The following is a 57,671-nucleotide window of genomic DNA, read 5'->3' on the forward strand; positions in this document are numbered from 1 at the left end:
AGAGTAAGAATCAGCAGAAAATCATTCAACGACATATCTGGCAGGATTACCTGGATGTAGCGGAAGAATTGAGACATCACCATGAGATCAAAGAGATATACGGGAAGCGCAAAGAGACGATTGAACGTGTCTTTGCAGACGCCAAAGAAAAGCATGGCATGCGATGGACAACCCTCCGGGGTCTCAAAAAATTGTCCATGCAGGCGATGCTGACTTTTGCTGCCTTAAATCTTAAGAAGTTGGCCAGCTGGACATGGAAAGCACCAGCCGTGGCGTAATTAAAAGGAAAATAGAACAGTGCTAGGACGCATTCTCGCAAAAAAACACTAAAAAAACACGAAAAGGGTTGGAAATCAATTTGATTTCCAACCCTTTTGTCTACAGTCTGGGACTCTGTCAAGATACGACAGAGTCCTTTTTATGTTCATTGAGACGGCGCAGCCGATAAATAATCAAAATGAGCGCCGCCACAATCAATCCTTCTACTATAGGCAGGAAAATGGCGAAAAACGTTAAAACGATGCACCCTAAAAATAGGAAGCTATAGACAACGATATTTTGCCAAAACTTTATTTTCCTTGCGAATCCTAACTTATATACGATGGCGGAAAGGATGAAAACAACTGCGAACAACACAATCCCGGTCATGGATGACGATGTCAGTTCATAAATCATCCGCACAACTGGAGACATGGCTTCAATAGTTTCTGCATCCCCGATAGGACCATTCATATAGCACATTCCCTTCTAAACAAAGCGATTGTACGCATTCTTTTTACTAGCTTTGTCTATTATACCTCATTCACCGAGTTTTTTCTTTTTTTGTGCACGTTCCCGCTCGTTTTTATCAAGAATTTTCTTACGTAAACGAATTGATTGCGGAGTCACTTCACAATATTCATCATCACCGACATATTGCAAAGCTTCTTCCAACGAAAGAATCCGTGGTTTTTTCGTTGTGACCGTCTGATCTTTCGTAGCGGAACGAACGTTGGTTGCGTGCTTCACTTTCGTCAAGTTGATCGTCAAGTCATTGTCACGGTTGTTTTCTCCGACAATCATCCCAGCGTAAATATCCGTTCCGGCTTCCACGAACATGACACCGCGGTCTTCCAGCTGCATGATTCCGTAACCTGTGACTGTCCCGTTCTCCATAGACACCAGAACCCCATGGCGGCGTCCGCCGACTCTTCCAGTAGCAAGTGGCTTATACGAATCAAATGTATGGTTAATGATTCCGTACCCTCTTGTCAGCGTCAAGAACTCGGTAGAATAACCGATCAATCCTCTCGCGGGAACGAGGAAGATTAGACGAACTTGACCGTTTCCGTTATTAATCATATCAAGCATTTCGCCTTTTCGTTCACCGATTGATTCGATGATGGAGCCTGTATATTCTTCAGGAATGTCGATTTGCACACGCTCAACCGGTTCGCAGCGGACCCCATCAATCGTTTTCACGATAACTTCCGGTTTCGATACTTGCAGTTCATACCCTTCACGTCGCATATTTTCAATTAAGATGGAAAGATGCAACTCACCACGTCCAGATACGATCCATGCATCAGGAGAGTCAGTCGGGTCGACTCGCAACGATACATCCGTCTGTAATTGCTGTTCCAACCGCTCTTCGATCTTACGGGCAGTTACCCATTTTCCTTCCTTACCGGCAAACGGACTGTTATTCACTAGGAATGTCATCTGCAAAGTAGGCTCGTCCACATGAAGTTCAGGCAATGCCTCCAAATGATCCACCGGGCAAACCGTTTCACCGACATCAATATCTTCCATGCCTGATACGGCAATGAGGTCTCCTGCAAACGCTTCTTGAATTTCAATCCGTTTCAAACCAAGGAAGCCGTACATTTTAGTAACACGGAAATTCTTCGTCGATCCATCCCGTTTCAGGACTGATACTTGCTGGCCTACTTTCATCGTACCGCGGAAAACTCGTCCAATCCCGATTCTTCCTACATAATCATTGTAGTCAAGAAGAGATACTTGGAACTGTAATGGTTCTTCACGATTATCAACAGGCGCAGGGATGTGTGCCAAGATGGCATCAAACAGGACGCGCAACGTCTCTTCTTGATCTGCCGGATTTGGCGAAAGGCTAGCTGTTCCATTAAAACCGGATGCATAGACGACAGGGAACTCAAGCTGCTCATCGTTCGCATCAAGTTCAATGAATAATTCAAGGACTTCATCGACCACTTCTTCCGGACGGGCGAATTCGCGGTCGATTTTATTCACGACGACGATTGGCTTCAAATTAGTCTCTAACGCTTTTTTCAATACAAAACGGGTTTGAGGCATGCATCCTTCGAAGGAGTCAACAACAAGAATTACTCCATCTACCATGCGGAGGATCCGTTCTACTTCGCCTCCGAAATCGGCATGTCCTGGTGTGTCCAGGATATTGATTTTTGTATTGTTATATTCAATTCCCGTATTCTTTGCAAGAATCGTAATTCCACGTTCCCGCTCCAAATCATTAGAATCCATTGCGCGTTCATCCACATGTTCATTCGAACGAAAAATTCCGGATTGTCTTAGCAATTGGTCAACTAGTGTCGTTTTTCCGTGGTCAACGTGGGCAATAATTGCTATATTACGTAAATCATTACGAGATGTAGTCATAATTTCACTCCAATATTCTTTTTTCAGGTGATTAACTGTGTTATTATAGCACATGAGTACAAGATTAAAAAACATTTACTTTATGTGGAGGGTTTTTTTTGAAAAATATAAAGTGGGTTTTCGTGCTTTATTCACTCGGCGCAATCGCCGCCATGTGCGGAATTGGCGTTGCAGTCGGCATGCGTAGCATCCCCGTTGCCATTGTTGCTATACTTGCATTAATTTTCGTCATGGGAAATGGATTCAAGACGAAAAAGAAAATGCGTGAAAAAGGCTTATTATAAATCAAGGTGTTCAGTGCCCCTTCAAGTAAAGGACTGGCAAAGGATTCGTCCCTGCCAGTCTTTTTTCCGTCTATGTATGGAAGCGTGCCTGTTCTTTATTTTAAACGGATGTGGTTTCGAAGCATGTTGTCATGCAATCCTGGACGCGCCACGATAAATGTATCGGTTCCAAGCAGATGAGGCGTTTCCCCTTTCAAGTTTGTCGCCACCGCTCCGACTTCCTGCGCAATAACCATGCCTCCCGCGATATCCCACGGCGCAAGCCGCATGGACACATAGGCGTCAATTCTGCCAGAAGCCACATAAGCAAGCTCAATGGCAGCAGAACCATAAGAACGGGTGCCTCTGCATTTTGCAACAAGCTCAATGAGCGGTTCATGCTCTACCCTGCGATTCGGCACGACCCAGCTGGCATTGATGCCAATTACCGCTTCTTCCAGCGGCGTCACTTCCAGAGGAGGAAGTCTCTCATCGTTGTAGTATGCCCCTTCTCCCTTCACGGCATGGTAAAAATCATCCGCCATGACATCATAAATATATCCGAGCATCCCGACACCGTCTTTGTAAATTCCGAGTGAGATGGCAAAATTCCTTTTTTGATGAATAAAGTTCATTGTTCCATCGATCGGATCAAGCAGCCAAATGACACCATCAAGTGACTCAATCCGGTCACCAAATCCTTCTTCACCAAAAATTTTATGGTCAGGAAAAGCTTCTCTTATCCGTTTAATAAAAAATTGTTCCACTTCTTTATCAATATTCGTGACCAGATCATTGGCCTCCGCTTTCGACTCTACATCGATCTGGCTATAAAACGAGATGCGTATTTTATGTCCCGCTTCTCGAATAAGCGACTTTGCAAATCGATCAATATATCCCCAATTCATGTCAGCACACCTCGTTATCATTCAACATTTTGTCCAGTATACCACACATCCCCATCATAACTGAAAGCCGGGCTCACACTGCGGCGAGTGCTTGGTTGATCGTCAATTTCAAATATAGATCTATCCGCTACCGGCTTCTAAATTCATTTCCGTTGACAGAGCTCTGTTTTCTATTTAGATTGGATACGATCGGACGCAAAAAAAGGCAACCGTTCACAACATCTTCCTTTCAGAAGAGCGTGGACAGAAGCCTTTTTTCGGGTAGCAGTATTCGGTTACGCAAAAGCATTGAATGTCTCCAGCTCGCCGTGAATTTCAGTTAATCTTTTCTTGCTTTTGCCGATTTGCTTCGTATCATTTTCCTGTACAGCATCGTAAAGAGTAGCCAATTCATAATCAAGTTCCAACTGAAGCAAATTGACATATTCCCTTTCAATTTCAGCTTTTCGTATAATATGGACCACTTGTTTCATGTTCAACACTCCTTTATGAAGTATAGTTTTCCGTGCTTATCACTTACTATAAAGTATGCCGCCGTTTTTACTTTTGTTAGTTATAAGCCTTCTTGTATAAGATTGTTCCCCAATTTTTGATACGATAAACGTGGAATAAACGAATGGAGGAATAAAATTGGCAACAACTACAAGCTATTGGACACCGGATGATTTTAATGTGTTCACCGTTGAAGGGCTGGAGCATCGCATGAGTGCACTCCAAACAAAAATCCAACCAAAATTTAACGAACTCGGAGAGGAATTCGCTTCCCAATTGTCATCTCATGGAAAAGGCGAGTTTTTTCCACATGTTGCTAAGCATGCGAGGAGAACGGTGAATCCGCCGAAAGACAGCTGGGTTGCATTCGCCCCTGCTAAACGCGGCTACAAGGCGCTTCCACATTTTCAAATTGGTTTATGGAATACTCATCTGTTCATTATCTTAGCTGTCATTTATGAAAACCCGGATAAAAAAGGAATTGCAGAAAGGCTGCAAGCTAATAGGAATGTTCTGACAGACTTGCCGGATACATATATCATCTCGGGAGATCATATGAAACCGGAAGCACAAACACTGAAAGAAGCAGGAGAGGCTGGAATTGAAGCGTTACTGGAAAGGCTTCAAACGGTGAAAAAAGCGGAATTTCTAGTCGGGAGGCATATCCCACGTGAAGAGGCTGTCACCTACTCAAAAGAAGCATTTATGGAATTGACCCGACAAACCATAAACGAATTGCTCCCTGTATATGATGTAATTGTTGGAGGATAATAAAAAGAGTGCAGCTCGCGCAGCACTCTTTTTATATTACGATCCTGATATCGCGTCACCATCATTCGCTTCTTTGGCAAGTTTGACGATCCGGTAACTGCTAAGGCCGCTCGCTTCTTCGAATTCCTTAAACAACGTCTTCTCTTCTGCCATTGACGGGACAATCCCCTTAAATTTTCGGTAGGCTTGCATGAATTCTTCTCTTTTCACTTTTGTTTCGTATGCTTTTTCAATCATTTCGAAAAAAGAAACGACCTCAATAATCTCTTGCGTCGACCAATCATGCCGTATCGGATAACTGTATTCCATCTTAGCACTCTCCTTCATAACCCCATCGTTTCCTTATTTCTGTTGCCTCACACACCATCCAATCAAATAACTCCTGTACGGTAGGTATATCGTTAATTAACCCAGCGACTTGCCCGGCCCAGCCGAAGCCTTGCTCCGGATTGCCTTCATGGATAAATCTTCGGTTCGCTTCACCGCTAATATATGGTTTGAGACCCTCATATCCGGCGGATTCTGACTCGAGCCGCAAAATTTTCTCCGTCCATGGCCCCTTTAGCGCACGAGCAGGTGCTCCCAGTGACCGTTTGATAATGGCAGTACCTGTTTCGGCACTTTGAACCACTGCCTCCTGATACGCTTTTGAAGCATGGACGCACTCCTTTGTGGCAATGAACCGCGTTCCCATCTCAATGCCTTCAGCGCCGAGGGCATGTGCGGCCATCCAGCCTCTTCCGTCCCCAATTCCTCCAGAAGCGATGACAGGGATTTTGACACTATCGACAACTTGCGGGACTAGCACCATAGTGCCAATATCATCTCTGCCTAGATGCCCGCCGCCTTCCTGTCCAACGACCATCACAGCATCGGCACCCAGCTCTTCGGCTTTCACAGCCTGCCTCTTAGCTGCGACAAGCACCAGCTTCTTCACGGAAGTCCCTCGAAGCATGTCAAAGAAAGGAGCGGGATTGCCTCCTGTCACTGACATGATGTCAACACCTTCATCCAAGGCGGCTTCCACCATATGCTCAAACGGCCTTCCGTGTTGCCCGATAGCAAAGTTCACACCAAATGGCTTGTCTGTCAGTTGCTTCACTTTCTTGATTTGCTGCCGAAGAAGCTCAGGGGATTCCAAGCTCATCGCCGTAATCTGTCCAAGCCCCCCAGCGTTGGAAACAGCAGAAGCCAGCTCGGCGTATGCCAAATATGCCAATCCCCCTTGAATGATCGGCAGCTCGATACCTAACATGTCGGTCACTCGAGTTTTCCATTTCATCACTCTTCCCCCACTCCCTGTATAGTCTTCGGATCGACAAAGTCATACCCTTTGTTGCGCAATCCTGTAATAATCTCCTCTAACGCATCAGCCGTCCATTCACGATCATGCATCAACAGATTCGCACCATCGCGCAGATACTCAGTGTTCACCATAATATCAGCAATCTTCTCTTTAGACATATACTCTTTTTCAAAGTCATATCCATACGACCAGTTCATCAGAAGCATCCCCTCCTGTTTCGCTAATGCGCGGCTGAAATCAGTATTGGCACCAAAAGGAGCTCTGAAAAATACTGGCCGTTCCCCTGTAATCGCTTCGACATCATCATTGACTGAAACAATTTCCTCACGCTGCTCCTCTTCAGAGAGCTCTTTTAGATTCGCATGTGTTTTTGTATGATTGCCTATCGAGAACCCCATATTATATAGTTCTTTTACTACCTTCTTCTTTTCCTCCGTTTGCAGGAAATGTCCATTGACAAAGAATATTGCCGGCGCATCCATCTTTTGCAACGTCTTTGCAATGTCAAGCGCCCGTTTGTCAGGTGCATCGTCGAAAGTAAGCAGAACCACTTTCGGATTCGCCTTGTCGATCGGCACAACCGAGTATACCTCATTCAATTTATACAAAGGCGCTGTAGGTTGTGTTTCTTCGATTTCTGTTCCTGACGTTTCAACCACTTCTTCATCCGGTTCTTCCGTTTCCTTCTTTTCTGCTTCATTCTGACCTTGTGAGGATGATAGATTGTCATCTTCGTTCTTCTCCACTTTTTCATCCGAAGAATGCGAACAACCGGCTAATACAAGAATTATAATGATGAATATGTATACCAAAAATTTATTCATAGTCTCCTCCTTTTTCTTCATCCTATCATGTGAAAAACGACAACTCCACTCATAGGTGTTCCAGTTTTTCTGTATCTATATCCTATGGAGATGCAGCAATTTTTCGCTATGTAAATAAAGACAAAAATCCCGGAAAGGATCTCCTTTCCGGGATGGAGTATTACTTCGTAATCATGTGAATCGGTTTGCCAAGCGCAACTTCTGCTGCTTCCATGGAGATTTCTCCAAGAGTAGGATGCGCATGGATCGTCATTGCAATATCTTCAAGCGTCATGCCAGCTTCTATCGCAAGACCTAGTTCAGCGATCATATCAGATGCATTCGATCCTACGATTTGAGCACCGATCAATAGACCGTCTTCTTTACGCGCTACAAGTTTCACAAAACCATCTGTTTCATTTAAAGAGAGTGCACGGCCATTCGCTGCAAATGGGAATTTGCCTGCGACTACGTCGAACCCTTCGTCTTTCGCCTGTTGCTCGTTATAGCCGACTGTTGCAAGTTCAGGATCTGTGAAGCAAACAGCTGGAATAGCTAAGTAATCAACTTCGGATTTTTCACCTGAAATCGCTTCTGCTGCAATTTTCGCTTCATAGGATGCTTTATGCGCAAGTTGCGGGCCGGACACGATATCACCGATAGCGTAGATGTTCGGCACACTAGTGCGGCATTGCTTATCAACGTCAATCAAGCCGCGATCAAGGAATTTAATGCCCATTTCCTCAAGGCCGATTTCGTCAGTATTTGGACGTCTTCCGACAGTTACGAGTACATAATCCGCTTCGACCTTTACTTCTTCGCCTTTTGCTTCATACGTAACAACTACGCCGTTATCCGTCTCTTCAACGCCTTTCGCGGAAGCTTTAACAACTACTTCCACGCCTTTTTTCTTCAAGCCTTTTTTCACGATTTGAGTCATTTGCTTTTCAAATCCAGCCAGGATGTCATCCCCGCCTTCAATGATTGTCACTTGTGCCCCAAGATTCGCATATGCTGAACCGAGTTCAGTACCAATATAACCGCCGCCGATGACGACTAATTTTCCTGGTACTTCTTCCAAGCTCAAAGCGCCTGTTGAATTGATCACGCGTTTAGAATACTTGAACGTCGGGATTTCAACCGGACGGGCACCAGTTGCGATGATCGCATTTTTAAACTTATATGTTTGTGCGGAATTCTCATCCATGACACGCACTGTGTTAGCATCTACAAAATATGCTTCACCTTTAACGATATCAACTTTATTACCTTTGAGAAGTCCTTCAACACCGCCTGTCAATTTTTTGACAACGCTGTTTTTAAATTCTTGTGCTTTGGAGAAGTCCAATTTGACTTCCGTTGCTGTAATTCCCATATCATCGGAACCTTTTGCATGTTCAAAACGATGACCTACAGAAATCAATGCTTTCGATGGAATACAACCTACGTTCAAACAAACTCCACCGAGGGTGTCTTTCTCGACAATCGTCACTTTTTGACCTAATTGAGCTGCACGGATCGCAGCAACATATCCTCCGGGACCTGATCCTACGACGAGTGTATCCACTTCGATTGGAAAATCTCCTACTACCATTTGCTTACGCCTCCATTAATAAAAGTTCTGGATTACCGAGCAATTTTTTGATATGGTTCAAGGCTTGCTGACCTGTCACACCATCAATGACCCGATGATCGAATACCAATGATAATGCTAACATAGGTGCAGCTACAATTTCACCATTTTTTACAACAGGTTTTTCAGAAATGCGGCCAATTCCAAGGATTGCCACTTCCGGATGGTTAATAATCGGCGTGAACCATTGCCCGCCAGCAGAACCGATATTGGTAATGGAGCAAGAAGCCCCTTTCATCTCGCTTGGTGACAACTTGCCGTCTCTCGCCTTTTCAGCCAAGTGATTGATCTCTTCTGAGATAGCGAACACTGACTTGCGGTCCGCGTGCTTGATGACAGGAACAAGCAGTCCGCGATCTGTATCAGCCGCGATTCCGATATTGAAATAATGCTTTTGAATAATCTCTTCAGTTGCATCGTCCAAGGAAGCATTCAATTGCGGGAATTCGCGCAATGTTGATACAAGTGCCTTCACAACATACGGAAGGTACGTCAGCTTAATGCCTTTTTCGGATGCGATTTCTTTGAACTTCTTGCGGTGCGCAACAAGCTCAGTGACATCCACTTCATCCAGCAAAGTGACATGTGGAGCCGTATGCTTCGAGTTGACCATCGCTTTGGCGATCGCTTTTCTCATGCCGGACATTTTTTCTCTTGTTTCAGGGAATTCACCTTCAAGTGCAACAGGTGCAGGAGCTGCTTTCGGCGTTTCGGAAACAGTCGTTTCCTCTGCTGGCGCTTGTTGAGCCTCTTCCGGTTGCGCTGCGGCTTGTCCGCCATTGAGGAATGCCTCAACGTCTTCTTTCAAAATGCGGCCATTTTTACCTGTACCGTTTACTTGGTGGATATCCACGTCATGTTCGCGGGCAAATTTACGTACGGAAGGCATGGCAATGACACGCTGGTTCGGATCCTTTTCACGTTGGCCTCCACCAGAAATCGCAACACCGCTTTTCTTGTCAGCAGGTTGTTCTGTCTTTTCCTTGTCCAGCTCTTGGCCTGCTTCAGCAGTTGATTGGACCTGTGCTTCCGTTGTTTCCTCTGAACTTTGTTCGCTTTCATATCCAGGTGCATCAAATCGGATCAATACATCACCGACGACAGCGACCTTGCCTTCTTCCACTAGAATTTCTTCGACTGTTCCAGTTACCGGTGAAGGAATTTCAACTACAGCCTTATCGTTTTGGATTTCAAGAAGCGTATCGTCTTCATTGACCTGATCGCCTTTAGCGACAAACCACTTTACGACTTCGCCTTCATGAATCCCTTCTCCGATATCTGGCAAACGGAATTCAAATGCCACAAGATTCACCCTTTCTCGATTTCATGGATTAACCAATTAGAATGTTAGAACTTTTTTAGCAGTTTCAATGATATCCTTCGAGTTAGGAAGCCAAGTGTTCTCCCCTTGTGCGAATGGATAAATTGTATCAGGAGCCGCTACCCGCAATACAGGAGCTTCCAGGCTCAAGATAGCCCGCTCTGTGATTTCCGCCACGACGTTTGCTGCAATACCAGCTTGCTTTTGTGCTTCTTGGACAACAATTGCGCGATTTGTCTTTTCGACAGATGACACGATTGTCTCAATATCAAGCGGCTGCACTGTACGAAGGTCGACTACTTCTACCGAATATCCTTCTTTCTCAAGTTCTTCGGCAGCTTTCAAACTTTCATGCACCATTGCACCGTAAGTGAAGATCGACAAGTCCTTACCTTCACGTTTCACGTCCGCTTTGCCAAGTGGAATCGTATATTCCCCTTCAGGCACTTCCTGTCTGAATGAACGGTACAGCTTCATATGCTCCAGGAAAATGACCGGGTTCTCATCGCGGATCGCCGAGATAAGAAGACCTTTTGCATCATATGGAGTGGAAGGAATGACTACTGTTAATCCAGGCTGAGAGGCAACCAGGCCTTCCAAGCTGTCAGCATGCATTTCAGGTGTTGCTACACCGCCGCCAAATGGGGAACGGATTGTAACAGGCGCATTGAATTTACCGCCTGTACGGAATGATTGGCGAGCGAGCTGGCCGCTGACAGAGTCGATCACTTCAAAAAGGAAACCGAAGAATTGGATTTCCATCACTGGACGGAAGCCAGTAAGTGTCAACCCGACAGCAAGACCTCCAATTCCTGATTCAGCTAAAGGCGTATCAAAAACGCGTTCTTCGCCAAACTCTTTTTGAAGCCCTTCTGTTGCACGGAAAACGCCACCGTTTACCCCGACGTCTTCACCGAAGACGAGGACGTTTTCATCATTTTTAAGCTCCGTGCGCATCGCATCGGTAATCGCTTGAATCATCGTCATTTGTGCCATCGGTTACTTCGACTCCTTCTCTGTATAAATATCAAGTTGCTCTTGTACGTTGTAAGGCAGGTCGCCTTTGTACATGATTTTTATGAAATCGCTTACCTTCTGTTTCGGTGCGCTGTCTGCTTTCTTGATAGCTTCTTTGATTTCTTCTTTCGCGCGTTCGATCACTTCGTTCTCTTTCTCTTCGTTCCAGATTCCTTTGGCTTCCAGGTATTTACGGAAACGGATCAACGGATCGCGCTTTTCCCATTCACTGTCAGTTTCAGAAGTCCGGTAACGTGTCGGATCATCGCCAGCCATCGTATGTGGACCATAACGGTAGCACATTGTCTCAATCAAAGTCGGTCCTTGCCCATTGATTGCACGTTCTCTGGCATCACGAGTCACTTTATATACAGCCAAAGCATCCATTCCATCTACGAGAATGCTCGGTACACCTGCAGCTACACCTTTTTGAGCCAGTGTCTTGGCAGCTGTTTGGAGTTCACGTGGAGTAGAAATGGCATATTGGTTGTTTTGCACAACAAAAATCGCCGGAACTTTGTAAGCTCCCGCAAAGTTGATTCCTTCGTAGAAATCCCCTTGAGAAGTACCGCCGTCGCCTGTATAAGTCATCGCAACCGCTTTCTTGCCACGTTTTTGATAACCTAACGCAACACCTGCAGCTTGGATGTACTGTGCTCCGATGATAATTTGCGGCATGAAAATATTCAAACCGTCTGGGATGATGCTTCCTTCAAAATGTCCGCGTGACCAAAGGAATGCCATATGTAATGGAAGACCATGGAATACGATTTGTGGCACGTCACGGTATCCAGGAAGGATAAAATCGTCTTTTTCCAATGCGTAGTGGGAAGCCAATTGAGATGCTTCCTGTCCAGCTGTCGGAGCATAGAAGCCCAGACGCCCTTGACGGTTCAAGGAAATCGAACGCTGATCCAAAATTCTTGTATACACCATACGCGACATCAACTCGACAAGTTCTTCATCCGATAAATTCGGATTCGCTTCCTCGTTGACGATTTCGCCTTCTTCGTTCAGTATTTGAAACATTTCAAACTTCTCTTCAATAGAATGAAGCGTTTCCACCGGATCGAACTGCTTGTCTTTTTTTGCAGCCATATCGGCAACTCTCCTTTGCATCTGTATTATGATGAATGTTCCAATCGATTGATACAATTATCATTCCTTCTCAGTATACTGAAGTGCAACACTTTGGTCAATCATTGAAACGGCAACGCTCGTGAGACATTTCACATTATAACTATTACATTAAAATTATAAACTGTAATAACACAACTCACCATCTGTATTATAATAGAATGGAAAAAGATGAGGAATATAGCTTCCCCATCTTATCTTTTCCTTTATTCCTTTGAGTTCAAACTTGAAAAGAGTTTATCTTTTAATGTGTTCACTTCTTTTGTTGTCTGATTAAAATCTTCAATGACCGATTTCACTTTGCCGTTCAATGAATTGATTTCTTCCACTTTCTCTTTCAGCTGATCGATATCAGCATTTTCACGATCCAGCATTTCGTAAAATTCTTTTTGCTTCGCCGCCAGACTTTTATAATCCTCGGAGAACGATGAATGCAAATCATAACGTTTGTCGAGCAGTTCCTGGAGAGTTTTAATATCTTCTTTTTCTTTTCCATCTGCTTTCTCAATAACATCTTTTAATTTGACGGCAGTATCTTTGGAAGAACGGATGGAATCCAACTCCTTATCTAACACTTTCAATCTATTATCGACAGAAGCGATCAGTTCCTCGACATTTCCTTTGACCTGATCATCATCTTCCTTCGTCAATTCCATCGTCGATTTAAACAGCTCCTGCTCACGCTCTTCTAGTTTTGTCAATTCAGCCTGCGCATCCCGGTATGCTTTCTCTGAATCGCTCATGCTTGTCATCGTATCTGATAGTTTTTTCTCCACGCTTCCTCCAAAACTGCATCCGGTTAGAACGATGCAGGAAACGACCAGAGCGATAAATCCCTTTTTCACGTCGGCAACCCTCCAAGTGATTGTTTAATATTTCTAAAAGAATTAGGTAAACTATATCTTTTCAGAACGCCAATTTCAAGTTAACGCCTAAATTCTTTTACCATGTGGACCATTCGATTATACTAGTAAGAAAGAAGGCAGTGAAAGGAAGAAGAATCATGATTTTAATGAAAGATATCATACGTGAAGGCCATCCAACATTGCGAAAAGTTGCTGAAGAGGTCACTTTCCCGATAAGCGAGGACATCAAAAAGCTTGGCCTTGATCTGCATGAATATGTAGTGAATAGCCAAAACCCTGAGATGGTCGAAAAGCACGGTTTGCGTCCAGGCATCGGCCTTGCAGCTCCGCAGGTGAATGAGTCGAAAAGAGTTTTTGCTCTTCATATAGAAGATGAAGGAAAAATCGAAGCGAGCTTCATAGCGATCAACCCTAAAATCGTCAGCCATTCTGTTGAAATGACTTATATTACGTCCGGCGAAGGCTGTCTATCTGTAGATCGGGATGTGGAAGGTTTTGTTCCGCGCTATGCAAGAATTACTGTGAAAGCCTATGACGTGGATGGAAAAGAATTCAAGAAACGGCTAAAAGGTTTGCCTGCGATTGCATTCCAGCATGAGCTGGATCATTTGAATGGCATTATGTTCTATGATCATATCGATCAAAAAGCACCATTCAAAGAGATTCCGAATGCCGTCCCATTTGTAAGGGAATAACACTTGACAGAAAGTTCCGATTGCGATATACTATTTTCAAGGAGTGATATGCCCATGTACAAACGCCTGAAACGGAAATTGTTGAAACGGCTCAATGGCATACTCGGGAAAAAGACAATCGCATAATAATAGCCCGCCATTCGCTTGGTGGGCTTTTCTTTATTTTACGCAAATGACGTGATAATATGAAGAGAATAAATTGAAACGAACGTAAAAGGAGAGTTCACGCATGATTTACAAAGTTTACTACCAAGAGGACAAAGAGCAAGTACCTGTAAGGGAAAACACGAAGAGCTTGTATGTAGAAGCTGCAACCGAAAGAGAAGTCCGCGCAAAATTGAAAGAACGCAACTACCATATTGAATTTATCCAGGCTCTCGAAGGAGAACATCTGGAATACGAAAAAGCTTCCGCCCACTTTGAGATCGAGCAGGTTTGATGGCGATGAAGTTAATTAAAAACAATGAAACTGCCGTTTTCGCTCTAGGCGGACTAGGAGAAATCGGCAAAAACACCTATTGCGTCCAATTCCAGGACGAAATCATCTTGATTGACGCAGGCATCAAATTCCCGGAAGACGATCTTCTTGGGATTGATTATGTCATTCCGGATTATACCTTTCTAGAACGCAATGCAGATAAAGTAAAAGGCCTCTTTATCACACATGGTCATGAAGATCACATCGGCGGGATTCCATACTTGCTTCGCAAATTGAACATTCCCGTTTATGGTGGCAAATTGGCCCTCGGCTTATTGAGAAACAAACTCGACGAACACGGCTTGCTTCGATCTACTAAAATGATAGAGATCGACGAAGATGACGTCATTAAATTCAGAAAGACTTCTGTCTCCTTCTTTAGGACAACCCATAGTATTCCGGATGCATTCGGAGTCGTAGTCAAGACTCCTTGCGGAAATATCGTCCACACAGGAGACTTCAAATTCGATTTCACTCCTGTCGGAGAGCCGGCCAATCTGGCGAAGATGGCTAAAATCGGCAGCGAGGGCGTACTTTGTCTATTATCAGACAGTACAAATGCTGAAGTGCCTAATTTCACAATGTCCGAACGTAAAGTGGGAGACAGCCTGAACGAGATTTTCCGTAAAGTGGACGGACGAATCATTTTCGCCACATTCGCTTCGAATATCCACCGTTTGCAGCAAGTGATTGAGGCTGCACAAACGTACGGACGAAAGATTGCTGTATTCGGCCGAAGCATGGATAATGCGATTACGATCGGACGAGAATTAGGCTATATTGACGCACCAAAGGAATTATTTGTCGATACCCAGTCGCTCAATCGCCTTCCAGCAAACGAAGTGATGATTCTTTGTACAGGAAGCCAGGGAGAACCGATGGCGGCACTTTCCAGGATTGCGAACGGGACGCACCGACAAGTCCAGATTCAACCAGGAGATACAGTCATCTTCTCCTCCTCCCCTATTCCAGGAAATACGTTGAGCGTCAATAAGACGATCAACGCCTTGTTCCGGGCAGGAGCTGAAGTAATTTACGGGGCATTGAACAATATCCATACATCAGGCCACGGCTCGCAAGAGGAACAAAAACTGATGCTCCGGCTGATTAAACCGAAATTCTTCATGCCAATCCACGGGGAGTACCGGATGCTGAAAATGCATACGGAGTTGGCAGTCGATTGCGATGTGGAACGGGATAACACCTTCATCATGAGCAATGGAGATGTACTGGCCCTTACGGATAGCAGTGCACGGATTGCCGGCAGAATCCCTTCCGGAGACGTCTATATCGACGGCAGCGGAATCGGTGATATTGGAAATGTCGTACTCCGGGACCGCAAAATCCTGTCTGAGGACGGATTGGTCATTGTTGTTGCGACAGTCGACAAAAAGAAGAACCGGGTAGTTTCCGGTCCGGACATTATTTCCAGAGGTTTCGTTTATATGAGGGAGTCTGGATCAATGATTAGTGAAGCCCAATATTTGTTATCAAAAGAACTGCAAAAGAGAATTGCAAATTCTGGCGGCGAATCGAATTCATTGAAGAGCGACATTATTGAAATTCTATCCCCATACTTATATGACAAGACCAAACGCCGTCCGATGGTATTGCCTGTCGTGATGGAAGTATAAAACTGAAGTGATAAGTTATTAATCGAGTAGGAGGGAGTGATTAACTCCCGACCTCTCACACCACCGTACGTACCGTTCGGTATACGGCGGTTCAATTAAGATGGATAACGCAAAGCTTCGTAACGAGATATCAGACTTTTGAGCCCTTGGGAACTCCAATAGGAGTTTCCGAGGGCTCTGTGTAATATTGGGCTGTTGGATATTCTCCAATAACCTTTCCGTGAGTTGCCCCATTCGTAAGCCTTCCTTCTTTTAACGCCTAATCCGATGAGTTTTCTCACTTTGGTTCTTGGAAGTTTCCAATCCTTCCACATACACATTCGGAGCCGTCTTCTAATCCACGAGTCAAAGTGAATAAATACGCTCGGTGTATCTGCCAATGCAAAGTAGCCGCACCAACCCATGAGATATTGATTGATTTTCTTTATTCGATACTCCATAGGATAAGGTTTCTTCCTTGAGGTGATTTCTCGGATTTTATTCTTCATTCGTTTCACACTTTCGTTCGCAATCCGAACCTTAGGTTCTTTATGAAAGGTAAAACTGAATCCAAGAAATTTTCTCTTCCAAGGACGGTCTACTGCGGACTTATCCAGATTGACCTTCAACTTAAGCTTCCCTTCAATAAACGAAGTGACGGAATTCATGACCCGATTTCCTGCTTTCCTTGATTTCACATAGATGTTGCAGTCATCCGCGTATCGCACAAATTTATGACCTCTCTTCTCCAATTCCTTATCTAGTTCATCCAGCACAATGTTGGAAAGGAGAGGACTCAAAGGGCCTCCTTGCGGAGTCCCTTCTTCACTCATTGTCACGATACCATTTATCATGATGCCCGATTTCAAGTATTTACGAATTAACTTAAGAAGACGCTTATCTTCGATTTGTTTCGCAAGTACGCCCATAAGCCTGTCATGGTTCACTTTGTCGAAGAATTTTTCCAAGTCGATATCGACGACCCAGCGATTCCCTTCCTGTATATATCCTTTTGCTTCCTTTACCCCATCGTGTGCGCTTCGATTAGGTCGAAACCCATAACTATGGTCTGAAAAGGTCGGATCATATATGGAGGTTAACACTTGGGCAATCGCCTGTTGGATGAGACGGTCTATCACGGTTGGAATGCCTAATAGACGCACACCCCCGGCAGGTTTCGGGATTTCGACCCTGCGGACAGGCTGCGGTTCATAAGTTCCTTGAAGGAGTTCCACTTTCATGGATTCCCAGTGTTCTAAGATGTGCTTCCGTAGGTTTTGTACGGGCATTTCATCTACACCATGGCTCCCTTTATTGCGTTCCACCCTTTTCAGAGCAGAAAGCAGGTTTTCCCGTGACAGTATTCGCTCCATCAACATGTGATACGCCTCTTTCCGTGAACAACGGTTCTTCTTATGCCAGTTCTGCTCCACCATCTTGAAGTCCCCCGTGGGATTCACCACTTCCTCCTTCAGGCATGCCATATCGGTTATCTGTGTTTCACGCAGGTTACTGAATGCCAAGAGGTTGTTCTCTCTTAATTGTTCAGCCCTTCCCATTCTTCTCGAGTTCGAATGGTACTATGGCTTCTGCTGACTTCTGATTGTTCAGCTATCCATCACTGAATAGGTTACCAAGGGTACTTGGCGTATCAATCAGACCTCCCCAGGTAAGAACGTAGTCTTTCCCTCCACCTATCTGCTTCATTTACTCTGTACGACCTTCGGCAGAAAGGGCTTTGTTTTGCTTTGCAAACTCACCCAATCGTACTTAGCCTTATATGAAGTTCGTGTTCCTCAGACCGGAGGTTTGCCGCTCGCTTCCTTCAGATTCCACCTCACGGTGGACACCCTTGCGTTAAGCTAACTGCTACTTCTGCCTTCGCAGCTCGGGACTTGCACCCTATAGACTACGCCCATGCTGGGCATACAAAGAGGCGGCATCTCGAATGATACGAGATGCCGCCTTTTATTTATTTCTATTTGCTGAATTAATGAAGCGCCTTCTTTTCAAACCGGTGGATGTCCAGGTCCGATCCAATGACGATTAGAATATCGTTCAGCTCAATCTCCTCGATCGCTGCTGGGGAGACAAGAATTTGGGAAGCCCGTTTAATGGCAACGATGTTGACGCCGTACTTGGCACGGATGTCCAAATCAATTAACGTGGAGCCCGCTAATTTTTCGTTCGCTTGGATCTCCACAATGGAGTACTCATCTGACAGCTCCAGATAGTCTAGGATGTTGTTGGACACCATATTATTGGCTATTCTCTTCCCCATATCCCGTTCGGGGTGTACAACCTGGTCCGCCCCGATTTTCCGCAGCACCTTTTCATGATAATCATTTTGCGCTTTTACGGTAATGCGCTTAACTCCAATTTCTTTTAAGATAAGCGTCGTCAATATGCTGGCTTGGATGTTCTCTCCGATTGCCACGACCACATGTTCAAAATTTCGGATTCCAAGTGAGCGCAAAGCAGATTCGTCCGTCGTATCTGCCGCCACCGCTTGTGTTGCAATCTGTGCGAACTCATCGACCTTCTCTTGTGAAATATCTATTGCCATTACGTCTGCGTCCAATTCAACAAGTTCATTTACGATACTGCCGCCAAACCGGCCAAGTCCAATGACTACAAATTCTTTTTTCATCGTATTTACTCCCTTATGTATTTGAAGGATGCCCTCAGTGTACCATATCATGGGGCCTCCCCTCAAATTGCTCTGGGGAATTATTCATGATCTTTAAACGACTTCTCCGTAATATTGGCGTTAAAAATCACAGAATGCAGTTTTTCATTCTGTATACAGGAACGAAGTGAAGCAATGGCCACCCCCTTCCCTCTCCTCATGCTCAATTTGTGGGCATAAAAAAATCAGGTGAAGAAACACACTTGGCTTCTCCTCCTGATTTATAAGTGGGCTTAGTTAAACAGCGCTTATCGCTTCATTTCATCTAATACACGGTTTACCCGTTTTTCAAGCATTTTCATGCCGCTACCGCCGGCTTGGAAATGGCGCAGCTGGCCGTCTTTATCGAATACATAGTATGCAGGTACATATTGATTATCGTACGCATCTGTAAGCTTCAGATCGCTATCGACAAAAATGGGCTGCGTAATGTCATGTTCTGCAGCAACTTCTTTAATCTTGTCGAGATCTACATCGTCTTCTGAACGTGGCATATGCACTGCAATCACATTCAAATCGTCTTTGTATTGATCGCGGAAGTTGTTTACATCAGGCATTGCTTCTTTACATAAATGACAGCTGATTGACCAAAAATGAATCAATGTCGGCTTTTCACCGACTAGTTCATCTTTCGTCACTTCACCGTTCAACCAAGTTGTCGCGCCTTCCAGTTCAGGCATTTGATCCCGTAGCTTCATGTTTGTCTCTCCTCCGGTTTGAAAAGATCCCCACTGCCTATAGTATGCATGGGGATCCAAATTGGTAATTTTAAATCAAAATTAAAGTGTTTTTTGACCTGGTCTCCAGTTTGCCGGGCATAGGCCGCCAGTTTGAAGAGCTTGAAGAACGCGCAATGTTTCATCTACATCGCGTCCGATGTTATTATGGAAAACAGTTTGGTATTGCATTTCGCCTTCTGGGTTGATGATGAATAGACCGCGCAATGCGATACCTTCTTCTTCAATCAATACGCCATATTCGCGGGAAACAGCGTGATTTGTATCAGCAGCAAGCGGATATTTCAAGTCGCCAAGACCGTTTTCTTTGCGGTCTGTGTTGATCCATGCAAGATGTGTGTGGATTGTATCAGTCGAAACGCCGATCACTTCTGCATCAAGATCTTCAAACTCGTCGTAACGATCGGACATAGCCGTGATTTCAGTTGGACATACGAAAGTGAAGTCCATTGGATAGAAGAAAAGCACTGTCCATTTGTCATTTTTCATATTTTCTTCAAGACTTACTTTACCGAAAGATTTGTCTGCAAGTACAGCTTCCATCGAAAATTGTGGTGCTTGTTTACCAACCATGCGTTCAGCCATTTGTTGATCCCTCCAATAGTTCTTTGCCAAGGGCAAGTCCCTCGGACAATTCTCATTTAGAATACCAAATGTTGTTCACCTTTTCAATTAGAATGGCTCGAATCTAATAATTATTATTATAAATATGTCGGATTTCTTCATCTTTTGTCGTTCGAATTGATAGTCCCTATCAATTCGCCATCATGTTTAGTGAGCAGCTGTTTGAGGAACTATAGGAGTAGACGCTAGAAGAAGGACGGATATTATGCAAACAACCATCATCCCATCAAAACTGGATGTGATTCAATCACATATGTCATTTTTTCTTCCATTCGGATTTGATGCTCGAAAGAAGGATCGGATTATTGAAGCGCTGGAAGAACACGGCTACCCATACTTTCAGTTAAAGAAAGCGGATGAATGGGGAGATATATACGGACCCGGCATCCAAGTCGGCGGTAAAGAATTGGAGCAATATTTCTATCCCTATGTTGAACATAAGTTATTCCCTTTATCCATAAAAGATCGAGGGTTTCATCGATTTACAAAGCAATTCGACACGCCTTTCTTATTTTCCATCCGCGACGAACAATGGCATTATATCGTCCGAAGTGTTGATATTATCCTTGGCCCGTTTGGCCTCGCTTTTCTCACAGTTCGGGTTGAAAGCAGAGAATCGTGCGCAGACTTGGCGGACGTTCTTGAATTTATGCAGCATTTCAGGGCGATTGATACCCATCTCATGGAAACAAAAGGTTCTCACATTATACTAGAAAACGGCGAAGCCCTTTCGATTTACAACTTTTTATTAGAAACGCTGTGCCCGTTCCTAAAGACATATATGATTAGCGATAAAAGGCTTGAAGGGTATTTCGGCTCCCTTCCCTATTTCGACGATGAACGGATGTATGCCTCTGCCTTCCTGTTCACGAAGAACGGAAGTGAAATTACGGAAGAGCAGTTATTTCGAATGGGAAATCTGAATGGCAGAACTCCATCTGGTGAAACTTTTGTCTCTGCCCATAATCCGGAATATATAAGACGGTCACTCGCCCATACCTTGCATGATCGCTGGTCACCGCATACATACACGGTCACGACCGAACACGCCTATGTAACGGTCACCGATCAATCGCCGGACGCCATGCAGGATGAACTCGTTCATTATATGGGAACACATTACTATAATTTTATAATCCATTATTTCTATCGCATTATGTTATTGCGGGTTTCCTACGAATACAGCGAAATCGTCTGGAGCAAAGATGAAGAGTATGTCAAATCACTAATAAAGTTAATTACATTGTTTTCTTCCTGGTACTATTTCAGAGAAATCAGCACCCGGTCAGAAGGAAAAGAGCTCTCTTTGGCATTTTATAAAGCATTTAATATCGAAAACTTATTTAATGAAGTTAACTTATCCCTGAATGAACTGTATAAAGCCCAGGAGAACAGCAGAGCAGGACGGATGAATATGTTATTATTCATTCTCACTGTCTTTACTGTTGTGTCAGGTATTTATGGCATGAACCTCGTCATTTCGGATTGGGAAGATCCATTCGGCTGGAAGAAATATACCTCATATACGTTTTTCGAATGGATTTCGCTAGTGACAGCGGTAAGCGGTATTGGCCTTTCCGGCTATTTGATCGTCAGCATGCTGATCAAGTTCATTTTGCGAAAATCACGGGATAAAAAGTCCGATCTGTATATGTAATCAAACCGGTTCCCTGCCCAGGCGGCAAGGACCGGTCTTTTTTTAGTTAGCCACTTGATTTCCCAGTGTAATTTTGTATAATAAAAAAGGTTTATAGTAAACTTGAAGTACAGTATTACTAAACTCCGGAAAAAGTGGAGGGATGTTGCGTGCAAATCGGAGGGAAGATCAAGAAACTTCGTTTGAAAAAAGGACTTACCCAAGAAGAACTAGGTGAACGGACCGATTTAACGAAGGGATATATCTCTCAATTGGAACGTGAATTAAACTCACCTTCCATCGAAACTCTTTTCGCCCTGCTCGAAGTGCTTGGCACAACACCGAAGGAATTTTTTGAGGAACCGAAAAAAAATATGAAAGTGGTCTATTCTCCTGAGGACCAAACAACATATACGAACGACGAACACCAATACAGCATTCGTTGGTTAGTTCCCCGTTCCAATGAGAACGAAATGGAACCGGTACATATTACCTTCAAACAAGGCGGCGAGTTCAAGCAATTTGAACCGTCACTGGCGGAGACGTTCATTTACGTGTTGACAGGCAAAATCGAAGTGGAGCTAGGCAAAAAACGGTATATTGCGAGTGCGGGCGAATCCGTCTATTACGAAGCATCCGACCATCATCGAGTCTCCAATGCAAATGACGGTCTGAGCGAACTTCTACTTGTAGCGACAGAATCTTATTTATAAAGGGAGGTCCACCATGACTACTGAACCAATTATCCGCTTTGAAAACGTAACAAAGCGCTATGGCACGGACACAACCGTGTTGAATGAAGTTTCTTTTGAAATGGAAAGAGGAAAATTTTATACATTGCTAGGTCCCTCCGGCTGCGGAAAAACAACGATCCTGCGATTAATTGCCGGCTTCATCGAACCGAGTGAAGGCAGCATCTTTTTTAATGGCCGTAAAATCAATGATGTACCGGCCAATGAACGCCAAGTGAACACAGTTTTTCAAGACTACGCCCTCTTTCCTCATTTAAATGTCTATGAAAATGTTGCGTTTGGGCTGCGTATTAAAAAAGTGAAAAAGGCGGAAATTGATCAGCGCGTAAAGGAAGCATTGAAGTTCGTCAATTTGGAAGGCTATGAAAATCGGGAGATTACCGAAATGTCTGGCGGACAGCGTCAACGTGTCGCTATTGCCCGTGCCATTGTCAACGATCCTGAAGTGATTTTACTTGATGAACCGCTTTCGGCTCTTGACTTGAAGCTTCGTTCTGAAATGCAATATGAGCTTCGTGAATTGCAGCAGCGGCTTGGAAAGACCTTCGTATTCGTTACCCACGACCAAGAAGAGGCTCTTGCCATGTCAGATGAAATTTTTGTTATGAATGCGGGTGTCATCCAGCAATCAGGAACACCTATCGATATTTATGATGAGCCGATCAACCGCTTTGTTGCAGACTTCATCGGCGAATCCAATATTGTCTCAGGACGGATGATCGAGGACTATGTAGTCGAATTTACAGGGAAGCGATTCGACTGTGCAGATGCCGGCTTACAGCCAAATGAGAAAGTGGATATTGTACTCCGGCCAGAGGACTTAGAGATCACTTCCACAGATAAAGGAAAATTGAATGTCAAAGTGGATACTCAATTATTCCGCGGTGTCCATTATGAGTTATCTACGTATGACACAGACGGGAACGAATGGCTCGTCCACTCCACGAAAAAAGCAGAAGTCGGAGAGATGATCGGACTGGACTTCAATCCTGAGGACATTCACGTCATGCGTTTGAATGAAAGCGAAGAAGATTACGATGCACGTCTCGAATCGTATGGAGCATTGGAAAATGAATAAAGGATTACAGCGGATCTACATGCTTCCCTATGCACTATGGATTGTGCTGTTTGTTGTAGCGCCAATCGCACTCGTCCTTTACTATTCGTTTTTCGATATTACAGGTCATTTCACATTTAGTAACTACAAGAGCTTTTTTTCGTCGACCTATTTGACGTTAACGATTAGCTCATTCTGGTATGCCCTGCTCATTACGTTCTTTGCCTTGCTCGTCTCATACCCGACAGCCTATCTGTTGACGAAGACAAAACATAAGCAGCTTTGGCTCTTGCTAATCATTATCCCTTCGTGGATTAATCTGTTGCTGAAAACGTATGCCTTCATCGGTCTGATGGGACTCTATGGTCCTTTGAATGCTTTCCTGGAAGCGATCGGCATCGGCAAGCAACAAATTCTGTTTACCGATTTCAGCTTCGTCTTCGTGTCGGTTTATATTTTTATTCCGTTTATGATCCTTCCGATCTTCAATGCGCTGGATAAGCTCAATCCTGCGCTGATCGACGCCTCCCGTGATCTTGGGGCAAGTTCTTGGACAACATTTAGACGGGTCATCTGGCCTCTCACTTTGAATGGAGTGAAATCGGGGGTTCAGGTCGTATTCATCCCGGCTCTGTCGTTGTTCATGATTACCCGGTTGATTGCCGGAAATAAAGTCATAACACTCGGAACCGCCATTGAACAGCAATTTCTCGTCACGCAGAACTGGGGCATGGGTTCGACGATCGCCGTCTTCCTCATCCTCTTCATGTTCATTGTGATGGTCATTACAGGCGGCAGCGATAAGGGGGCGTCCGTAAATGAAAAAAATAAATAATTTACAAAAACTATATCTGGTTGCTGTGTTTATCATTTTATACGCCCCTATTTTCTATTTGATTTTTTATTCTTTCAACTCGGGCGGCGGCATGTCTCATTTCGAGTCATTCACATGGGAACATTATGCTGCTGTCTTTGAGGATAAACGACTCATTGTCATTGTGTTGAACACAGTTATCATCGCATTGCTCTCCGCCCTGCTGTCCACAGCAATCGGCGTACTTGGAGCAATGGCCATTCATTTCATGCGAAATAAAGGTATGCGGAATGCCGTACTTTCGTTAAACAATATATTGATTGTCAGCCCAGATGTAATCATTGGTGCTTCCTTCTTAATTCTCTTTACGATGATTGGCGTGAAACTGGGATTCGCTTCAGTGCTGATTTCCCATATTGCGTTCAGTATTCCGATTGTCGTAATCATGGTTCTTCCAAAATTACAGGAAATGAGCTCCTCCTTAATCGATGCGGCGTTAGATTTAGGGGCTTCTAGAAGGGATGTCGTCACACGAGTCATTCTGCCTTTCATCCAGCCGGGAATTTTCGCAGGCTTCTTCTTAGCCTTAACGTATTCATTGGATGACTTTGCCGTCACCTTCTTCGTGACCGGTAATGGTTTCTCAACACTTTCCGTTGAGATCTATTCTATGGCACGTGCAGGAATCACTCTAACGATCAATGCGCTGTCCGGTCTGATTTTTGTCATTACCGTTATACTCGTTCTTGGTTATTATGCCATTAGCAACCGGACGAAAATGCCTCTTACGGGGGTGAAGAAATGAAGGAACTACTTCGTGGCGCGATTCTAATCGTGGCTGTATCCCTTATCTTGCTGCTGATCAATGACAATTTAAGTGAAGGCAGCAATAAAACAGGGAAAAATATTTTGACCATTTACAACTGGGGAGAATATATTGACCCCGACCTGCTGAAGCAGTTTGAAAAGGAAACGGGCATAAAAGTAATTTACGAAACGTTTGATTCTAACGAAGGAATGATGGGGAAAATCGAACAAGGCGGGACATCCTATGATATTACGATGCCGTCTGAATATATGGTGGAAATGATGGCTGAAAAAGATTTATTGCTGCCTATTGATTACAGTCAAATTCCGAACATCAAACATATTGATCCTTATTTTCTTGATCTTCCTTTCGATCCCGGCAACAAATTTTCCATTCCGTATTTCTGGGGAACGGTAGGCATTGCTTACAACCCTGATTTGCTGGACGGCCAAACATTCGAAAGCTGGGACAATCTTTGGGATCCGTCGTTAAAACAACAAGTTATTCTTGTAGATAGCGCAAGAGAAACAATTGGCATGGGGCTGAACTCCCTGCATTATTCCTTGAACTCGACGAACATCAATGAATTACAGGAAGCAACGGAGAAATTGAAAAAACTGAGTCCAAATGTCAAAGCGGTCATTGGAGACGAAGTGACTCAATTAATGGTGAACAACGAAGCAGCGGTTTCACTCACTTGGTCTGGCCAGGCGGCTGATATGATGAGTGAAAATGAATCGATCGACTATGTGGTTCCCGAAGAAGGCTCCAACTTATGGTTTGACAACTTTGTCATTCCACGGACCGCCAAAAACATTGAAGGCGCTCACGCTTTTATCAATTTCATGCTCGATCCGGAAGTTGCGGCACAGAATGCCGATTATGTTGGTTATTCTACGCCTAACTTGACAGCCCTTGACTATATGGATCCCGAGGTAGTAGCAGATGAACGCTTCTATCCAGATGAAGAGACACGCAGTCATTTAGAAGTGTACAAAAACCTAGGTCTTAAAATGTTAGGTGTTTATAACGAGCTCTTCCTGGAATTCAAAATGGATATGAAATGATCAAAGCTGCCACAGAAAGTTGATTTCTGTGGCAGCTTTTTCTTGTGCCTAATTCATCATCAATTCATTCCCTCTTACTTTCTCGGTGCCTAACAGTATGAGAACGCCAGCAACGTATGATAGAATATTTCAGAATGCGAAATGTTATGTAGATAGAAAGAGGGGATGCCGATGACAACAGCTTCATCGAAAGCCGCGTTATATATTTTAATGTTTAATATGTTTATTGCCATGTCAGGCATCGGTCTCATCATTCCCATTATGCCGCAGTTTCTAGGCACATTTGGCGCGGCGGGAAAAGTACTTGGATTTCTAATTGCCATCTTCTCTCTTGCACAATTTATTTTCTCCCCCCTTGCAGGAAGCTTGTCTGATCGACATGGCAGGAAAAAAATAATTATCTTCGGCCTGATTATTTATGGCCTGTCCCAGCTGGCCTTCAGTTTATCGACAGAAGTCTGGATGCTGTTCATCGCCCGTTTCTTTTCCGGTTTCGGCTCAGCTTTTATCGTGCCACCAATGATGGCATTCGTTGCGGATATTACTGCCTACGAAGATCGCGGGAAAGGCATGGGGCTGCTCGGTGCATCCATGTCGCTCGGCTTTATGATAGGACCAGGGATTGGGGGCTTTCTCTCAAAAGTGAGTTTGGAGTTCCCGTTTTACGTGGCGGCAGGTGCAGCCATTTTTGCCGCCGTTTTGTCCATTTTCATCCTACCAAATCCTGTGCCAACGACTGAGCAGGCACAAACGATGAAAAAACAGGATAACATCTTGGCCCAATTGGTTCGATCCACAAAAACACCTTATTTCATCATGTTACTTGTCATGTTCGTTTTCTCTTTCGGACTTGCGAATTATCAATCCACCATCTCTTTATACGTAGACCATAAATATGGGTATACGCCTTCTCAAATTGCCGTATTGATTACAGTCGGCGGGTTTGTCGGCGTCATTGTCCAAACGTTTGTCATCACCCCGCTATTTAAGCGTTTTGGAGAAATGAAAGTTATCCTTTTCAATCTGGTACTCGCTGCCTTATCGATGGTTTCCATCCTGGCGGTCAATACATTTTGGACAATTTTGATGGTGGCTACAGTCTTTTCAATCGCTACATCCTTGCTCCGGCCGGCCGTCAATACGCTCGTTTCCAAATTGGCTGGAGATGAACAAGGATTCGCAGCCGGCATGATGAATGCCTATATGAGTTTAGGAAATATGGTGGGCCCAGCACTGGCAGGCTCCATTTTCGATCTCAATATTGCGTTCCCTTATATATTAGGAACGGCTATCCTCTTTATCTGTTTCGGGATTGCAGGCTATTGGTCCAAACGAAACGCAGCGCTCTTAAATTCTACAAGAACAGCATAAAAATGCCCATCTGACTGATCGAGTCGGATGGGCATTTCTCTTATCTTCGTTTTTTCGCTTTCAACAGCTCTGAAACATGGCCGGACTCTTCCTGCTTTTCGTTCACAATCGATTCAGTCTCGCGTTTTTTCATCGGTTTCCCTTCGATAAGCCCAAAACGACGAATGGTGATATCAATGAAAAACAGCAGCATGGCGGCTAGTAATAAGTAATTTCCAATCGGCAATCGATTACCGCTTTTGAATGGATGCTGTCTGAAAACTTCTGCGGGATTTTCCACTAAAGGTTGCCCCCCAGTTTTTTCTGCAATCGTTTGAAGAAGCTTTGTATTTGGCTCTCCTGGTTTGAATTCGGCGCTATATGGTACCGAAATTCCTGCTTCGAATAAGCCGCCACGATCATCCGTCACCCCGAAAAATACAAGACCGGGTTTAGACTCTAGTGTAACGCGTGTTTTCCCAGGTGCCAGCGGTTCAGTAGTAATAGGGATTTCCTCTCCCTTTTCATTCACTACGGCAATATCCAAAAACGCTGCTTTTCGAGAACTGTCGGTTACGGTATAGGTTCCTCCCCCATCATGAGTAATCATATAAGGCACGTCTTCGTAACTTGGTAATAGTCTGGAGATGGCTGTATTCCAAAACTCTGGGTAGTGTTCCCATCTGGCCAGATCGCCCGACCATTTGCCAGTTGAATCGGACATAAAGGCGATTGTTTTTCCTAATCCATAACTCCACTCTGCCAGAACTGGGTCATTCTTTGGACTCTCCGCAACAACGGTCGCTGTACTTTTCGGCGTTGTGGCGATGTAAGCATTCATTTGAGGGACACCCTCGCGGAAGAGAGCCAGCCACTCAGGCACTTGATGGAAGGACATGTAGAAAGGGTCGTCTTCAATATACGTCCTTGTCATCATCGTTGTTTCACGCGTCAGAATGGATGGGACTGTCGATTCATCAATGACATTATAAAAGCGCCCTCCCCCTTGCTCAGCAAGTTCTTCGAGCAAAGCACCATCCGCATCCGAACCGATGGCAACTGTAGTAAGCGTAATATTGTTCTTTTTCCCTTCTTCGATTATTTCCTCATAATCAGGAGGCATCGGCGATTGGCCGTCTGTCATTAGAATAATATGTTTCCGCTGAAGTTCCAAATCGGCAAGATCTCCATACGCTTTCTCAACAGAAGGAAAAATATCAGTTCCGCCACCAACAGGAATAGAAAGGATCTTTTCCATGGCATCTTGCTTTTGTAAAGGTCCAACAGGTATCAATTCCCATATTTCATGATCAAACGCCGTAAAGCCGAATGTATCATCATCTCGTAGCAGTTCGACTGCACGAGCCGCCGCCTCTCTTGCCAGAACAATTTTCGATCCCGACATACTGCCTGATCTGTCCAAGGCGATGACCAAGCCTAAAGAAGGCAATTGCTCCTTCCCTTTGACTTCCATTTCTACTGGCAGAAGCCGTTCGATCGGTGATTTGAAATACCCTCCGAGACCGAAGCTTTCCTGGCCTCCAACCATCATGAAACCGACCCCGAACTTTTTAACTGCCTGCTCGATTACGGTCATTTTCTGCTCCCCGACTAAATGGCCCGGAACATTATCAAAAATAATAGCACTATATCCAAGATAGCCGGAAAGCGATTCAGGAAGCTGCTCAGCAGACACAACGTCAACAGCCAAAGAGCGCTGATCGAGCAATGGCGGTATAGCAGATGGGTTATCTTCTGTTTCGACTACTAAAATATGCGGCGATTTCTCAAGCATCGTCACAGAAAGCATTTTGTTGTTTTCCAGGAAGCCATCGTCCGGAACGATGAGCTTCGCTTCATATTTTAATAAACCCTTTCCAGAAGCCGTCGTTTTAAAGGAGAAAGCATTTTTCCCTTCATCTAATTGAACCATTTCACTAAGAACCTCTTCATCGTTCCGATAGATGATCACTTGGCCATTCGTTGCCGTAGAAGATTCAACGTCCAGTTCGATGAATTGCTGCTCCCCTTCATAAGCCGTTTTCGGTGTTTCAAACTTAGTAATAGAGGCGTCCTTACGATTGGATCGATTGAGCAGTACCGTATCAATTTCTACTCTTCCGCCCTGGTATTTTGGAAGTATCTCCTCCAGGGAGCCGTCTGTCTCCAAACCGTCCGTCAGTAGGACGATCCTTGTGGCAACGTCCTTCTTTGCAATACTGGCCGCCAGATCGATCGCTTTCCCAATATTTGTCGCGTCACGGTTTTCCATCGGCTCCATTTTAGGTAAATTAATCTCATTGTCCGTCAATTGAACATCCGTGCGGAATCCCCCTGCAAATGAATAAATACCGACGGTCTGATTCGATTTGCGATGTTGCAAACTATCGATGATCCAACTATCAGCCGTATCACCTGCATTCTCTATCGAAATGGAACGATCCACAACGAACAGCACTTGCTCTTCTGTATCGTGAAGTCGAAGATAAGGCACGGTTAATGCTAGAACAACACATAAGATCGTCAAGCAGCGTAGGATGAAAAGCACAACAGCTCTGTCTTTCACTTTTAACTTGGAAGTCTTCCACGCATACACCAGATAAATCACAATGGGAATTAGCAATAAGAGCCACAATGGATGATCAATTCGAATATCCACGTCTGCGTTGCACCTCCCATTCCATTACGAGGAGAAGAAGAATAGGTAAAAGAAAAATCCAACCGATTGATTTTTGCCCTACTTCTTTTTCATTTCCCTTCGATTCCATTCCAATCTTATACGATGTGCCATGCCCCAGTTTTTTTTCTTCCTGCTCGAGTTGAACAGAAATAAGGCTTTCCCGCTTATTGTCGATAAGTTTGTATATCCCCGGTTTTTGCGGCGCAACAAAGTCAGTGCCGCTAGAAAATGACGATTCGTACTCATCTTCCGAATTGAAAATTTCAATCCCCTTCGTATCCGCATGAGACAAAATCGCTTTCCTTTGGGAAGGACTGAACGTTCCTCCTACAGATGATCCGGAGCGGAGCGACTCCGTCACACTCCAAAAGAATAGTGGAAAAGAGGGATGTAGCGGCCAGTCCGTCATCTCAACATCGGCTAAAACGACAATATCTCCACGTTTCGATCGCTGGATAAACGGCTCATCTCCAATGCTAGCAATGGTGTCCATTCCTTCGAATGGCGGATAGAGAGAACTGACATATACGTCGTGAATCGGCGCGATGGAAAACAGTACATCTCCATTGTCTTCTAAAATACCAGAAACCGGATGAGCATTTGCATCATTTCTGCCGATCAGCAAAATAGGCTGTTCCCCTTCCTGCAAAAAGGAAGTTTCATTCGACACTAAAATGGTAGCCGTATTTTGTCGCTGTTTCATTTCGTTAATTGAACCAGCCGTCACATCTATTCCTATCGCCTGAAACGCTTTACGGATTAATTCATGAAGTTGACTGTCCACCATGGCATCTGAAATTTCGTCACCTAGTAGAATAAAAGCTTCATTGTCTACATCATACTTATCATCAACAAGGAGTTGTGCCTTTAGAGCGATTTGAGAAGGCAAATCCTTAAAAGAGATCAATGTCTCTCCTTCACTCTTCAAAGTAAACTTCTTTGATCCCAATTTTCCACCATGTAAGGCATCTGTGATCTGGATGGTTCCGTCCATTTCCTGCTCAGATTGATTGACAAGTTTGACAATCGCCTCTGTTCCATCAGCAGTTTTGACTGCTCCAAACTTATCAATCGAAACATTTGCAAGGTTTGGCTCGCTTGCGTGGACGTAATAATCGATCGCTTCATTTCCATCTGAGAAAACGGATCGATCCAAGTAATCAGTAAAAATATGGACAGTCGCAGATTGGTCGGCTACAACCGATTTCATGAACTCCAGTGTTCTGCCCATGTTTTCATGATCGTATGTAACCGACAACTTTCCAATGGAAGCCTCAATGACTTCCGGGTTAGTTTCATCACGCAGCACCAATTCCGGCTCCTTGCCTGTCGTGATGATAGTTATTGCATTCCCTTTATTGTCTTCGGCTAATTGGGTCATTTCTTGCTTATTCACATCAAAAATGGATGCTCCATCTTCTCCGGCAAGCATACTAGCCGAAGTATCAACAACAAAAATGATTTGTCTTCCCGCTGCTTGTTCCGATTTCACAAAAGGTCCCAGTAAAACAAATAGAAGAAGAAGGAGCGCGGCCATTTGCAAATAAAATAAAGCGTTTTGCTGCAAGTTTTTTAAGAAAGGGGATGCTTTCGTTTCTCGCATGGATTGCTCCCAAAAGAGAGTTGAAGAAATTGTCCGAGTCTCATACCGCTTTCTGAAGAAATAATAGAGCAGGACAGCCAAAGGAAAAATGACTGTCCAGCTATTCACTACATGACTAAACCCCACTTGGCTTTCACTCCCTACCGTACCCAGCCTACAAGTCGCATTTTCTTCGATACCGTATCCAAAATTCCATCAGCTACTTCTGCCCGAACGGTCTGGATGCCATATTTTTTGGCCAAACTTAAAAATTTTGATTCATGTTCTGATTTCCTGTCCATATATTGTTGTTTGGACCTTGGAGTCATCGTCACTTCCACCGCTTGCTGTGTCTCCATATCTAGAAGACGGATATCTCCTTGAAGCTGCGGCTCTTCCTCGGATGGATCATGCACAGTAATCACACGGCAATCTCTGCAAATGCCTGGAAGCCTCTTAAACAATTGCTCCCATTTTCCCAATGGTTCCAGCCCATCCGTAATTATAAATAAAACCGTGACCGCCTTTGGGATATGGCGTAGTGCATAATCTGTGAAATCCCCATGTAATGTCGGCTGTTCGATTTGGGTAATAAACTTTTTCAGAGCTGCGCGCTGCAAGGCTCCTTTTCTTCGAAAGAAATACTCTTGTTGTTCATTTTTCGTAGAAAAAGTAACCGTATCACCACTCTTTAAACCGATCTGACCAATCCCGATGGCGAGTTGCCGGGCAAAATCCCACTTTTGTTCAAAGCCCATAGATTTTGTGGCGTCTAACAAAATGTGTATCCGCATTTCTTGTTCATCTAAAAATTGTTTAATAAACGGTTTGTCCGTCCGAGCAAACACATTCCAATCAATATGCCTAAGATCGTCACCAGGATGATATTCCCGAAAATCAGAAAACTCGAGAGACGTGCCCGTCTTTGTTGAACGATGCGTTCCTTTATGATGGCCCAGGTATCGGGAACGTGTCACAATTTTCAAAGGACCGAGACGGTTTGCGAGGCCATCTGGAAATAAATCCGCCATTACAAGGCTGCTCCTTGCCGCGTTTCCTCCACCAGTTTGTCAATCAAGCTGTCGACATTAATTCCTTCCGCCTCGCCTTCATAATTGACAAGAACTCTGTGCCGCAATGCCGGTTTTGCGACCGCTTTAATATCAGAAATCGAAACATGGAACCGTCCAGCCATAAAAGCCCTGGCTTTCGCAAGTCGAATAATCGATTGCAGCCCCCGTGGCCCGCTTCCATACTGAACATACTTTGTCCACATGTCTCCGGTCTCTTCTTTCTCATATGTGGAGGTGACCAAATCGACTGCGTACTCAATCATGTCATCTGCAATGACAATTTCTTTGACCATTTCCTGGGCAATACAAATCTCTTCTTGTTGCATGACTTTGCGGACAGCGATACTTCTTGCTCCCGTTGTGCGCAGCATGATCTCCTTCATTTCTTCCTTCGTTGGATACGGCAGAATGATTTTGCATAGAAAGCGGTCCATTTGAGCCTCTGGCAAAGGGTAGGTCCCTTCCATTTCAATCGGGTTTTGAGTGGCTAGGACGAAAAATGGCCGGGCCATCTTTCTCGTCTCTCCCATCACTGTCACCGTTTTCTCCCCCATTGCCTCTAGGAGAGCACTTTGTGTTTTCGGCGTGGCACGGTTTATTTCATCTGCCAAAACCATCTGGCTAAAAATAGGGCCCTCTTTGAAAACAAAGCGCTGGGTGCCGTCTTCACTTCTCTCCAAAATACTAGTTCCCGTAATATCCGCCGGCATCAGATCCGGTGTGAATTGAATTCTGGAAAAGGATAAATCCAAAACTTCGGAAATCGTGCGGATCAGCATCGTTTTTCCTAAACCGGGCAGCCCCTCCAGCAAGGCATGCCCGTCAGCTAGAATTGAAAATAAGGAGAATTCAATTGCCTCTTGCTGCCCGACAATAAATGTATTGATTTCCTCTCTTACTTCACTTAATTTGCTGCTCATTTCTCCAAACTGCTCAGGTGTGAATGACATATCTACAACTCCCGTTCTCATTCGATTGACGAAAAATAGTCAGATAGAATTCTTTGCAAATCCGGTGACAATTCCATCTTCTCTGTGCTTCGTATATACGAATCTTTATACTTGCCGACCACTTCTTCGTAAGGACGGATTGTACCCCGTTCCACTAAATCATCACGTTCGTTTTCTTCTATGAAATTGCCTTTGCCCAGATCTCCCTTGACTGTTGAAGGGTCTCCCGAGGTACCAAATCGGTCAAACGGTATGGACAGAAGATCACGGCCGCCTTTTCCAGTGCCTGCCCCGTTTCCTCCTGAGCCTCCGCCTGATCCTGAGCCAGACCCTTGGCCTTGACCTTGACCCTGGCCTTGGCCTTGGCCTTGACCCTGGCCTGACCCTTGACCTTGGCCTTGACCCTGGCCTTGACCCTGGCCCTGGCCTTGACCCTGGCCTTGACCCTGGCCTTGACCCTGGCCCTGGCCTTGACCCTGGCCCTGGCCTTGACCTTGACCCTGGCCTTGACCTTGACCCTGGCCTTGACCCTGGCCCTGGCCCTGGCCTTGACCTTGGCCCTGCTGTCCTTGGCCTTGACCCTGCCCTTGTTGTCCTTGACCTTGCTGACCTTGACCATTTTGTTGTCCATTCGGATTATTGCTTGCTGAAGCTAAGGCAGGTAAGGATGGCGCTTTGCCGATTTTATTTAATGCGCTTTGTGTCTCACCTGTCTTCCGAGCTAATTTATCCGTAAGGTTTTGGAGGTCCTCCAGTTCTTTCTTTTCGTCAGCTGTCAATCCGTCTGAATCCGCGGAAGTAGATTGACTCTTCTCTGCGAGACGCTGTTCCTTTAATTTTAATTCCTTTTGTTTTTTTATTGCTTCTCTCAATAATTGTTCAGTCGTTTCGGCCTCCCGCAAGTTTTTTGCAAGGGATTCCAACTCCTTTTTGACTTCATCTGTCTTTTGCTTTTTGGCCAGCTCTTCAATTTCTTTCGTAAACTCTTTCACAATTTCTTTTTCGGCCATTTCCGATTTTGCCTCTAGCTGAGCTTCAGACGGAAACAGAATAAGAAGACTGAGAACGAAAGAAGCAATGCAAAAACTAATCAACATAGCACTATTCCATATCTTCTTTTTTCGTTTCTTGAAAAGTTGTAGAGCCTCATTTGATTGATTTTCCGCTTGTTGCACTAACAACCGGCCCATCGATGACTCTTCGACCCTTTCATCCACTGCCGTTACAAGAAGATTGTCCGGGAAATAATGATCCAGCCTCCATTTGGCCTCTTCGTATGTAACTCTTCGTAAAATGATATACACAATTGTAGCGGCAAGGACCAAGCCTGCTGCGACAATTGCAAACCATGCATAGTTAGGGAGGACAAACAGCCGGGAAGAAACCATGACAATGACCGATCCTAGAACCGATAAAAACAATCCAGCCTGTATCATATAAACAGTCTTTTCGAATTGAAGCTTCCTCTGGGCTTTGCGAATAATGTCACCCAATATTCCTTTCCGCACTATTCATCCATCTCCCTTCACTTCCGTCTCTTTGTGTTGACACGTAATTTTTTCACTGCGATCAAAATCGCGATAATGGTAATGACTCCATAAAACAATAGAAAACCAATCCAGATTGGAAAATCTACTTTTGTCATTTCTTGCACCATTCCTAGAACGCCAGGAGATAGAAAAGAAGCAAACAGGACACCAGGGTTAATGGATGCTAAGAAATGGCCAATATAAGATGGAGCTACAACGGCCCCCGTTTGATTCATCATTTTCATTTGCATTGTAATGATGAATAAAAAGCCGGTCACAACTGAAAGGAATAGCATTGTGCCATAGGTAGCGATCATGGAGACTACCGTTTTTCTAATTAGCGTTGAGAACATGACACCAATACTGCCAAAGGCGAGTAATATGACAAACAAGAATAAAAATATTTTAATGAAATCCCATGGTGAAATGCCGCCAAACAGAAATACCAAACTATAAACCGGCATTCCCGCAATGATTAAAAATAGCAAAAATGCTACCGAGGAAAATAACTTTCCTGAAATGATCTGAAACGAACTTTGCGACGTAGTCAATAAGATCGGTAGTGTTTGCTTTTCCCTTTCTGAACTGATTGTTCCCGCTGTCAACCCAGGGGCGGTGAACAGGACGAGTCCTAATTGAATGTAGGACAGGAAAGCGAAGAGCACAAAACTCTCACTCGGCCTGAAATAGGATGTACCCGATACTGTAACTGTCATGAAGATGTATCCAAAGACAAATACGCACATCGCCAAAAGGAAAAACAGCATGCCGTTGAACGACTTGAACGATCTAAATCGTAATTTAAGCTCCTTGAAAAGAACCGGATTTGTACCAATCATTTTCATTTCACTCGGCTCCTTTCGTTATTTCCATAAAGACGTCCTCGAGATTCGTCACATGTTCCATGAATGAGACAATCGGAATTTCCTTTTTGACTGCTTGTTGCAGTAAAGAGATTTGACTTTCTTCATTCCCAACATACTTAAACGTGATTCCATCCCCTGTTTCAAGCATCTCAATAGTAGAAACATGAGGCTGTTCTTCAAAAAATGACAACGTCCTGCTGACTGCATCAACTGGCACTTTGACTGTAATTACTTTTTCACCTTGAAGTTTGGCTTGGATTTCTGGTACGGAACCATGAGCGATCAATCTCCCATTATCGATCACTCCGATCTCGTCGCACATCTCTGCTAATTCAGGAAGAATATGAGATGAAATTAAAATTGTCTTCCCCATTTTTTTTAGCGTTTTTAAAATATCCCTCATTTCCACTCGGGCACGTGGATCTAATCCAGAAGCCGGTTCATCTAAAATGAGAACCTTCGGATCATGGATGAGACTTCGTGCCAGACAAAGTCTCTGCTTCATACCCCGCGACAGCAGATCTACGTAGGAATATCGTTTATGAGATAGATTCACAAGTTCAAGCAATTGCGGAATTAGCTTTTTCCGTTCTTCTACAGGTATTCCGTAGCTGGCTCCATAGAAATCCAAATATTCATCTGCTTTTAATTGGTCATACACGCCGAAGAAATCCGGCATGTAACCGATCAATCGCCGGACAGCAGCCGGTTTTTCCCTCACATTGACTCCGTCGATAATCACGTCTCCAGAAGTAGCTTCCAATAAAGTCGACATGATGAGGAAAGTAGTCGACTTCCCGGCGCCGTTCGCACCAACGAAGCCGAAGACTGTGCCTTCATGTAAAGTTAAATTTAAATTATCCAATGCTGTAAAGGAGCCGTATTTTTTTGTGAGTCCTTTGATTTCTATCATTTCGCCACCTCGCCTTCAATCTTTAATTGAGGTGCCCGCGCCTCTGTCCCTTGCTGTGTATCATGGAAATCCATCCGAATCTTCACTTGGCCATTCGCTGAAATATAAGGATTCGGTTGATCGATGCTTATTTTCTTATCTGCCGGAAGTGCATCATATTGTTCTGTTTGGTTGTTCCAGATAGTGACTGCATAGCGGTCTGTTTGAATTTTGGAAAGTTCAATTGTCTTCCAGCCCAATTTCTGTTTCAGCAGTTCTTCTGGAATTTGCCACGTTTGAATATATACATCTTCATCGAAATAATAGGTATCTGACTGATATCCGATTGAATGAGCTTCGAAGTTGTTTGTCTCCGAAATAAGCTGAACTGCCATTGCTTCAGGGTCGACGGTGAACGAGCCATTAATTTCAACCTTCGCTTCAATTGGCTGCATAATCATCGTTAAAGCGGATGTTTTCGCTGTTTTGACATTTTCCAAATTGACATCGACGAGCTGTGTATCCGTATAACCGGAAATCATCGGTTTAGCTGGTGCTGTCATCATTGTCGAATCAGCGAAGGTCACGATGCTTTCTTTCCTCATTTCCATTAAGTCGTCACTTTGGGTCGGACTTGGTCCATAATACATTTGATTTGAAGATCTTTTGGCAATAAGAGCTGATGTTTTTAATGTTTCTTTAACATCTGCAGTTTCCCCCGGACCGAGGTCACCGACTTTGATTTGTCTAGTTCCCGACCAGATAATAATGTCAGTTAATGCAAAAGGAAAATGGTTCGTTACGGTCCCTGTTAGCTCTTTATCACGCACGATCAGATCCGTTTCGATCGATCCCTCTGATGAAACGGCGGTTTTCCCTGCCAATGATGCGACATTCCAATAGCCAACATCCCGCATATGCATTTTCGATCCAGCTGCATCTCTTTCCAGCATTGCTGTTTTATGTGCTTCTATCTGAGTTGGACCAAACAGCGTATTCATCGTTGAGGATGCGCTTAGTGAAGTAGTAGATGGGGCACTGAAAGTGAAATCTCCTGATTTATTCGTCAAGATTGTCTCCACAAAATAGCCTTCCATCCCGCCTTCGGGCAAGACATTTAAGAGAGCAGTCTGCTGCAGTTGAGCTTTTCCAATCCTGTCTTTTGCTCCATACGCAAAAATGAAGATAGAAGTCATAATCGCGATTGTCGGGACAATCCACCAAGTATGTTCCCGTTTATCCTTCTTCTTCAGGAAAATGTATAAGACCGGAACGATAATAATGATATAGAGAATGATAATTCCGACTAATAATGGCGCGGATACTTTAAAAGAAGGGAATAATTCATTCGCATTTCCGATAGTATATCGAATGACTTCCAAAGGATTTTCATAGTAACCTGGACCGTTTGCTACATTTTTTTGTACTTGCGCATTTAGCAGCGCATTCCACCACGCTGTTGTTCCAGACGTTTTAGAAAAGGGCTCATCTCCAAAAGAGAAGGACGTCTGGATAACGGCTCCCTTGCCTACTTCACGGATGCCTGCCAACGGCTCAGAACCCGACCCATATAGTACTTGGGCACCCTCACGAACAGATGTTTTTGATGAGGCGATTGGCGCGTCAAATTGTTCCGAGCTTGCCCAGTTGTTAAAGACGGATGGATCGATGGTGTCTTTACCCTCTTGTTTTAATGGAAGCAAGTCGGCAAACAAACCAGATTCCGCACTTAATTGATCTGAGTCGCTGAAGACAGCAATCCCGCCTTGATTCACCCAATCCACTAACGCTTGCTGTTCCTTCTGCGGTAAATCGGCTACAGGGTATTCATCGAAAACGATAAAGTCAGTTGCACCCCAGCCATCTGCTTCTTCTGGGAACTGGTTGACACCCACCTTTGAAGCATCGATCAACTGCGTCGAAGAGGTATTAGGAAATCTGACTCCGCGCAAACCGGCAAGTCGATCCATATTGCCCGTGAAAGCCGTGATCAGTTTGACATCATCGTAATACATAGCAGTGACAATTTGTTTTGATCCTTTATGGTCAATTTCTTTCCCTTTTTTCCATCCACCTTCATAAAAGTGAATGGACTTCGCATTGCTAGAAGAGCCATACATGTTGTAATCAAACATCCGCGGGATCACGAATGTAATAGTTTTCGTCTCACCCGCTCCTATATCAAGCGGGAAGGACTCCCCAATACCGGTATCATACGATTGCTGCAAATCAATGACGACATCGCCACTGAATGCAGTCCCTTTGTTTTCAATGACAATTGTCACTGGTGCTCCCCTGCCATATTTCGCTTTCCCATCTATGCCTGCGGTAACTGTAGCACGAAGTTCAGGTGCCGCCATTGCATGAGTAAGCGGGGTCGCCAATAAGGCGAACATGAACAAAAGAACGATTCCCCACCTATTTTTCAACATTCCGATAATCCTCCCATCAATTGACTCCATTGCTTAATTCTATTTATCTACCTAATTAGTACGTCAATAAAGAATTAAAGTTCCCTTAAATTACAACTCTGTTTCTTTTCTGAATTTATCAGCCCGCTGTTCAACAATTTGGGCAAATGCGGCCACTTGTTTCAATGAAAAGGTTGAATCGTATCCAATGAGCCATGTATCACGAGTCAGTTCAAACTCTTCTTCACTATTTAATAGTGGAATCATGTTAACATCTTCATCCCCGTGCAGCGTTATAGATGGCAATATCGCATACCCGATGCCGTTTAATGCGAGCTGCTTGCATGTTTCAATCTGATCGACGGTGATCTGCCTTTTTGGATACTTGGAGAAATGACGCTGCCACCATCGTTGAATTTCCATATAGTAATTCGAGTCGCTTTTGAATTGGATGAAGGGCCGTTCGCTGGTTTTCAATTCATCAATGGATTTAATTTCTTTATCTACAAGGTAGAGTTGGTCACGAAACAAATATGTTTTTCTACTTTTCCAATCAACTTGTCCACGGACAATGCCAACATGGGCTTCTCCCTCATATAACGCTTTAACAATTTCCGAACTCCATCCGGTCATCAATGATATTTTGGCATCTGGATACAAGTTCACATATTCTTTCAGCACTTGGGGGAGCCACGTTTGACCGACAATGGAAGCGCAAGCAATTTTCAAAGTTCCATATACCTTATTGCCTAATGAAGCGATCATCTCTGCCGTCTCTTCTTTCTTAGCAATGGTTTCATTGGCATAAGCAATGACAAGCTCTCCAGCAGGGGTCGGTTCAAGTCCTTTTTGAGAACGGACGAACAATAAGGTTCCCCATTCCTTTTCTATGGTCTGCAAACGCTGAGACAACGCAGGCTGAGACAAAAATAACCGCTCAGCTGCTTTTCTCATATTTCCTTCCTCGTATAGTGCTTTAATAATTTCCAATTCAGTCGTTGTCATGTAGGTTCACCTTTCCACGCGGTATCCGCAAAATAAATAGTAAGCTAATGACTGCAAACAGAGCTACCGTCCCATACACCCATTGCAGTGAATGGTCTAGGCCGGCTTGTAATTCCGCGAGCTCCTTAACTGGAAGCCGCTGTCTCGTTTCCTCTGTCAACAATGCGTTAATATCGTTCACACCGTAGTCGACATGTTGATTAGAAAAAAACGACATTAATGAACTGTTGAGAACAGCACCGAAAATTGCGGCACCTACTGTATTTCCAAAGTTTCGCATAAACATATTGGCAGCCGTAGCCGCCCCTCTTTCAGCTCGGGAAACAGCCCCTTGAATTGTTACAATGAAAGAAGTACTTGTGAGTCCCATTCCGACACCGACGAAGAAGCTCGAAGCCGCTGCCCATAACGGACCCGACCCGGCACTCATCAAGACAAACAAAACCGAACCGACAATTAACGAAATCCCTCCCGCAAAGGAAACAGGAAAAGGACCATATCGAAGCAATAAATGACCAGCTACCGATGACGAGATCGGCCATCCAATCGACATCGCAGTCAATGTAAAGCCCGCAATTATGGCCGGCTGCTCCATGACACCAGTGACATATGTCGGTAAGTAAGACGAGACGCCAATTAAGATAACACCCGTCGTCAACGAAACGATATTTGCGTATAAAATGATTGGATTCTTCCACAATGTAAAGGGAAGCATCGGATTTTCTGCTTTTCTCTCAACAAAAACAAACAACATGAGAATGAAGAGGCCAACGAGCAATAAGCCTAAACTAATAAAGGAAATCCGATGAAAGGATTGTCCCCCTTCTACAAGCCAATAAAGGATAATGGATAAGGAACTAGTTAACAGCACGGCCCCTTTCATGTCAATGACAGCTTTCCCCTCAACCTTAGGTTCATGTAAAAAGAAGTAAATCCCTGCCATTGCGAGCAACCCGAGCGGTACATTAACCCAAAACACGTAGGCCCAATCCAAATACTCTACTATCATACCGCCGATGACCGGACCTGATACGGCTGAAATCCCCCAAACACTTGATAAATAACCTTGGATTTTCGCCCGTTCTTCCGTGGAATAAATATCACCGACAATTGTCGTTGCAATCGGCATTACAGCTCCCGCGCCTAAGCCTTGAATGAGACGATAGACAATCAGCAGTTCCATTGAACCTGCAGTTCCACAAAGGATAGATCCCACTAGGAAAATCGTCAATCCGATAAAAAAAATCGGCTTTCTTCCAAAAAGATCAGCCAATTTTCCGTAAATTAACACGGTAACAGTACTCATCAGCAAATAGGCTGAAAAGATCCAGCTATATCGGGAAAAGCCTCCTAAATCTGAGGCGATTGCGGGCATGGCAGTTGAAACAATGGTTGCTTCCACTGCTCCTACAAACATGGCCAGCATGACGGAAACTAATACAAGAGGGCGTTTCGTCTTCTTTTGCACACTTTTCATTACTATCCAACTCCTTCTGGAAAACAATATAGTTCAGTTCCTTCAGGAACAAAGGGCTGTCTACTTACAGCTCCGCAAATAATAAAAGGCCCCTTTACGGAGCCTATGATCTCATCCTATGCGTCCGTTCGCAAAAGGATTAGAAGATCGCTTCAGACAATGGTTTCAATCATCACGGAGTTGTATATATATATTTTTTAAATTGCTTAAGAACAACTCTTCTTGTTAATATGCCTGCAAAAACGCCATCATCATCAGTTACACAAAGAAAAGGGTGGTTTATAAGTAAATCCAATCCTTTTTGAAAACGGTCTGTCGTTTTCACGTTCGGAATATCAGTCTGCATGATTTCATCGACTTTAATTGTTTCTAGTCGCTCATATTCAATTCGCTCCAAGCCTAAAATCGCATCCGTGATCATCCCGATTCCTAGCAGACCCTTCAAACGATTTTGCGAATCCAGTACGGGAATGGCAGAATAACCTGTTTTGGTAAGAACAAGAAGGGCGTGTTCCGCAAAATTGCCGATCTGCACATGAGCAACTTTCTCAGCTGGGATCAGATACTCTGCAATCGGCATAAAAAGAAAATCCCTGTTGTTGACAGAAATCAAGATAAATCCGCTCCTTCTCTATCTAAACTCTTCAATATCATATTTCCTCCCTTATCATACCATATGTACCACCCCATCTGCTCGTGGAATTTTCCAACTATATATATTGAGAAATAGGGCATCATTCTGTCAATAAGTTCAAATCGAGACATTTCCTTATATTCAAGCCAAAAAGAAAAGGCCCTTCTAATAAGAAGAAGAGCCCCAATAATAAAAGATAACGATTAAAATGAAGATAGAACTTACCAAAATGACCCATAATATCGGATTGACTGTGAAAGGATGATCCTTCACAACGTCAGGGATAGGTCGGTCTCTTTCATTTAAGACGACTTTCGGCATGTTCAGCTTACGGACTGCCTTAATTCCAATCCAGACGATGATGCCCACAACGAGCATTGTCGGGATTACCCAAACATCAAAGAAATAATATGCCACTTTCAACCATCCTCCTGCAACTTATCGTGTGCATTAGCATGTGCGAAAAGGCAAGACTTATCCATTTTATTAGAAAGGATATTGATTAAGCCATTGGCCGCCATCCAAAGTTACAATTTCACCATTCATATAAGATGCTTTGTCCGACATAATAAATGCGGCCAGTTCAGCAATTTCTTCCGGTGTTCCTGTTCGGCCAAGCGGAACAGATTGTATCGTCCGTTCCTTTGCCTTCTCAGATTGAAACAGCTTCTCCGCTCCGCCGGTACGCTCGATCGGACCAGGTGCAATTCCGTTGACTCTGAAGCCATATTTCCTCCCCCACTCCACAGCGAGTGTTCTCGTTAAAGACATGACTCCCGCTTTCGCTGCCGCAGAATGCACAACGCCTGGACCTGCATCCCAGGCATACGTCGCCAGCATATTTAATATGGATCCCTTCATCCCTTTTTTGATCCAATAGTTTCCGACCGCGCTGGAACAATAAAACGTGCCATTCAGTACAATATCAATAACCGCTTTCCAGCCATTTGGCGACAGCTCTTCCGCATGGACAATGAAATTACCAGCAGCGTTATTGATCAGCCCATCAATTTTACCAAACTTCTCATCGGCGAAATTGACCATAGCCTGTACAGATTCAACGTCACGGACATCCATTTGAAATACGGAAGCCTTGCCTCCCATTTCTTCATTAGCAGCCTGAAGCCGATCCATGTCTCGTCCTGTAATGATTACGTTTGCTCCATCTTGCACAAACTTTGCGGCCATCGCCTTCCCCATTCCGCTTGAGCCGCCAGTGACGATAATCACTTTTCCTGTAAACATTCTTACTCCCCCTTTTTATGAATGAATATTCACTCACTATGTTAGCATATACTGGATGAATTTTCGACACTTGTTTCATTTAGTAATGTGCCCTTGATAAAGAGACATAAAAAACTGCCTGGATCGCAACGACCCAGACAGTTACTAATTAAAATCCTTTAAAATACTTTTCCGCCACTTCTTTAGCTGGAATTGCTTTGCTGAAGAGGAAACCTTGCGCTTTATGGCAGTGGGCTTCCTTCAAGATCTTCGCTTGCAAATCCTTTTCCACTCCCTCGGCGATGACTTCCATGCCAAGATTATGGGCGAGATTGATGATCGTTTTTGCGATCGCCTCGTTTTTTTCATCACTTTCAATATCTTTGACAAACGAACGATCAATCTTGATAATATCGATTGGATATGACTTCAAGTAACTCAAAGAGGAATAGCCTGTGCCGAAATCATCAACTGATATCGTCACGCCGATGCTTTTCAGCTCATTTAAGGTTGCCAGCGTGTCATTCATGTGCATTAACGCGCTTTCCGTAATCTCTACTTCCAAAGATGAGGGTTGTATTCCATGGACATGGATAATTTTTTTAACATTGTCAGCCAGATTGCCCGTTTGGAATTGCTGTGGCGAAATATTAACGGCAATCCGCACCGGCCTAAACTGCTTTGCAGACCACTCTTTTAATTGGGAACAAACCCGGTCCAATACCCATTCCCCGATTTGATGAATTAACCCGGATGCTTCCGCAATCGGAATAAATGTGGCCGGGGACACAAACCCGAATTTGCGATTATTCCACCGGAGCAATGCCTCGAAACTGCTAATATGGCCAGATTTCAAATTCACTTGCGGTTGATAATGAATCTCCAGCTCTTCGAACTCAATGGCTCGTCGAAGATGAGCCTCCATGACCGCTGTATCTGGAAATGCTGTATTCATTTCTTTTTGATAAAAACGATAATGTGCCCTTCCACGATCTTTCACATATTGGATGGCCCGCTCACATTTATGAAGCAATTCTTCCAAAGACTTTCCGTTCTCAGGGAAAACAGCTATCCCGATTGAGGCGGATAAAAAATATTCCTGATGGTGATAATAAAACGGCCTGCTGAAATCACTCAAAATCTTTTGGGAGAACTTTTCAACATCTGTTAACGAATGGCTTCGCATTGTAATAATGAATTCATCGCCGCCATTGCGATACAATTTCCCCGATCGGGTACAGATCACTTTGATCCGTTCCGTAATTTTCTTAAGTATTTCATCGGCACCGGTTCTTCCAAGCGCTTCATTAATGGTTGAAAACCGGTCCAAATCCACATGAATGAATGCCAGGTGCTCTTCACTTTTCAGCGCATACTCAGAATCCTCATCAAAATGTTCTTTCAATGCTTTCCGATTCCATAAGCCCGTCAATTGATCATGATACGACAAAAATAGTAGCTTTTCATTATTCTTGGAATGAATAGACGTATCACGCAAAATGAGATGGATTTCGATCGTTTCTTCATCCACCGAGACCGGGAGAGTCTTAACGTAGGCGGGTAAATAGTGACCCAACTTATGGCAGAATAAACTGCCATCCATCTCCAATGATTCGCCTATCAGTGCTTTGGAGAAAAGTTGTGTGAACGCTTCCCGCTGATCTTCCGCGAATAATTCACCGATGTCTTTGCCTACTAGATCCTTCGCATGGTAGCCAAACGCACTGTAAACCGCTCGGTTCGAATCAATAATGGCACCATGACAGTCTACTGTAATAATGGGATCCAAATTATCTTCAATCAATGAAGTATATTTTTGATGGATTCGTTCTCTTTCTTTCCGTTCTTTTGCCAATTCGTCATGGAAACGCAGTTCAATCCAGAATAACTGCTCATATGATTCCGTCTCAATCGGAATATACGCCACTTCGAACATTTCATTCGTGATTGGGTGACAGATTATGGTACGATGCGCTTGAACATCTTTTGAAATCACAAGGTCTTGTAAAGGATGCCAAAGCGTACCAAACCGTGCTTTAGCAGTCGCTGTCTCCACATCAGGAAAATGTCGAAGTGCCGCCTCATTCAATTCAAGAACCAAATAATCCTCTGCTTCTTTTTTCCCAATTAAGAATAAGAGTGAATATGGATGGGCAGTGACATAAGTCTCCATGTATTGTATGTATGAATCTTGCAAAACTAATTTTCCCATGAATGCCTCCATGTATGCACAAACTGGTACAGCTTGCTTCCTCAATTGGTTTGATTTGAAAAATATTGACTTGTAACCGCTTTTTCCCTCACTATTTTTCAAGTATACCTTTAATATCGACAAAAATATAGAGAATTCACTACCCCCAGATCTTTTTTTCGACATCCGTTTGGCAAAATGCAAACATACCATTATGATGGAATTACAAAATCATTTGATGAAGGGAGGAGAATACTATGGATAACCGTCTGACTCCGCACAATTTGGCTGTAGCCATTTATACAGTTAACCGCCACGCAAAAACAGCAATTGATAAAAAAGCACTATATCACTTAAAAAACGAGGCTATCAAAAAATTACTGGATGAAGGGAAAGCCCAAAAAATTGGACTGCATTTTGTAGAGAATCCGCAATATAGTAAACAAAGCTCGACTGTACTTGTTGAGTGTGGAGATTTTCTTTTTCACACACTGCCTGAGAAAAGCGACTTTGACACATTGCCCCATCTAGGTGAACAAGATCAATCCTACCGAAATCCAAAGGAAAGAATGAATTTACGAACAGCACGTATGATTTTGGACAAGTATGTCCATCCGATGCAACAACCATCAAAACAACCTCTAAGGAAACCACAGAAAATGGAACGTTCCCCCATGTCAAACACTAGCCGTTTCCGTTCTTCTTATTTTGATTCGTAAAATACACCACTTCTCCTCTCAACCCACCAGATCTGCCGAAACATAAGTTTCAGCATATAAAAAAGGCTTTCTGTCGTCAGTCCGAACAGAAAGCCTTTTCTCTTAATCAAGATATGCAAAGTAAAGTGCTTGCGTCCCTTTTGAACCATATCCCTCTGCAACGAGGTCATCATACATTTTTCTTGCAAGGGAAAGTCCAGGCAGGCGCAGATTCATCGCTTCTGCTTCCTGAAGCGCAATGTCCATATCCTTCAGGAAGTGTTTTATGTAGAATCCTGGCTCAAAATTACCGCTCAGCATACGTGGCGCCAGGTTGGACAGTGACCAAGATCCTGCAGCTCCAGAGGAAATCGACTCAAGAACCGTGTCTAAGTCAAGACCCGCTTTTTTACCATACGCCAATGCCTCACAAACGCCGATCATATTGGTTGCAATAGCAATTTGATTACACATTTTGGCATGCTGTCCAGCACCCGCTTTTCCTTGATAAACAATTTGAGAACCGAATATCTCCAAAACAGGCAAAGCACTTGCAAACGTTTCCTTATCCCCTCCACACATAATCGAAAGGGTCCCATTTCTAGCACCCACATCGCCTCCTGAAACAGGGGCATCCATTGCATGCATTCCGAGCTTCTCCGCTTCTTCGGCAATTTTTATCGCTAATGTAGGACTGGAGGTAGTCATATCTACAAAGATCTGCCCCTTTGAAGCTCCTGCAAAAACACCATTATCCGAAAAATATACTTCCTCCACATCATGAGGATAACCGACCATTGTGAAAACAATATCCGCTTCAACAGCAGCCTCCCGTGGGGAAGAAACCCACTTGGCTCCATCATCAACAAGTGGCGCAGCTTTTTCAGCAGTCCTTGTAAAAATGGATACCTCATGCCCTGCTTTGAGCAAATGGCGTACGATACTCGCTCCCATAACACCGGTGCCGATAAACCCTATTTTCTTTTGCATTCCCGTTCTCCTCCTATCGATTCTTTTCTCTATCGTACCAGAAAACCAATTCCTTCACTAATCGAAAAATAAAAAAAAGGAGGACAGAACCTATAATTAGGATCCGTCCTCAAAAGGGGGAAATGAGAATGTTGCTGTGTTCAATTATAATATCCCCCGCTTGAAACAACTTTAAACATCTTTTTTAAAATATTTATCTTTAATTTTTTCGATTTCAGTTAAGAAAAGCTGAAAGTCAGATTCAGAGGGAGGATGGGAGCCATAACGAACATTGTTATAAATATCGAAAAGCGGTTTATTATTCCCCCAGCCCATACGCCCAAACCATTCAGAAATCGTTTCACCGCGCATTCTGGACATGTCCTTCTGCTGTGCTTCTGTTTCGAAACGTTCGAATGTTTTGCGGATTTCATCTTTTGCAGCTGAATAGTCATAGCTTAATCGGCTTTCCTTCGCCAGGCGGTTCTTTCTGCCTCGGAATGCGAAGGAATAGTTTACTTCTTTCTTATGGTCACGTCCCTGTCTCTTTTTACGTATCAAATAAATCATAACTGCCACTAATAGGATCATCACCGTGACAAAAATAATTGTTTCAAACATGCTGCCAGAGCCGCCAAACACCGTCACTTCATCACCCATTTGAAAATCAACAAACTGATCTTCTTCTTCCTCCATATTTTCCTCTAAAAATTTTTCTGCACCATTTTTGAAAAATTCTAATATAGGCTCCATAAAAATACCAAACGAACGAAATACACTTCCAAACAGAAAACCGAATATCCCTGCAATTCCTGTTCGAATCAAGTCCATTCCAAAGTAAGCAATTAAGTAAACAGCTACACCAAATCCGGTAATATATCCAAAAACCTTACCAGCTTCTTTCGTTTGGAAATTACCTGTTCTCTTACTTGTAATCCAAATGGTCAAAAGACGTATAAAAAAGTACAAAAAGGATGTAGCTAAATAAAGATACGCCAACTGCTCCAGCAGTTCAAATACGTTATGGTAAATAAACATCAGCCGCACCAAATAATAAAACCCGACAAATGCGATCGTGTTAACAAATAGGAAAGGCCACCCCATTATTTTAGTATCATTAAAATTGGCCTGAACCCTCCAAAAAGTAAAAACGAAAAATATGAAGACATTTAATAGAGGTGCGTTAAATAAAAGCAATGGCAACGTGACAGCCAGACTAATAAGTAATCCCGAAGGCAATGAATAATCCCTCTTTTGAAACATGATATAGGACAGAATGCCGCCAGCTATTGCTAGCAGGAGCCAAATATACGGAGTTCCGGTTGTTGTTTCACCTAAGAAAAAGACGAAAACATAGACGAGCAAAAACAATTCAACTGTCAGTCGCTCGGAAATTATGAATCGGTTCCCGTCTTGTCCAGTTGTTCTTTGTTCCATCCTTCGTCCTCCCCTTTTTCTGCAATAGCGTCTAACTTTACAACATATTTTTTTGACCAGTTTTGGATCAATGCTTTTAATTTTGGACTTTCATGACTGACCATCACTATCGTATCCGGGAGTTTGCCTTTAGACTCTAGATTAAGAAGCATTGTCTCAAATGGCATTTTCGCATGTTTTTCGGATAGTCGCGCCAAAGTTTCCAATGTCCTTAAAAATTGCACTTTCCCAATTCCATTCGGTAGATACAAATACGGCGTGGACGCAAACGTATGTATATTGATTGCTACCGAGTATGGTATATTATGAGACTCACAATATTCTGCATAGGAGACCAGACGTTCCACTTTCTCCTCAAACTCGTGTGATCTGTGGTCTTTTTCTACTACATTAAGCAGTAAAATGACGGTTCGGTCGCTTACAGGCAGAAATTGCTTTGTTTGCAGCTTCTGCATCCTTGCACTTGCTGTCCAATGGATCTGATCAAAACGGTCAGTCGACACATAATCCCTTGTGCCAATTGGTTGGAATACATCTTGATAGAGTGAGCGTCTCTGGTCAAATTCACCTGGACGGAAAGGAGCGGACTGCAAATGGTCCTCTCTCTTTTTCACTTTTGGATAAACAAGATTTTCAAAACGGACCGGTTCATTCAATTCCATCATGACAGAACCGTCTCCAAATAAATGTGGTATTTCAAGAATGACACGGGTAATCCGCGACAGCCCACGCTTCTTCCCTTCTAAGGGAATTCGCAATTCAATTTTTTTATTTTGTCCGATGGCAAATGGAACCGATAAATCGTAAATTCCGCTGAAATGTTTCAGATTTTCTTCCCGAGGAGCGACTGCATCTTCAATTGATAATTTCAATGTTCCGTTCCATATGGGAACTCCCCCATTTTCAAACAGGAAGACAAGTTCTTCTTCATCTCCAACGAGATACCGATTTCCTTTCCCCTGCAATTGAAAGGTGATTTCCTTCCCTACATTGGAAAAATAATAATTTTGGAAGGCAAGCATTGCAAAAACAGCTCCAAAACAAGCTCCCAGCAGCTCCTGTCCAAAGATGAAAGAGAAAAGGAAAAGGGTAAAAGTGATAATCATTCCATTATAAATCCACTTAAAACCATTTTCGTATCTTATCCAAGTCATTAAACTGTCGCCTCAATAGGAGCCGGTATAGAATAGACGATTTCATCCAAAAGATCGTGCAAACTTTTTGTTAATACTCCCTCTGTTGACAGCTCCATTCTGTGCAAAGCAGCAGAAGGTAAAATTGTTTTTACGTCATCAGGCGTGACAAAATCCCTACCTTTAAGAAATGCATATGTTTTGGACGCTTGCAGAATTGCTAACGCTGCACGAGAACTTAGCCCTAACTCCAAATATGGATGCTCCCTCGTGGCACGTACAATTTTCAATATATATCGCTCAATGTCCTCATGCACCCTAACATCCGAAGCCTTTTTCGACCATTCGGCTACAGTTGCTGTATCAATCAGCGCTTTTGTCCGAATTTCACCTGGCGCTTTGCTGTATTGTCTAAGAATTTCGTGTTCTTCCTCAAAAGAAGGATAATCGATGACCAATTTGAAAAGAAAACGATCCAATTGCGCCGCAGGCAGCGGGAAAGTCCCCTGCTGAGATTCAATTGGATTTTGAGTCGCAATGACCATAAAAGGAGTAGGCAATTTCATGGTTTCGCCATCAATCGTAACTTGTCTTTCTTCCATGGCCTCCAGCAAGCTCGATTGCGTTCGAGGTGTTGCCCGGTTGATTTCATCAGCTAACAGGATATTCGTTGAAACCGGCCCTTCTTTCAATACAAAGTCCTGTGTTTGCGGATTATAGAAACGGATTCCTGTCACATCTGATGGCAGCACATCAGGTGTGAATTGAACCCTTTTGAACAGCCCCTTAAAAGCATTGGCGAAGCTCTTTGCCATCATTGTCTTTCCAGAACCCGGAACACTCTCCAAAAGAACATGTCCCTGTTGCAACAATGCGATCAGCATCATATCGAATTCCTTTTCACGACCGATGATTGCCTGATTCAATTCTTTTTTAAACTCTGCGATAGTTGTCATTTCCCCATCATCCCCTCACAACATAGGTTATTTCTGCTCCGAATACGCTTCCAAAGATACACTAAATTTGTTCAATAAGAAATCAAGCTTCTTGCTCAGCTCAATCGTCTCTTTAGAGGTGAGCCCTTCCTGTTCTGCAGATCGGATCAACTGGTTTCGTACGGATTCGATTTCCTCCTCCAAACTAAATGGCAAGGCTCTTCCCCCTCCAAACAACAAGTACCTAAATTATCATTATACACTAAATTAATTGAAAAGTAATGAAAATATTTTGACACAATGCGACAATGTTCAACGTATTCCTCTATTCATTTTTGGTTGTAAATTGATTTCCTAATAAAACACTTTACGTTTTGCAATTTTTAAGGCAAACTATAGAAGAATTCAAGCCACAAGGAGTTGGAAGTTATGAAGATTGCAGAAGTAGGCAACATTATAGAGTTCAAAGACGGCCTGCAAGGGATTGTGGAGAAAGTAAACGAAAACTCGGTTATCGTCGACCTTACTTTCATGGAAAACTTCAACGATTTAGGATTGGAAGAGAAAACTGTAGTCAACCATAAAAGGTACACTATTCTTCACGGAAGTGACGAGTGAAACATTTTTGTTCTCAATTCGTCCAATACAACATATAGGAGGGATTTTCTATGAAACTCAATTGGAAACTAGTATCAACCGGAATTGCAGCAGCCCTATTTCTAACAGCATGCGGGACCGACAAGGACAGCTCTACGCCGGAAGAAGGTTCAACTGCACCCGATCAAGTGGTGACAGATCAAGGGTCAGAAGAAAACGGCTCCTCAGCCTCCGAAGATGCACAGAAAGACAATGCATTAGATAATGCGGAGTCAGTGACAAGCGATGAACAGAACTATTCGATGCAAATTTTGCCTGGCTTTACATTAACGGCTGAAGAACCTGGCCGGGATGTTCTATATTCCGATAAAAACTCTGAAGCGTTTATGCGGATTGAAACGAAACCGAATGATGGAGAAAGCTATGATGATTGGGTAGCCAACTCACAGGAGCTTGTGAAGGCTTCGACAGAAGAGGATGTACAAAATGTGACAGATGCTAATTTGCTTCCAGCTGGAGACGGCATTGAGAATGCAGTCGCTTTTAATTCCAAATCGGATGAAGTTTCTACAACAGGCGTCGTATTTGTGAAAGGCGATCTACTCGTCAGATTGACCATTTTCGATACACCTGAGGAGGATCTTGGGGCAGACTTCATCAAAATGGGTCAAACCATTCAAGCTAAATAATAGGAAAACCAAAAAGGAGCTCTGTCAAATGTGATTGTCTCATCACATTTGACAGAGCTCCTCTACTTTGGAATTATTCACGAAGACAGGTCTTTAATGGACAGCCCTAACTTCCGTAGAAGTTGAATCGCCTGCTCCTGCTCATCTGATGTTAATCCAGACATGATGGTTTGAATGTTCTTCTCGTGAGAAGGGAAAATGGAGCGGATCAATTCTTTGCCTTCCTCTGTGATCTCCATGAAGGTGACCCGTTTATCTTCCTCGCAAAAAACCCGTTTTAAAAGACACTTTTTCTCCAATTTATCAACCACATATGTCATAGAGCCACTTCGAAGCAATATTTTCTGTCCTATTTTTTGTATAGGCTGCCTTCCCTTATGAAACAATAATTCCAAGACAGCAAATTCCGTCGGATTCAATCCGTATGTTTCAATTAATTTATTGGCCTCTTCCGAAATCACCTTGCTCGCCCGGCTTAGAACAATAAACAGCTTTAACGCGCGTTCGATCTCTTCTCTCTCCACTTCCAAATCCACCCTCTATATCAACCTAGATAATACTATTATACTGGCTGTTTCGGGCGACTGTCAAAGTTCCTACGATACGACAGTTTGCTTAATACTTTCCAACTCGATTGCGGCATTGGCTGCACGAGGAAATTTCAACAAGAACTTAGTTCCTGTGCCAACTTCACTTTCGACCGAGATGGTCCCTCCATGTTCTTCCACTGTTTTAAGGACAAATGGCAACCCTAAGCCTGTTCCCCCTGCTTTTGAGCTGAAGAACGGCATGAATACTTGGTTGACTTGCTGCAAAGACATGCCTTTCCCTGTATCTCCAATCGATAGAATCAATTGACCATCTTCCTCATCACTTGAAATAGTCAATGTTCCACCGGCTGTCATTGCTTCAAATGCATTCTTGCATAGATTCAAGATGACTTGCTTCAGCTTATCAATATCGCCATAGACAAATGGAGTGGAACACAGATTCCGATTTTGAACAATGTGGATATTTTCAAGAAGAGCTTTCGGCTCGAGGACTGAAACCATATCCTGTATGAGATGATCCAGTGAAAAAGTAGTTTTTTTACGGTTCACAGGCTTCGACAGCACCAACATTTCACTCAGTATCGATTCCATTCTTTTAATTTCATCTTCAATGACAGAAATATACCGCAACGATTCTTCGGTTGCAGTAGCGCTGAGTAGCTGAGTAAAGCCTTTTAAAGTTGTCATGGGATTGCGGATTTCATGGGCAATGCTAGCCGCTAATTGGCCGACTGCAGATAATGTTCCAGAATGCGCCAGCTTCTCTTCCAGCTCTTCCCTCTCTGTACAATCCATCACTTGAATGATAAACATATTTGTATCTTTTTCATACGAAATTGTAATATGATAATATCTTGTGTCGCCTGACTCCCGCTCGAATTTTTTATTCATTTCGGACAGGCCTGTAGACTTGGCAACGGACATTTGCTCTGTAATCATTTTAGCTGTCAAATCGGGAAATAGTTTCTCCAGTTCGGTAATTTGACGGCCATTAAAAATGTCCCTATCAAGGTTGAAAAATTCGTGACTACGCTCATTTACGTCACAAATCTTTCCTTTCTCATCAACGAGCATCATAAAGCTATGGGCAAAACGAAAGGCATTGTAGTATGATTTAATGGACATACTGGTCTGTTTTCTTGGCAAATCGAAGATGACACCTATTTTATTTACGGCATGCAAATAGAATAAGTGCGCTTCCACACTTAACACATCATTCATTTTTGATACATTCATCGGCATTCTGGCCATTTGCATTTGGCCCGAGTTAAGCGATCTTTCCGTGAATGAATGCCAATCTTGGATGGAGGTCGTATCAATGAAGTCTTCAATGGAACGGAATTGTTCACACTCGAAGTAAACCCTGAATGGTTCATTCATTTCAAAGATTGATCCATCCATCTCAAGGATGATGCCCGGTCGACAGCGATCATTCAATATAAAATAAAGATTTTCTAAGATATTGTTATCGTTTTCCAAGTTGATACCTCCCGTATGCCCTCTACAAACCGTATGAAAAATTGCGATACGTTATTCATGATACACAGTAATAGCCTTATTTCAGATTATTCCATATTATTTTGTTCATTAAAATAGTTCTAAATATGCATATTGATTATTAGCAACGAAAATTAAAGGAGAAAACTATGAATATTGTACTAACGACTTTAAATGCAAAATACATCCACACCAACCTGGCTATCAGATATTTAAAAGCGTATGCCGAGCCGGAACATACACCAATTCTAACAGAGTATACCATTAAGGATCCTACAATGAACATTGTATCAGATATTTATCAAAAAAAGCCAAATATCGTTGGATTCAGCTTATATATTTGGAACATTGAAGAATCGATTAAAGTCATTCGGATTCTCAAAACCATCGATCCTTCCATCCTTATTGTAGCGGGAGGACCAGAAGTTACTTATGATTATGATAAGTGGCTGGACCAGGTCCCTGAAATTGATTTAATTGCTATTGGAGAAGGTGAACGCACATTTAAACAAATATGTGATTGGCAGGCCGGTAAAATTCCAATGGAGCAAGTACAGGGAATTGCCTATATGGAAAACGGAAAATTAAAGGTCAACACGCCGGGACCTAAGTTGGATTTGCGTGAGATTCCGACCCCCTTCCGGTTTGAAGAAGATCTGGCAAACTTGCCAAACCGAGTCACCTATATCGAAACAAGCCGAGGCTGTCCTTTTTCGTGCCAATTTTGCCTTTCTTCCATTGAAGTAGGAGTCCGATATTTCAATCGGGATGCAGTCAAGGAAGATATTCGATTTTTGATGGATCATGGCGCACGGACAATAAAATTTGTCGACAGGACATTCAATATTAGCAGAAGCTATGCTATGGAAATGTTTCAGTTTCTCATTGATGAACATCGTCCAGGGACTGTATTTCAATTTGAAATTACTGGAGACATCATGAGACCTGAAGTCATTGAGTTTTTGAATGAGAACGCCCCTGTCGGTCTCTTTAGATTTGAGATCGGTGTTCAATCGACAAACGATGCGACAAATGAACTGGTAAAACGACGCCAAAATTTTGAAAAACTAACCCGGACAGTGCGTATGGTGAAAGAGGGCGGAAAAATCGCACAGCATTTGGATTTGATTGCAGGATTGCCGGAAGAAAATTACGATTCCTTTAGAAAGACGTTTAATGACGTCTTCGCCCTGCGGCCTGAAGAACTTCAATTAGGGTTTCTAAAGCTTCTTAGAGGGACTGGTCTGCGGATCCAGGCTGAACAGTATGGATATACTTATGTGGACACAGCGCCGTATGAAATTCTTTCCAATAATGTGCTAACCTTCGAGGAGATCATCCGAATCAAACAAACAGAGGATGTATTGGAGAAATATTGGAACGATCAACGGCTTCCTCGGACTGTTGAATATCTTGTTTCTCAAGTCTTTGAGACACCATTTGATTTCTTCCAACAGTTCGGTACTTTCTGGGAAGAGAAAGGCTGGTCGCGAATTGGGCATCAATTACAGGATTTATTTATCCGCTTGGACGCTTTCCTTCGAGCGGACGGAAAGGCCGACATGCAAATTGTGGCCAGTTTGATGAAAATGGATTATTTGGCGCATCACAAGTTCCAGCCTCGTAAGATCTGGTGGGAAGATGTCGTTTCCAAAAAAGTTCTCCTGGCACTCGAAGAACGGTTGCTGAATGACCTTCCACTACTTGGAGAGATGAATGGAAATGAAACATGGAATTCCCGGAGCATCCGGAAACAAACTTTCATTACTAAAACCTTTATTGATCCGAAAACAATAGACGCTGGCCATTATGAAGTCCGCGAAGGATATCTCATTACAGTGTTCCATTCTGACAAAGAACCGTCATTCCTATACTTGGAAGACGAAGCACTTACCTACGCATAAACCTATCAGGTGGAGAAGAGATGATTCGTTTCTTCTCCACCTTTTTGCATGTAAACGGAAAACAAAAAGAGCTGCTCTAGTTACTAGCTTCGCTAAGTAACCGGACAGCTCCTTTTTCATTGCAATATTAATTATCCAATAATGACTCGTTCCTTCGGATAATGATACGTGGTCTTATTTGTTTTTCCACCTAATGTATAGAGGAAGGAAATGAGACCGACTCGCCCGATAAACATTAAGATCATGATAATCACTTTACCGATAATCGAAAGATCCGATGTAATGCCGAGTGACATTCCGCAAGTTCCGAATGCGGACGATATTTCAAATAACAATGCCACAACTGGGACGCCAGGCTCCGTTAAAAGCAAAATTAATAATGCCGTCATAACCATCATAGAAGCCAATAGTATGACTGCATACGAACGAAAGACATCAATTAATTTTATTTGCCGCTTAAAGATATGGATGACATCATTGCCGCGTGCAAAATTGATGAGGAACAGAATAGCGATCGCGAAAGTCGTCGTCCGGATTCCTCCTCCTACGGAGCTCGGTGAGGCACCGATAAACATGAGCGAGCTGATAAAGATATCAGTCGCTTCACTGAATTGGGTAATATCGTATGTCGTGAGGCCCGCCGATCGAGATGATACCGAATGGAATAACGCGGTGAAAATCCTTTCGTGCCACGCCATTCCTTTGAATGAGTGGAACGATTCTAATATAAAGATCATCACTGCCCCCCAAACGAGCAGTAAACCGAATGTAACGGTTGTGATTTTCGTAAACAAAGAAAACCGGAAATGCGGTACCTTTCGTGAAAAGAAACTCTTTACCTCAATTAGTACAGGAAACCCGATAGCCCCCGCAATAATTAGAATCATGACGACAGTCTGGACAAAATAGTCATTGAAATAAGGAAGCAATGACGCCTGGGTAATATCAAAACCAGCATTCGTCGTAGCTGATACCGACATGAACATTCCATTTAAAAACGCTGCAGAAGCGGTGTCATAATACTTTAATAGGTACAATGACAAAATGATTCCACCAATCAGTTCAATCAAGAAGATGATGACGACAATCTGTCTGATCAATTGAACAACGCCTGCCAGGGAGTATTGATTATGATCCACCATGATCAATTGCCGTTCCCGCAAGCCAATCCTCTTTTTGACCATTAGCCAGAAAAAAGTGCCGATTGACATAATGCCGATTCCGCCAATTTGCAAGACAATCATCAGCATGCATAATCCGAACACCGAGT

55 protein-coding genes (1 of these 55 running past the window's edge) are annotated in these 57,671 nt (G+C 43.5%); 17 read left to right on the top strand and 38 right to left on the bottom strand.

Annotated features, from left to right (window positions below):
* Positions 1 to 278: transposase (locus L7D49_RS05565; RefSeq protein ID WP_238079837.1), on the top strand; the 278-nt coding region annotated here is incomplete at its 5' end.
* Positions 279 to 396: 118 nt separating this feature from the next.
* Here L7D49_RS05565 and L7D49_RS05570 read toward each other — a convergent pair.
* Positions 397 to 732 (bottom strand): YlaH-like family protein, encoded by a 336-nt coding sequence (locus tag L7D49_RS05570; protein ID WP_238079838.1) that lies wholly within the window; start codon positions 730 to 732, stop codon positions 397 to 399.
* A 66-nt stretch (positions 733 to 798) separates the two neighbouring features.
* Complete coding sequence (gene typA, locus L7D49_RS05575) at positions 799 to 2,640, bottom strand: translational GTPase TypA (protein ID WP_238079839.1); 1,842 nt, start codon at positions 2,638 to 2,640, stop codon at positions 799 to 801.
* 98 nt (positions 2,641 to 2,738) lie between these two features.
* Between typA and L7D49_RS05580 the strand changes: the two genes are divergently transcribed.
* Positions 2,739 to 2,924: a YlaF family protein gene (locus L7D49_RS05580; RefSeq protein ID WP_238079840.1), complete on the top strand. Its 186-nt coding sequence runs from the start codon at positions 2,739 to 2,741 to the stop codon at positions 2,922 to 2,924.
* 95 nt (positions 2,925 to 3,019) lie between these two features.
* Here L7D49_RS05580 and L7D49_RS05585 read toward each other — a convergent pair whose 3' ends face one another.
* Both L7D49_RS05585 and L7D49_RS05590 read right to left on the bottom strand, forming a co-directional pair.
* Positions 3,020 to 3,811 carry an inositol monophosphatase family protein gene (locus L7D49_RS05585; RefSeq protein ID WP_238079841.1) on the bottom strand — a complete coding sequence of 264 codons (792 nt, stop codon included), beginning with the start codon at positions 3,809 to 3,811 and terminating at the stop codon, positions 3,020 to 3,022.
* 275 nt (positions 3,812 to 4,086) lie between these two features.
* Entirely contained in the window at positions 4,087 to 4,284 is a 198-nt protein-coding gene (locus tag L7D49_RS05590) for a hypothetical protein (protein WP_238079842.1), read from the bottom strand.
* 157 nt (positions 4,285 to 4,441) lie between these two features.
* On the opposite strand from L7D49_RS05590, the gene L7D49_RS05595 reads away from it, so the two are divergent.
* The gene (locus L7D49_RS05595) at positions 4,442 to 5,074 is read left to right on the top strand and encodes a YktB family protein (RefSeq protein WP_238079843.1); all 633 of its coding nucleotides are present in this window, start codon (positions 4,442 to 4,444) and stop codon (positions 5,072 to 5,074) included.
* Positions 5,075 to 5,110: 36 nt separating this feature from the next.
* Here L7D49_RS05595 and L7D49_RS05600 read toward each other — a convergent pair whose 3' ends face one another.
* From L7D49_RS05600 to L7D49_RS05635, 8 genes are all read right to left on the bottom strand, one after another.
* Positions 5,111 to 5,383 carry a UPF0223 family protein gene (locus L7D49_RS05600; RefSeq protein WP_238079844.1) on the bottom strand — a complete coding sequence of 91 codons (273 nt, stop codon included), beginning with the start codon at positions 5,381 to 5,383 and terminating at the stop codon, positions 5,111 to 5,113.
* A gap of 1 nt (position 5,384) precedes the next feature.
* On the bottom strand, positions 5,385 to 6,356 hold the full coding sequence (locus L7D49_RS05605) for an NAD(P)H-dependent flavin oxidoreductase (RefSeq protein WP_238079845.1): 972 nt from the start codon (positions 6,354 to 6,356) through the stop codon (positions 5,385 to 5,387).
* A complete protein-coding gene (locus tag L7D49_RS05610) occupies positions 6,356 to 7,204 on the bottom strand; it encodes a polysaccharide deacetylase family protein (RefSeq protein WP_238079846.1) in 849 nt (282 codons plus the stop codon). Before L7D49_RS05610 ends, L7D49_RS05605 begins: the two co-directional genes overlap by 1 nt.
* Positions 7,205 to 7,364: 160 nt before the next feature.
* Entirely contained in the window at positions 7,365 to 8,777 is a 1,413-nt protein-coding gene (gene lpdA, locus L7D49_RS05615; protein WP_238079847.1) for a dihydrolipoyl dehydrogenase, read from the bottom strand.
* Positions 8,778 to 8,781: 4 nt separating this feature from the next.
* Positions 8,782 to 10,119 carry a dihydrolipoamide acetyltransferase family protein gene (locus L7D49_RS05620; protein WP_238079848.1) on the bottom strand — a complete coding sequence of 446 codons (1,338 nt, stop codon included), beginning with the start codon at positions 10,117 to 10,119 and terminating at the stop codon, positions 8,782 to 8,784.
* Between the two features lie 36 nt (positions 10,120 to 10,155).
* Positions 10,156 to 11,133, bottom strand: coding sequence for an alpha-ketoacid dehydrogenase subunit beta (locus L7D49_RS05625; RefSeq protein WP_238079849.1), 978 nt, complete (start codon positions 11,131 to 11,133; stop codon positions 10,156 to 10,158).
* 3 nt (positions 11,134 to 11,136) lie between these two features.
* Entirely contained in the window at positions 11,137 to 12,252 is a 1,116-nt protein-coding gene (gene pdhA / locus L7D49_RS05630; protein ID WP_238079850.1) for a pyruvate dehydrogenase (acetyl-transferring) E1 component subunit alpha, read from the bottom strand.
* Positions 12,253 to 12,497: 245 nt separating this feature from the next.
* The gene (locus tag L7D49_RS05635; RefSeq protein ID WP_238079851.1) at positions 12,498 to 13,136 is read right to left on the bottom strand and encodes a YkyA family protein; all 639 of its coding nucleotides are present in this window, start codon (positions 13,134 to 13,136) and stop codon (positions 12,498 to 12,500) included.
* A 158-nt stretch (positions 13,137 to 13,294) separates the two neighbouring features.
* Here L7D49_RS05635 and def point away from each other — a divergent pair, with 158 nt between their 5' ends.
* The 3 genes from def (at position 13,295) to rnjA (ending at position 15,964) form a co-directional block, all read left to right on the top strand.
* On the top strand, positions 13,295 to 13,852 hold the full coding sequence (gene def / locus L7D49_RS05640; RefSeq protein WP_238079852.1) for a peptide deformylase: 558 nt from the start codon (positions 13,295 to 13,297) through the stop codon (positions 13,850 to 13,852).
* A 229-nt stretch (positions 13,853 to 14,081) separates the two neighbouring features.
* Positions 14,082 to 14,291, top strand: a complete 210-nt coding sequence (locus tag L7D49_RS05645) for a DNA-dependent RNA polymerase subunit epsilon (protein ID WP_238079853.1) — start codon at positions 14,082 to 14,084, stop codon at positions 14,289 to 14,291.
* A gap of 5 nt (positions 14,292 to 14,296) precedes the next feature.
* On the top strand, positions 14,297 to 15,964 hold the full coding sequence (gene rnjA, locus L7D49_RS05650) for a ribonuclease J1 (protein WP_238079854.1): 1,668 nt from the start codon (positions 14,297 to 14,299) through the stop codon (positions 15,962 to 15,964).
* 95 nt (positions 15,965 to 16,059) lie between these two features.
* Here rnjA and ltrA read toward each other — a convergent pair whose 3' ends face one another.
* From ltrA to ahpA, 4 genes are all read right to left on the bottom strand, one after another.
* A complete protein-coding gene (gene ltrA / locus L7D49_RS05655) occupies positions 16,060 to 17,322 on the bottom strand; it encodes a group II intron reverse transcriptase/maturase (RefSeq protein WP_238080056.1) in 1,263 nt (420 codons plus the stop codon).
* Between the two features lie 611 nt (positions 17,323 to 17,933).
* Positions 17,934 to 18,593: a potassium channel family protein gene (locus L7D49_RS05660; protein ID WP_238079855.1), complete on the bottom strand. Its 660-nt coding sequence runs from the start codon at positions 18,591 to 18,593 to the stop codon at positions 17,934 to 17,936.
* Positions 18,594 to 18,880: 287 nt separating this feature from the next.
* Positions 18,881 to 19,330, bottom strand: coding sequence for a redoxin domain-containing protein (locus L7D49_RS05665; protein ID WP_238079856.1), 450 nt, complete (start codon positions 19,328 to 19,330; stop codon positions 18,881 to 18,883).
* Positions 19,331 to 19,411: 81 nt separating this feature from the next.
* Entirely contained in the window at positions 19,412 to 19,954 is a 543-nt protein-coding gene (gene ahpA / locus L7D49_RS05670) for a biofilm-specific peroxidase AhpA (protein WP_238079857.1), read from the bottom strand.
* A gap of 244 nt (positions 19,955 to 20,198) precedes the next feature.
* Here ahpA and L7D49_RS05675 point away from each other — a divergent pair, with 244 nt between their 5' ends.
* From L7D49_RS05675 to L7D49_RS05705, 7 genes are all read left to right on the top strand, one after another.
* On the top strand, positions 20,199 to 21,650 hold the full coding sequence (locus tag L7D49_RS05675) for a magnesium transporter CorA family protein (RefSeq protein ID WP_238079858.1): 1,452 nt from the start codon (positions 20,199 to 20,201) through the stop codon (positions 21,648 to 21,650).
* A 149-nt stretch (positions 21,651 to 21,799) separates the two neighbouring features.
* Positions 21,800 to 22,342: a helix-turn-helix domain-containing protein gene (locus L7D49_RS05680; protein ID WP_238079859.1), complete on the top strand. Its 543-nt coding sequence runs from the start codon at positions 21,800 to 21,802 to the stop codon at positions 22,340 to 22,342.
* Between the two features lie 13 nt (positions 22,343 to 22,355).
* A complete protein-coding gene (locus L7D49_RS05685) occupies positions 22,356 to 23,459 on the top strand; it encodes an ABC transporter ATP-binding protein (protein WP_238079860.1) in 1,104 nt (367 codons plus the stop codon).
* Positions 23,452 to 24,273 carry an ABC transporter permease gene (locus L7D49_RS05690; RefSeq protein ID WP_238079861.1) on the top strand — a complete coding sequence of 274 codons (822 nt, stop codon included), beginning with the start codon at positions 23,452 to 23,454 and terminating at the stop codon, positions 24,271 to 24,273. The genes L7D49_RS05685 and L7D49_RS05690 overlap by 8 nt, the downstream gene beginning before the upstream one ends.
* The gene (locus tag L7D49_RS05695) at positions 24,257 to 25,057 is read left to right on the top strand and encodes an ABC transporter permease (RefSeq protein WP_238079862.1); all 801 of its coding nucleotides are present in this window, start codon (positions 24,257 to 24,259) and stop codon (positions 25,055 to 25,057) included. The genes L7D49_RS05690 and L7D49_RS05695 overlap by 17 nt, the downstream gene beginning before the upstream one ends.
* Positions 25,054 to 26,127, top strand: coding sequence for an ABC transporter substrate-binding protein (locus tag L7D49_RS05700; RefSeq protein ID WP_238079863.1), 1,074 nt, complete (start codon positions 25,054 to 25,056; stop codon positions 26,125 to 26,127). The genes L7D49_RS05695 and L7D49_RS05700 overlap by 4 nt, the downstream gene beginning before the upstream one ends.
* Before the next feature lie 171 nt (positions 26,128 to 26,298).
* A complete protein-coding gene (locus tag L7D49_RS05705; protein ID WP_238079864.1) occupies positions 26,299 to 27,498 on the top strand; it encodes an MFS transporter in 1,200 nt (399 codons plus the stop codon).
* A gap of 40 nt (positions 27,499 to 27,538) precedes the next feature.
* Here L7D49_RS05705 and L7D49_RS05710 read toward each other — a convergent pair whose 3' ends face one another.
* From L7D49_RS05710 to L7D49_RS05775, 14 genes are all read right to left on the bottom strand, one after another.
* Positions 27,539 to 30,136, bottom strand: coding sequence for a VWA domain-containing protein (locus L7D49_RS05710; protein WP_238079865.1), 2,598 nt, complete (start codon positions 30,134 to 30,136; stop codon positions 27,539 to 27,541).
* Positions 30,120 to 31,886, bottom strand: coding sequence for a vWA domain-containing protein (locus L7D49_RS05715; protein ID WP_238079866.1), 1,767 nt, complete (start codon positions 31,884 to 31,886; stop codon positions 30,120 to 30,122). The genes L7D49_RS05710 and L7D49_RS05715 overlap by 17 nt, the downstream gene beginning before the upstream one ends.
* 14 nt (positions 31,887 to 31,900) lie before the next feature.
* Positions 31,901 to 32,770 carry a DUF58 domain-containing protein gene (locus tag L7D49_RS05720; protein WP_238079867.1) on the bottom strand — a complete coding sequence of 290 codons (870 nt, stop codon included), beginning with the start codon at positions 32,768 to 32,770 and terminating at the stop codon, positions 31,901 to 31,903.
* Complete coding sequence (locus L7D49_RS05725; protein WP_238079868.1) at positions 32,770 to 33,762, bottom strand: AAA family ATPase; 993 nt, start codon at positions 33,760 to 33,762, stop codon at positions 32,770 to 32,772. Before L7D49_RS05725 ends, L7D49_RS05720 begins: the two co-directional genes overlap by 1 nt.
* Before the next feature lie 17 nt (positions 33,763 to 33,779).
* Positions 33,780 to 35,270, bottom strand: coding sequence for a cell envelope integrity TolA family protein (locus L7D49_RS05730; protein WP_238079869.1), 1,491 nt, complete (start codon positions 35,268 to 35,270; stop codon positions 33,780 to 33,782).
* A gap of 17 nt (positions 35,271 to 35,287) precedes the next feature.
* Positions 35,288 to 36,136: an ABC transporter permease gene (locus tag L7D49_RS05735; RefSeq protein ID WP_238079870.1), complete on the bottom strand. Its 849-nt coding sequence runs from the start codon at positions 36,134 to 36,136 to the stop codon at positions 35,288 to 35,290.
* 1 nt (position 36,137) lies between these two features.
* Positions 36,138 to 37,070: an ABC transporter ATP-binding protein gene (locus tag L7D49_RS05740; protein WP_238079871.1), complete on the bottom strand. Its 933-nt coding sequence runs from the start codon at positions 37,068 to 37,070 to the stop codon at positions 36,138 to 36,140.
* Positions 37,067 to 39,481 carry a hypothetical protein gene (locus L7D49_RS05745; RefSeq protein WP_238079872.1) on the bottom strand — a complete coding sequence of 805 codons (2,415 nt, stop codon included), beginning with the start codon at positions 39,479 to 39,481 and terminating at the stop codon, positions 37,067 to 37,069. The genes L7D49_RS05740 and L7D49_RS05745 overlap by 4 nt, the downstream gene beginning before the upstream one ends.
* 90 nt (positions 39,482 to 39,571) lie before the next feature.
* Positions 39,572 to 40,465 (bottom strand): LysR family transcriptional regulator, encoded by an 894-nt coding sequence (locus tag L7D49_RS05750; protein WP_238079873.1) that lies wholly within the window; start codon positions 40,463 to 40,465, stop codon positions 39,572 to 39,574.
* Positions 40,452 to 41,942 (bottom strand): MDR family MFS transporter, encoded by a 1,491-nt coding sequence (locus L7D49_RS05755; protein ID WP_238079874.1) that lies wholly within the window; start codon positions 41,940 to 41,942, stop codon positions 40,452 to 40,454. The genes L7D49_RS05750 and L7D49_RS05755 overlap by 14 nt, the downstream gene beginning before the upstream one ends.
* Positions 41,943 to 42,114: 172 nt before the next feature.
* Positions 42,115 to 42,555 carry a cyclic-di-AMP-binding protein CbpB gene (gene cbpB / locus L7D49_RS05760; protein ID WP_238079875.1) on the bottom strand — a complete coding sequence of 147 codons (441 nt, stop codon included), beginning with the start codon at positions 42,553 to 42,555 and terminating at the stop codon, positions 42,115 to 42,117.
* A gap of 186 nt (positions 42,556 to 42,741) precedes the next feature.
* Positions 42,742 to 42,993: a hypothetical protein gene (locus L7D49_RS05765; RefSeq protein ID WP_238079876.1), complete on the bottom strand. Its 252-nt coding sequence runs from the start codon at positions 42,991 to 42,993 to the stop codon at positions 42,742 to 42,744.
* Positions 42,994 to 43,062: 69 nt separating this feature from the next.
* Entirely contained in the window at positions 43,063 to 43,821 is a 759-nt protein-coding gene (fadH, locus tag L7D49_RS05770; RefSeq protein ID WP_238079877.1) for a 2,4-dienoyl-CoA reductase, read from the bottom strand.
* 148 nt (positions 43,822 to 43,969) lie between these two features.
* Positions 43,970 to 46,012, bottom strand: coding sequence for a putative bifunctional diguanylate cyclase/phosphodiesterase (locus L7D49_RS05775; RefSeq protein ID WP_238079878.1), 2,043 nt, complete (start codon positions 46,010 to 46,012; stop codon positions 43,970 to 43,972).
* 236 nt (positions 46,013 to 46,248) lie between these two features.
* Here L7D49_RS05775 and L7D49_RS05780 point away from each other — a divergent pair, with 236 nt between their 5' ends.
* Positions 46,249 to 46,710, top strand: a complete 462-nt coding sequence (locus tag L7D49_RS05780; protein WP_238079879.1) for a YkyB family protein — start codon at positions 46,249 to 46,251, stop codon at positions 46,708 to 46,710.
* 102 nt (positions 46,711 to 46,812) lie between these two features.
* Here L7D49_RS05780 and L7D49_RS05785 read toward each other — a convergent pair whose 3' ends face one another.
* The 5 genes from L7D49_RS05785 to L7D49_RS05805 all read right to left on the bottom strand — a co-directional run bounded on the left by L7D49_RS05785 (position 46,813) and on the right by L7D49_RS05805 (position 51,379).
* On the bottom strand, positions 46,813 to 47,679 hold the full coding sequence (locus tag L7D49_RS05785) for an NAD(P)-dependent oxidoreductase (protein ID WP_238079880.1): 867 nt from the start codon (positions 47,677 to 47,679) through the stop codon (positions 46,813 to 46,815).
* 171 nt (positions 47,680 to 47,850) lie between these two features.
* Positions 47,851 to 49,095, bottom strand: coding sequence for a hypothetical protein (locus tag L7D49_RS05790; protein ID WP_238079881.1), 1,245 nt, complete (start codon positions 49,093 to 49,095; stop codon positions 47,851 to 47,853).
* Positions 49,053 to 50,249, bottom strand: a complete 1,197-nt coding sequence (locus L7D49_RS05795) for a DUF58 domain-containing protein (RefSeq protein WP_238079882.1) — start codon at positions 50,247 to 50,249, stop codon at positions 49,053 to 49,055. Before L7D49_RS05795 ends, L7D49_RS05790 begins: the two co-directional genes overlap by 43 nt.
* Entirely contained in the window at positions 50,249 to 51,184 is a 936-nt protein-coding gene (locus tag L7D49_RS05800; RefSeq protein WP_238079883.1) for an AAA family ATPase, read from the bottom strand. Before L7D49_RS05800 ends, L7D49_RS05795 begins: the two co-directional genes overlap by 1 nt.
* A gap of 27 nt (positions 51,185 to 51,211) precedes the next feature.
* Positions 51,212 to 51,379 carry an aspartyl-phosphate phosphatase Spo0E family protein gene (locus L7D49_RS05805; RefSeq protein ID WP_272493164.1) on the bottom strand — a complete coding sequence of 56 codons (168 nt, stop codon included), beginning with the start codon at positions 51,377 to 51,379 and terminating at the stop codon, positions 51,212 to 51,214.
* Between the two features lie 213 nt (positions 51,380 to 51,592).
* On the opposite strand from L7D49_RS05805, the gene L7D49_RS05810 reads away from it, so the two are divergent.
* On the top strand, positions 51,593 to 51,781 hold the full coding sequence (locus L7D49_RS05810) for a YkvS family protein (RefSeq protein ID WP_207962332.1): 189 nt from the start codon (positions 51,593 to 51,595) through the stop codon (positions 51,779 to 51,781).
* Positions 51,782 to 51,831: 50 nt separating this feature from the next.
* Positions 51,832 to 52,449, top strand: a complete 618-nt coding sequence (locus L7D49_RS05815; protein ID WP_238079884.1) for a hypothetical protein — start codon at positions 51,832 to 51,834, stop codon at positions 52,447 to 52,449.
* A 77-nt stretch (positions 52,450 to 52,526) separates the two neighbouring features.
* Here the strand turns inward: L7D49_RS05815 and L7D49_RS05820 are convergent, their stop codons facing one another.
* Both L7D49_RS05820 and L7D49_RS05825 read right to left on the bottom strand, forming a co-directional pair.
* Positions 52,527 to 52,973 carry a MarR family winged helix-turn-helix transcriptional regulator gene (locus L7D49_RS05820; RefSeq protein WP_238079885.1) on the bottom strand — a complete coding sequence of 149 codons (447 nt, stop codon included), beginning with the start codon at positions 52,971 to 52,973 and terminating at the stop codon, positions 52,527 to 52,529.
* Positions 52,974 to 53,045: 72 nt separating this feature from the next.
* Positions 53,046 to 54,479, bottom strand: a complete 1,434-nt coding sequence (locus L7D49_RS05825) for an ATP-binding protein (RefSeq protein WP_238079886.1) — start codon at positions 54,477 to 54,479, stop codon at positions 53,046 to 53,048.
* Between the two features lie 167 nt (positions 54,480 to 54,646).
* On the opposite strand from L7D49_RS05825, the gene L7D49_RS05830 reads away from it, so the two are divergent.
* Positions 54,647 to 56,401, top strand: coding sequence for a B12-binding domain-containing radical SAM protein (locus tag L7D49_RS05830; RefSeq protein ID WP_238079887.1), 1,755 nt, complete (start codon positions 54,647 to 54,649; stop codon positions 56,399 to 56,401).
* A 131-nt stretch (positions 56,402 to 56,532) separates the two neighbouring features.
* Here the strand turns inward: L7D49_RS05830 and L7D49_RS05835 are convergent, their stop codons facing one another.
* Positions 56,533 to 57,671 carry the 3' portion of a TrkH family potassium uptake protein gene (locus L7D49_RS05835; protein WP_272493170.1) on the bottom strand. 211 nt of this gene lie beyond the right edge of the window, so 1,139 of the gene's 1,350 nt are visible here — the last part of the coding sequence; its start codon lies off the right edge, out of view — the gene reads right to left on this strand; its stop codon occupies positions 56,533 to 56,535.

Origin of the sequence: Sporosarcina cyprini (assembly GCF_022048975.1) — a bacterium.
GTDB lineage: Bacteria > Bacillota > Bacilli > Bacillales_A > Planococcaceae > Sporosarcina > Sporosarcina cyprini.

Excerpts from the sequence above, each read along its gene's own strand:
- L7D49_RS05790 (WP_238079881.1), bottom strand. The coding sequence starts at position 49,095 with ATGGAACAAAGAACAACTGGACAAGACGGGAACCGATTCATAATTTCC.
- L7D49_RS05755 (WP_238079874.1), bottom strand. The coding sequence starts at position 41,942 with ATGAAAAGTGTGCAAAAGAAGACGAAACGCCCTCTTGTATTAGTTTCC.
- fadH (WP_238079877.1), bottom strand. The coding sequence starts at position 43,821 with ATGTTTACAGGAAAAGTGATTATCGTCACTGGCGGCTCAAGCGGAATG.
- L7D49_RS05775 (WP_238079878.1), bottom strand. The coding sequence starts at position 46,012 with ATGGGAAAATTAGTTTTGCAAGATTCATACATACAATACATGGAGACT.
- ltrA (WP_238080056.1), bottom strand. The coding sequence starts at position 17,322 with ATGTTGATGGAGCGAATACTGTCACGGGAAAACCTGCTTTCTGCTCTG.
- L7D49_RS05645 (WP_238079853.1), top strand. The coding sequence starts at position 14,082 with ATGATTTACAAAGTTTACTACCAAGAGGACAAAGAGCAAGTACCTGTA.
- L7D49_RS05780 (WP_238079879.1), top strand. The coding sequence starts at position 46,249 with ATGGATAACCGTCTGACTCCGCACAATTTGGCTGTAGCCATTTATACA.
- L7D49_RS05600 (WP_238079844.1), bottom strand. The coding sequence starts at position 5,383 with ATGGAATACAGTTATCCGATACGGCATGATTGGTCGACGCAAGAGATT.
- lpdA (WP_238079847.1), bottom strand. The coding sequence starts at position 8,777 with ATGGTAGTAGGAGATTTTCCAATCGAAGTGGATACACTCGTCGTAGGA.
- ahpA (WP_238079857.1), bottom strand. The coding sequence starts at position 19,954 with ATGGCTGAACGCATGGTTGGTAAACAAGCACCACAATTTTCGATGGAA.
- L7D49_RS05570 (WP_238079838.1), bottom strand. The coding sequence starts at position 732 with ATGAATGGTCCTATCGGGGATGCAGAAACTATTGAAGCCATGTCTCCA.
- L7D49_RS05585 (WP_238079841.1), bottom strand. The coding sequence starts at position 3,811 with ATGAATTGGGGATATATTGATCGATTTGCAAAGTCGCTTATTCGAGAA.
- L7D49_RS05610 (WP_238079846.1), bottom strand. The coding sequence starts at position 7,204 with ATGAATAAATTTTTGGTATACATATTCATCATTATAATTCTTGTATTA.
- L7D49_RS05700 (WP_238079863.1), top strand. The coding sequence starts at position 25,054 with ATGAAGGAACTACTTCGTGGCGCGATTCTAATCGTGGCTGTATCCCTT.
- def (WP_238079852.1), top strand. The coding sequence starts at position 13,295 with ATGATTTTAATGAAAGATATCATACGTGAAGGCCATCCAACATTGCGA.
- L7D49_RS05745 (WP_238079872.1), bottom strand. The coding sequence starts at position 39,481 with ATGTTGAAAAATAGGTGGGGAATCGTTCTTTTGTTCATGTTCGCCTTA.
- L7D49_RS05605 (WP_238079845.1), bottom strand. The coding sequence starts at position 6,356 with ATGAAATGGAAAACTCGAGTGACCGACATGTTAGGTATCGAGCTGCCG.
- L7D49_RS05720 (WP_238079867.1), bottom strand. The coding sequence starts at position 32,770 with ATGGCGGATTTATTTCCAGATGGCCTCGCAAACCGTCTCGGTCCTTTG.
- L7D49_RS05690 (WP_238079861.1), top strand. The coding sequence starts at position 23,452 with ATGAATAAAGGATTACAGCGGATCTACATGCTTCCCTATGCACTATGG.
- L7D49_RS05810 (WP_207962332.1), top strand. The coding sequence starts at position 51,593 with ATGAAGATTGCAGAAGTAGGCAACATTATAGAGTTCAAAGACGGCCTG.
- typA (WP_238079839.1), bottom strand. The coding sequence starts at position 2,640 with ATGACTACATCTCGTAATGATTTACGTAATATAGCAATTATTGCCCAC.
- L7D49_RS05625 (WP_238079849.1), bottom strand. The coding sequence starts at position 11,133 with ATGGCACAAATGACGATGATTCAAGCGATTACCGATGCGATGCGCACG.
- L7D49_RS05735 (WP_238079870.1), bottom strand. The coding sequence starts at position 36,136 with ATGAAAATGATTGGTACAAATCCGGTTCTTTTCAAGGAGCTTAAATTA.
- L7D49_RS05785 (WP_238079880.1), bottom strand. The coding sequence starts at position 47,679 with ATGCAAAAGAAAATAGGGTTTATCGGCACCGGTGTTATGGGAGCGAGT.
- L7D49_RS05590 (WP_238079842.1), bottom strand. The coding sequence starts at position 4,284 with ATGAAACAAGTGGTCCATATTATACGAAAAGCTGAAATTGAAAGGGAA.
- L7D49_RS05750 (WP_238079873.1), bottom strand. The coding sequence starts at position 40,465 with ATGACAACGACTGAATTGGAAATTATTAAAGCACTATACGAGGAAGGA.
- L7D49_RS05795 (WP_238079882.1), bottom strand. The coding sequence starts at position 50,249 with ATGACTTGGATAAGATACGAAAATGGTTTTAAGTGGATTTATAATGGA.
- L7D49_RS05695 (WP_238079862.1), top strand. The coding sequence starts at position 24,257 with ATGAAAAAAATAAATAATTTACAAAAACTATATCTGGTTGCTGTGTTT.
- L7D49_RS05685 (WP_238079860.1), top strand. The coding sequence starts at position 22,356 with ATGACTACTGAACCAATTATCCGCTTTGAAAACGTAACAAAGCGCTAT.
- L7D49_RS05725 (WP_238079868.1), bottom strand. The coding sequence starts at position 33,762 with ATGTCATTCACACCTGAGCAGTTTGGAGAAATGAGCAGCAAATTAAGT.
- L7D49_RS05675 (WP_238079858.1), top strand. The coding sequence starts at position 20,199 with ATGCAAACAACCATCATCCCATCAAAACTGGATGTGATTCAATCACAT.
- rnjA (WP_238079854.1), top strand. The coding sequence starts at position 14,297 with ATGAAGTTAATTAAAAACAATGAAACTGCCGTTTTCGCTCTAGGCGGA.
- pdhA (WP_238079850.1), bottom strand. The coding sequence starts at position 12,252 with ATGGCTGCAAAAAAAGACAAGCAGTTCGATCCGGTGGAAACGCTTCAT.
- L7D49_RS05665 (WP_238079856.1), bottom strand. The coding sequence starts at position 19,330 with ATGAAGCTACGGGATCAAATGCCTGAACTGGAAGGCGCGACAACTTGG.
- L7D49_RS05815 (WP_238079884.1), top strand. The coding sequence starts at position 51,832 with ATGAAACTCAATTGGAAACTAGTATCAACCGGAATTGCAGCAGCCCTA.
- L7D49_RS05800 (WP_238079883.1), bottom strand. The coding sequence starts at position 51,184 with ATGACAACTATCGCAGAGTTTAAAAAAGAATTGAATCAGGCAATCATC.
- L7D49_RS05740 (WP_238079871.1), bottom strand. The coding sequence starts at position 37,070 with ATGATAGAAATCAAAGGACTCACAAAAAAATACGGCTCCTTTACAGCA.
- L7D49_RS05705 (WP_238079864.1), top strand. The coding sequence starts at position 26,299 with ATGACAACAGCTTCATCGAAAGCCGCGTTATATATTTTAATGTTTAAT.
- L7D49_RS05830 (WP_238079887.1), top strand. The coding sequence starts at position 54,647 with ATGAATATTGTACTAACGACTTTAAATGCAAAATACATCCACACCAAC.
- L7D49_RS05660 (WP_238079855.1), bottom strand. The coding sequence starts at position 18,593 with ATGAAAAAAGAATTTGTAGTCATTGGACTTGGCCGGTTTGGCGGCAGT.